This is a genomic window from Streptomyces toyocaensis (assembly GCF_000725125.1).
GTDB lineage: Bacteria > Actinomycetota > Actinomycetes > Streptomycetales > Streptomycetaceae > Streptomyces > Streptomyces toyocaensis.
The window spans coordinates 1-56,437 of record NZ_JFCB01000011.1 but is presented as its reverse complement, the minus strand read 5'-3'; the positions used below and the strand labels follow the sequence as shown (position 1 = coordinate 56,437).

54 protein-coding genes, 1 tRNA gene and 3 pseudogenes (1 of these 58 cut by a window edge) are annotated in these 56,437 nt (G+C 70.8%); 14 read left to right on the top strand and 44 right to left on the bottom strand.

All coding sequences use genetic code 11. The features are described from left to right. The 17 genes from BU52_RS14430 to BU52_RS14350 form a co-directional block, all read right to left on the bottom strand. A protein-coding gene (locus BU52_RS14430; RefSeq protein WP_037933598.1) for a response regulator crosses the window boundary here: on the bottom strand, positions 1-5 show its beginning. 661 nt of this gene lie to the left of the window's left edge; only the first 5 of its 666 coding nucleotides appear in the window; its start codon is at positions 3-5; the stop codon falls past the left edge of the window. Then, entirely contained in the window at positions 2-1,339 is a 1,338-nt protein-coding gene (locus tag BU52_RS14425; protein WP_235216332.1) for a sensor histidine kinase, read from the bottom strand. Before BU52_RS14425 ends, BU52_RS14430 begins: the two co-directional genes overlap by 4 nt. 101 nt (positions 1,340-1,440) lie before the next feature. Continuing rightward, a complete protein-coding gene (locus BU52_RS14420; protein ID WP_037933594.1) occupies positions 1,441-2,106 on the bottom strand; it encodes a response regulator in 666 nt (221 codons plus the stop codon). Next, positions 2,103-3,422, bottom strand: coding sequence for a sensor histidine kinase (locus BU52_RS14415; protein ID WP_037933592.1), 1,320 nt, complete (start codon positions 3,420-3,422; stop codon positions 2,103-2,105). The genes BU52_RS14420 and BU52_RS14415 overlap by 4 nt, the downstream gene beginning before the upstream one ends. Then, positions 3,415-4,602, bottom strand: coding sequence for an acyltransferase family protein (locus BU52_RS14410; protein ID WP_037933590.1), 1,188 nt, complete (start codon positions 4,600-4,602; stop codon positions 3,415-3,417). The genes BU52_RS14415 and BU52_RS14410 overlap by 8 nt, the downstream gene beginning before the upstream one ends. Further along, positions 4,599-5,519 carry an alpha/beta hydrolase gene (locus BU52_RS14405; RefSeq protein ID WP_037933866.1) on the bottom strand — a complete coding sequence of 307 codons (921 nt, stop codon included), beginning with the start codon at positions 5,517-5,519 and terminating at the stop codon, positions 4,599-4,601. Before BU52_RS14405 ends, BU52_RS14410 begins: the two co-directional genes overlap by 4 nt. A 293-nt stretch (positions 5,520-5,812) precedes the next feature. Next, on the bottom strand, positions 5,813-6,676 hold the full coding sequence (locus BU52_RS14400) for an alpha/beta hydrolase (RefSeq protein WP_037933587.1): 864 nt from the start codon (positions 6,674-6,676) through the stop codon (positions 5,813-5,815). 158 nt (positions 6,677-6,834) lie between these two features. Beyond that, entirely contained in the window at positions 6,835-8,028 is a 1,194-nt protein-coding gene (kynU, locus tag BU52_RS14395) for a kynureninase (protein ID WP_037933586.1), read from the bottom strand. Beyond that, a complete protein-coding gene (locus BU52_RS14390) occupies positions 8,021-8,851 on the bottom strand; it encodes a tryptophan 2,3-dioxygenase family protein (protein WP_037933583.1) in 831 nt (276 codons plus the stop codon). The genes kynU and BU52_RS14390 overlap by 8 nt, the downstream gene beginning before the upstream one ends. 149 nt (positions 8,852-9,000) lie before the next feature. Beyond that, positions 9,001-9,414, bottom strand: coding sequence for a DUF3151 domain-containing protein (locus tag BU52_RS14385; protein ID WP_037933862.1), 414 nt, complete (start codon positions 9,412-9,414; stop codon positions 9,001-9,003). A 17-nt stretch (positions 9,415-9,431) separates the two neighbouring features. Continuing rightward, positions 9,432-10,919, bottom strand: coding sequence for an MFS transporter (locus BU52_RS14380; RefSeq protein WP_051858194.1), 1,488 nt, complete (start codon positions 10,917-10,919; stop codon positions 9,432-9,434). A 57-nt stretch (positions 10,920-10,976) separates the two neighbouring features. Continuing rightward, positions 10,977-12,008, bottom strand: a complete 1,032-nt coding sequence (fbaA, locus tag BU52_RS14375) for a class II fructose-bisphosphate aldolase (RefSeq protein ID WP_037933581.1) — start codon at positions 12,006-12,008, stop codon at positions 10,977-10,979. Positions 12,009-12,204: 196 nt separating this feature from the next. After that, entirely contained in the window at positions 12,205-12,753 is a 549-nt protein-coding gene (gene pyrE / locus BU52_RS14370) for an orotate phosphoribosyltransferase (RefSeq protein ID WP_037933579.1), read from the bottom strand. Between the two features lie 9 nt (positions 12,754-12,762). Further along, positions 12,763-13,551 (bottom strand): aldose epimerase family protein, encoded by a 789-nt coding sequence (locus tag BU52_RS14365; RefSeq protein WP_037933576.1) that lies wholly within the window; start codon positions 13,549-13,551, stop codon positions 12,763-12,765. A gap of 70 nt (positions 13,552-13,621) precedes the next feature. Further along, a complete protein-coding gene (locus BU52_RS14360) occupies positions 13,622-14,830 on the bottom strand; it encodes an SRPBCC domain-containing protein (RefSeq protein WP_037933575.1) in 1,209 nt (402 codons plus the stop codon). Positions 14,831-14,916: 86 nt separating this feature from the next. Further along, complete coding sequence (locus BU52_RS14355; RefSeq protein WP_037933573.1) at positions 14,917-16,578, bottom strand: polyamine aminopropyltransferase; 1,662 nt, start codon at positions 16,576-16,578, stop codon at positions 14,917-14,919. A gap of 59 nt (positions 16,579-16,637) precedes the next feature. Next, a complete protein-coding gene (locus BU52_RS14350) occupies positions 16,638-17,171 on the bottom strand; it encodes a DUF2617 family protein (protein ID WP_037933572.1) in 534 nt (177 codons plus the stop codon). Positions 17,172-18,009: 838 nt separating this feature from the next. Here BU52_RS14350 and BU52_RS14345 point away from each other — a divergent pair. Next, positions 18,010-19,203 (top strand): pyridoxal phosphate-dependent aminotransferase, encoded by a 1,194-nt coding sequence (locus BU52_RS14345; RefSeq protein WP_037933570.1) that lies wholly within the window; start codon positions 18,010-18,012, stop codon positions 19,201-19,203. 283 nt (positions 19,204-19,486) lie between these two features. On the opposite strand, the gene BU52_RS14340 is transcribed toward BU52_RS14345, so the two are convergent. Further along, positions 19,487-20,014 carry a YbjN domain-containing protein gene (locus BU52_RS14340; protein WP_037933568.1) on the bottom strand — a complete coding sequence of 176 codons (528 nt, stop codon included), beginning with the start codon at positions 20,012-20,014 and terminating at the stop codon, positions 19,487-19,489. 175 nt (positions 20,015-20,189) lie between these two features. Continuing rightward, positions 20,190-22,787 (bottom strand): ATP-dependent chaperone ClpB, encoded by a 2,598-nt coding sequence (clpB, locus tag BU52_RS14335; RefSeq protein WP_037933565.1) that lies wholly within the window; start codon positions 22,785-22,787, stop codon positions 20,190-20,192. Between the two features lie 136 nt (positions 22,788-22,923). Between clpB and BU52_RS14330 the strand changes: the two genes are divergently transcribed. Further along, positions 22,924-23,340, top strand: coding sequence for a pyridoxamine 5'-phosphate oxidase family protein (locus BU52_RS14330; protein WP_037933563.1), 417 nt, complete (start codon positions 22,924-22,926; stop codon positions 23,338-23,340). Between the two features lie 169 nt (positions 23,341-23,509). Here the strand turns inward: BU52_RS14330 and BU52_RS14325 are convergent, their stop codons facing one another. Then, positions 23,510-23,806 (bottom strand): Rieske (2Fe-2S) protein, encoded by a 297-nt coding sequence (locus BU52_RS14325; protein WP_051858211.1) that lies wholly within the window; start codon positions 23,804-23,806, stop codon positions 23,510-23,512. Positions 23,807-24,205: 399 nt separating this feature from the next. Between BU52_RS14325 and BU52_RS14320 the strand changes: the two genes are divergently transcribed. Together BU52_RS14320 and BU52_RS14315 are read left to right on the top strand one after the other, a co-directional pair. Further along, complete coding sequence (locus BU52_RS14320) at positions 24,206-25,174, top strand: hypothetical protein (RefSeq protein WP_051858192.1); 969 nt, start codon at positions 24,206-24,208, stop codon at positions 25,172-25,174. Then, complete coding sequence (locus BU52_RS14315; RefSeq protein WP_037933558.1) at positions 25,171-26,148, top strand: helix-turn-helix transcriptional regulator; 978 nt, start codon at positions 25,171-25,173, stop codon at positions 26,146-26,148. Before BU52_RS14320 ends, BU52_RS14315 begins: the two co-directional genes overlap by 4 nt. Here BU52_RS14315 and BU52_RS14310 read toward each other — a convergent pair. From BU52_RS14310 to BU52_RS14280, 7 genes are all read right to left on the bottom strand, one after another. Next, a complete protein-coding gene (locus BU52_RS14310; RefSeq protein WP_037933555.1) occupies positions 26,111-27,142 on the bottom strand; it encodes a helix-turn-helix transcriptional regulator in 1,032 nt (343 codons plus the stop codon). The two genes, BU52_RS14315 and BU52_RS14310, sit on opposite strands and share 38 nt — an antisense overlap. Positions 27,143-27,272: 130 nt before the next feature. Next, positions 27,273-28,379: a sugar ABC transporter substrate-binding protein gene (locus BU52_RS14305; RefSeq protein ID WP_200881190.1), complete on the bottom strand. Its 1,107-nt coding sequence runs from the start codon at positions 28,377-28,379 to the stop codon at positions 27,273-27,275. Positions 28,380-28,655: 276 nt separating this feature from the next. Next, positions 28,656-29,105 carry a heat shock protein transcriptional repressor HspR gene (locus tag BU52_RS14300; protein ID WP_037933552.1) on the bottom strand — a complete coding sequence of 150 codons (450 nt, stop codon included), beginning with the start codon at positions 29,103-29,105 and terminating at the stop codon, positions 28,656-28,658. A gap of 5 nt (positions 29,106-29,110) precedes the next feature. Then, positions 29,111-30,286 carry a molecular chaperone DnaJ gene (dnaJ, locus tag BU52_RS14295; protein WP_037933550.1) on the bottom strand — a complete coding sequence of 392 codons (1,176 nt, stop codon included), beginning with the start codon at positions 30,284-30,286 and terminating at the stop codon, positions 29,111-29,113. Positions 30,287-30,322: 36 nt separating this feature from the next. Continuing rightward, a complete protein-coding gene (gene grpE, locus BU52_RS14290) occupies positions 30,323-31,003 on the bottom strand; it encodes a nucleotide exchange factor GrpE (protein ID WP_037933548.1) in 681 nt (226 codons plus the stop codon). Continuing rightward, entirely contained in the window at positions 31,000-32,850 is a 1,851-nt protein-coding gene (dnaK, locus tag BU52_RS14285; RefSeq protein ID WP_037933546.1) for a molecular chaperone DnaK, read from the bottom strand. The genes grpE and dnaK overlap by 4 nt, the downstream gene beginning before the upstream one ends. Positions 32,851-32,943: 93 nt before the next feature. Next, positions 32,944-33,981, bottom strand: coding sequence for an MraY family glycosyltransferase (locus BU52_RS14280; RefSeq protein ID WP_037933545.1), 1,038 nt, complete (start codon positions 33,979-33,981; stop codon positions 32,944-32,946). 270 nt (positions 33,982-34,251) lie between these two features. Here BU52_RS14280 and BU52_RS14275 point away from each other — a divergent pair, with 270 nt between their 5' ends. The 3 genes from BU52_RS14275 (at position 34,252) to BU52_RS14265 (ending at position 39,420) form a co-directional block, all read left to right on the top strand. Then, positions 34,252-36,534, top strand: a complete 2,283-nt coding sequence (locus BU52_RS14275; RefSeq protein WP_037933543.1) for a (Fe-S)-binding protein — start codon at positions 34,252-34,254, stop codon at positions 36,532-36,534. 244 nt (positions 36,535-36,778) lie between these two features. Then, a complete protein-coding gene (locus BU52_RS14270) occupies positions 36,779-38,257 on the top strand; it encodes a VCBS repeat-containing protein (RefSeq protein ID WP_037933541.1) in 1,479 nt (492 codons plus the stop codon). Positions 38,258-38,403: 146 nt separating this feature from the next. Next, positions 38,404-39,420: a Yip1 family protein gene (locus BU52_RS14265; protein WP_037933539.1), complete on the top strand. Its 1,017-nt coding sequence runs from the start codon at positions 38,404-38,406 to the stop codon at positions 39,418-39,420. Positions 39,421-39,492: 72 nt separating this feature from the next. On the opposite strand, the gene BU52_RS14260 is transcribed toward BU52_RS14265, so the two are convergent. The 3 genes from BU52_RS14260 to BU52_RS35660 all read right to left on the bottom strand — a co-directional run bounded on the left by BU52_RS14260 (position 39,493) and on the right by BU52_RS35660 (position 40,818). After that, positions 39,493-39,990 (bottom strand): phosphoribosyltransferase, encoded by a 498-nt coding sequence (locus BU52_RS14260; protein WP_037933538.1) that lies wholly within the window; start codon positions 39,988-39,990, stop codon positions 39,493-39,495. Then, positions 39,987-40,562, bottom strand: coding sequence for a dCTP deaminase (gene dcd, locus BU52_RS14255; RefSeq protein ID WP_018547797.1), 576 nt, complete (start codon positions 40,560-40,562; stop codon positions 39,987-39,989). The genes BU52_RS14260 and dcd overlap by 4 nt, the downstream gene beginning before the upstream one ends. A 97-nt stretch (positions 40,563-40,659) precedes the next feature. After that, on the bottom strand, positions 40,660-40,818 hold the full coding sequence (locus BU52_RS35660; protein WP_167343520.1) for a hypothetical protein: 159 nt from the start codon (positions 40,816-40,818) through the stop codon (positions 40,660-40,662). Between the two features lie 279 nt (positions 40,819-41,097). Here BU52_RS35660 and BU52_RS14250 point away from each other — a divergent pair. After that, positions 41,098-41,171: transfer RNA gene (locus BU52_RS14250), tRNA-Gly, on the top strand. 79 nt (positions 41,172-41,250) lie between these two features. Here BU52_RS14250 and BU52_RS14245 read toward each other — a convergent pair. Then, positions 41,251-42,222, bottom strand: a pseudogene (locus BU52_RS14245) (tyrosine-type recombinase/integrase); the annotation flags it as partial. 390 nt (positions 42,223-42,612) lie between these two features. On the opposite strand from BU52_RS14245, the gene BU52_RS35270 reads away from it, so the two are divergent. Beyond that, positions 42,613-43,056: a hypothetical protein gene (locus BU52_RS35270; RefSeq protein WP_157847870.1), complete on the top strand. Its 444-nt coding sequence runs from the start codon at positions 42,613-42,615 to the stop codon at positions 43,054-43,056. 7 nt (positions 43,057-43,063) lie between these two features. After that, positions 43,064-43,945 (top strand): pentapeptide repeat-containing protein, encoded by an 882-nt coding sequence (locus BU52_RS33555; protein WP_235216331.1) that lies wholly within the window; start codon positions 43,064-43,066, stop codon positions 43,943-43,945. Positions 43,946-44,164: 219 nt separating this feature from the next. On the opposite strand, the pseudogene BU52_RS14240 reads toward BU52_RS33555, so the two are convergent. After that, positions 44,165-44,604 (bottom strand): annotated as a pseudogene (locus BU52_RS14240) (IS701 family transposase); the annotation flags it as partial. 78 nt (positions 44,605-44,682) lie between these two features. Further along, positions 44,683-45,099, bottom strand: coding sequence for a DUF5958 family protein (locus BU52_RS14235; RefSeq protein WP_051858189.1), 417 nt, complete (start codon positions 45,097-45,099; stop codon positions 44,683-44,685). 171 nt (positions 45,100-45,270) lie between these two features. Here BU52_RS14235 and BU52_RS14230 point away from each other — a divergent pair, with 171 nt between their 5' ends. Next, positions 45,271-45,672: a hypothetical protein gene (locus tag BU52_RS14230; RefSeq protein ID WP_235216330.1), complete on the top strand. Its 402-nt coding sequence runs from the start codon at positions 45,271-45,273 to the stop codon at positions 45,670-45,672. 625 nt (positions 45,673-46,297) lie between these two features. Here BU52_RS14230 and BU52_RS34755 read toward each other — a convergent pair. From BU52_RS34755 to BU52_RS14215, 3 genes are all read right to left on the bottom strand, one after another. Beyond that, positions 46,298-46,582 (bottom strand): hypothetical protein, encoded by a 285-nt coding sequence (locus tag BU52_RS34755; protein ID WP_037933533.1) that lies wholly within the window; start codon positions 46,580-46,582, stop codon positions 46,298-46,300. 117 nt (positions 46,583-46,699) lie between these two features. Beyond that, the gene (locus BU52_RS14220; RefSeq protein ID WP_037933531.1) at positions 46,700-47,254 is read right to left on the bottom strand and encodes a flavoprotein; all 555 of its coding nucleotides are present in this window, start codon (positions 47,252-47,254) and stop codon (positions 46,700-46,702) included. After that, complete coding sequence (locus tag BU52_RS14215) at positions 47,251-48,522, bottom strand: helix-turn-helix domain-containing protein (RefSeq protein ID WP_078903230.1); 1,272 nt, start codon at positions 48,520-48,522, stop codon at positions 47,251-47,253. Before BU52_RS14215 ends, BU52_RS14220 begins: the two co-directional genes overlap by 4 nt. A gap of 72 nt (positions 48,523-48,594) precedes the next feature. Between BU52_RS14215 and BU52_RS33540 the strand changes: the two are divergent. Together BU52_RS33540 and BU52_RS36300 are read left to right on the top strand one after the other, a co-directional pair. Further along, a pseudogene (locus BU52_RS33540) lies at positions 48,595-49,047 on the top strand (ATP-binding protein); the annotation flags it as partial. A 210-nt stretch (positions 49,048-49,257) separates the two neighbouring features. Next, positions 49,258-49,638: a hypothetical protein gene (locus tag BU52_RS36300; protein ID WP_078903247.1), complete on the top strand. Its 381-nt coding sequence runs from the start codon at positions 49,258-49,260 to the stop codon at positions 49,636-49,638. A gap of 379 nt (positions 49,639-50,017) precedes the next feature. On the opposite strand, the gene BU52_RS14210 is transcribed toward BU52_RS36300, so the two are convergent. The 5 genes from BU52_RS14210 to BU52_RS14190 all read right to left on the bottom strand — a co-directional run bounded on the left by BU52_RS14210 (position 50,018) and on the right by BU52_RS14190 (position 52,572). Beyond that, positions 50,018-50,461, bottom strand: a complete 444-nt coding sequence (locus tag BU52_RS14210; protein ID WP_037933529.1) for a PIN domain-containing protein — start codon at positions 50,459-50,461, stop codon at positions 50,018-50,020. Next, positions 50,458-50,718 carry a ribbon-helix-helix domain-containing protein gene (locus BU52_RS14205; RefSeq protein WP_037933843.1) on the bottom strand — a complete coding sequence of 87 codons (261 nt, stop codon included), beginning with the start codon at positions 50,716-50,718 and terminating at the stop codon, positions 50,458-50,460. The genes BU52_RS14210 and BU52_RS14205 overlap by 4 nt, the downstream gene beginning before the upstream one ends. Before the next feature lie 38 nt (positions 50,719-50,756). Then, positions 50,757-51,359, bottom strand: a complete 603-nt coding sequence (locus tag BU52_RS14200; protein ID WP_037933528.1) for a hypothetical protein — start codon at positions 51,357-51,359, stop codon at positions 50,757-50,759. A 429-nt stretch (positions 51,360-51,788) separates the two neighbouring features. Further along, positions 51,789-52,115 carry an amphi-Trp domain-containing protein gene (locus BU52_RS14195; RefSeq protein ID WP_037933526.1) on the bottom strand — a complete coding sequence of 109 codons (327 nt, stop codon included), beginning with the start codon at positions 52,113-52,115 and terminating at the stop codon, positions 51,789-51,791. Between the two features lie 31 nt (positions 52,116-52,146). Further along, positions 52,147-52,572: a DUF7144 family membrane protein gene (locus BU52_RS14190; protein WP_037933524.1), complete on the bottom strand. Its 426-nt coding sequence runs from the start codon at positions 52,570-52,572 to the stop codon at positions 52,147-52,149. Between the two features lie 225 nt (positions 52,573-52,797). Here BU52_RS14190 and BU52_RS14185 point away from each other — a divergent pair, with 225 nt between their 5' ends. After that, the gene (locus BU52_RS14185) at positions 52,798-54,414 is read left to right on the top strand and encodes an MFS transporter (RefSeq protein WP_037933522.1); all 1,617 of its coding nucleotides are present in this window, start codon (positions 52,798-52,800) and stop codon (positions 54,412-54,414) included. A gap of 125 nt (positions 54,415-54,539) precedes the next feature. On the opposite strand, the gene BU52_RS14180 is transcribed toward BU52_RS14185, so the two are convergent. The 3 genes from BU52_RS14180 to BU52_RS14170 all read right to left on the bottom strand — a co-directional run bounded on the left by BU52_RS14180 (position 54,540) and on the right by BU52_RS14170 (position 56,280). Next, positions 54,540-55,058, bottom strand: a complete 519-nt coding sequence (locus tag BU52_RS14180; protein WP_037933519.1) for a mycothiol transferase — start codon at positions 55,056-55,058, stop codon at positions 54,540-54,542. Next, positions 55,055-55,456: a VOC family protein gene (locus BU52_RS14175; protein WP_051858187.1), complete on the bottom strand. Its 402-nt coding sequence runs from the start codon at positions 55,454-55,456 to the stop codon at positions 55,055-55,057. The genes BU52_RS14180 and BU52_RS14175 overlap by 4 nt, the downstream gene beginning before the upstream one ends. Positions 55,457-55,704: 248 nt before the next feature. Beyond that, the gene (locus BU52_RS14170; RefSeq protein WP_235216339.1) at positions 55,705-56,280 is read right to left on the bottom strand and encodes a sensor histidine kinase; all 576 of its coding nucleotides are present in this window, start codon (positions 56,278-56,280) and stop codon (positions 55,705-55,707) included. Positions 56,281-56,437: the final 157 nt, after the last annotated feature.

Sequence of the window (56,437 nt, the reverse complement as noted above, 5' to 3'; positions counted from 1 at the left end):
GTCATGCGTCACCCTCGATCACCGTGGCGACCGGCAGGAACACGGCGACCTCGTAGCCGCCGTCGTCGGTGGGTCCTGCCGTCATCTCGCCGTCCAGCATGGAGACCCGCTCCCGCATGCCCGTGATGCCGTGGCCGGCACCGGGCGAGGGCTTCACGAGGCTCGGCCGGGGCGCCGGAGCGTTGACGACGCGCACGCCGAGGCCGCCCAGAACGTACCCGATCTCGACGCGGGCGCCCGCGCCGGGCGCGTGCCGCAGGCTGTTGCTCAGCGCCTCCTGCACGATCCGGTACGCCGACAGTTCCACGCCCTGCGGCAGCTCCCGCACCGCGCCGGTCACCACCTTCTCCACCTCCAGGCCCGCGTCGCGCACGTTGACGAGCAGGGCGTCCAGGTCGGCGAGGGTGGGCTGCGGGGCGTCCGGGGCCTCGTAGTCCTCTGCGCGGACCACGCCGAGGATGCGGCGCAGCTCGGTGAGGGCGGCCACCGCGTTCTCCCGGATGGTGGCGAAGGCGCGCTCCAGTTCCGGCGGCGGGTTCTCCACCCGGTACGGCGCGGCCTCGGCCTGGATGGCGACCACCGACATGTGGTGGGCGACCACATCGTGCAGTTCGCGGGCGATGGTGGTGCGCTCCTCCAGCAGTGTCCGCCGGGACCGTTCCTGCGCGGTCACCGTCTTCTGGGCGGTCACCTCCTGCCGGGCGGTGTGCCGGACGTGCCAGAGGGAGACCAGGAGCAGGGCGAAGGCGGACGTCACCATCATGGGGCCGCTGTTCGCGTAGTAGTACGACCCGCCGAAGAAGACGTCCGAGAGGAAGGCGTACCCGGCGGTCAGGACCCACATCCAGGCGGCGGTGCGGGGCCGGGTGCGCAGCGCCACGACGACCAGCACCGTCAGGTGGGAGATGAACGCGCCGGGCATCCACGGCCACTCCAAGCCGTTGCCGTAGAGAATCGCCACCACCGGGGTCGCGGCGAGCGACAGCCAGAAGGCGCCGACCGGCCGGACGAGTGTGGCGAGCACGGGGAGCGCGCACAGCACCCCGCTCAGCAGGGCCGGTACGTCACCGCCGGGCAGGCCGCCCGACAGCGCACCGACGGCCAGAGCGAGCAGCGCGACCGCACCCACCACCGCGTGCGGGAGGTGCTGCGCGGCCGTCCGCACCCTGCCGGGCAGCCTGCGGACGAACGGGCCGTCCGTGTTCCGGGGCGGCAGCGGGTGGTAGGCGAAGGGGTCCTGGAACAGGTCCTGGCGCAGTCCCCGCAAGGCATTCTGGGCCAGCCGGTACTCCGGGCTGCGGGCCCCGGCTCCGTGCTGCTGGTGAGTCGTCTCGGTCACGTCCACACCGTAGGCCGACCGGGTGGCCGCGGTCGTCCCCGCTGAGACGGGTTCCGGGGCGTCCCTCTCAGGTACTACGCAGGCCGGATCCGGGTCTCCCCTCAGTACCCGGAGGGGCGCACCAGCCCCGACTCGTAGGCGAACACCGCGGCCTGCGTGCGGTCCCGCAGACCCAGTTTCACCAGGATGCGGCCGACATGCGTCTTCACGGTCTGCTCGGCCACCACCAGCCGTACGGCTATCTCCGCGTTCGACAGGCCCTGCGCGATCAGCGCGAGTACCTCCGTCTCGCGTTCGGTCAGCTCGCCGACGCGTTGTCCGGGCCGGGTGCTGCGGGGCCGGGGGTCCAGCCGGGAGAACTCGGCGATCAGGCGGCGCGTGACACCCGGCGCGAGCAGCGCGTCGCCGGCCGCCACCACTCGCACGGCTTCGGCGAGTTGGTCGGCGGAGGCGTCCTTCAGCAGGAAGCCGGACGCCCCGGCGCGCAGCGCCTCGTACACGTACTCGTCGAGGTCGAAGGTGGTCAGGACGAGCACCCTGACGTCCGGGGCGGCGGTGGTGATCCGGGCGGTGGCCTCGATGCCGCCGAGTTCGGGCATGCGGATGTCCATCAGGACGACGTCCGGGGCGAGTTCGGCGACCTGCGCGACCGCGTCCACCCCGTTCACCGCCTGGCCGACGACCTCGATGTCGGGCTGCGTGTTCAGCAGCACGGTGAAGCCCTGCCGGACCATCTGCTGGTCGTCGGCGATCAGTACGCGGATCATGCGGTGCCGTCCTGAGGGAGGGGTTCTGAAGCGGGCGTGGCGGAGACCGGCAGGTAGGCGTCGACCTTGTAGCCCCGGCCCGACCAGCGGCCGGCCGTCAGCCTGCCCCCCAGCATCACCGCCCGTTCCCGCATGCCGAGCAGCCCGTGCCCGGCGCCGGAGGACGGCGGTGCCTCGCGGGCCGGACCGGTGTTGACGACCTCCACCCGGAGCCCTCGCGGATCGTAGGCCAGGGCGACGTGAGCGGTCGCGCCGGGCGCGTGCCGCAGGACGTTGCTCAGCGCCTCCTGCACGATCCGGTACGCCGACAGCTCCACGCCGGGCGGCAGCGGCCGCCGTTCGCCGGTGATCTCGGTGGTGACGGTCAGTCCGGCCGCGCGGGTGTTCTCCACCAGCGCCTCCAGCCGGTCGAGGGTGGGCTGCGGGGCGTCCGAGCGCTCGCCGGGGGCGGGGTGTTCCGAGCGGAGCACGTCGAGGACGCGGCGCAGTTCGGTGAGCGCCTCGACGGCGTTCTGGCGGATGCCGGCGAGGTTCTCCTTGAGTTCGTCCGTCGGGTCCGGCACGAGGTGCGGGGCGACCTGGGCCTGGATGGAGATCACCGACATGTGGTGGGCCACCACGTCGTGCAACTCCCTTGCGATACGGCTGCGTTCCTCCAGGAGGGTGCGGCGGGCGCGTTCCTCGGCGGTGAGCGTCGTCTGCTGCACCAGCTCCGCGCGGGCCTCGCGACGGCCGCGCAGGGCGGTGCCGACGAGGACGACGACCGCGGCCAGGGGCACGAGGACCTGGCCGGTGGGCGTGTAGTTCGCCCCGCCCCACACTCCTTGCACGAGATAGGTGGCCAGGCTCGTCAGGGCCAGCGCCTCGACCGCCACACGGCTGCGCACCCGGAGTGCCAGCAGCAGGAGGACGAACAGGTGAGCGATGATCCCGGCGGACGTCCAGGGCCAGGTGAAGGAGGGCCCGTCGAGGCCCAACCTGCTGTGCAGCGCGACCGCGCCGGTCACCGCGGCCGTCAGCGACACCCACCACGCCGCGATGGGCCGCCACAGCGCGAGGACCATCGCACCGCCCTGCGCGGACGCCAGTACCGGCGCGAGCCCCCCTACGACGCGGTCGTCGTCCGTCAGCTGGGCCATGTCGCCCAGCAGAACCCCGAACGCCGCCAGGCACACCACTCCGTGCGGCAGCCAGCGCACCCAGAGGGACGGCGGCAGCGGGTCCGCTCGCGCCGTCACCAGGTCGTCCCGCAGCACGCCCAGCCACCGCCGGACGAGCCCCGCCCCCGTGTTCGTCACACCGTTCAGCCTAGACATGACGCACGTCCTGCGTCGTCGGCCGGTGGGTGCGGACCACTTGGGACCGTCCGCGCCGCCGTCCTCCCCCGCCCCGCTCCCAGGAACGGAACGCGGACACGCAGACCGCGAGGGCCAGGACGAACACGGGCAGCCAGAGCAGCCGGGCGGCGACCCAGCCGAGGCCGTCGGGGACGGTGTGCAGACCGGGCAGGCGCCCGGCGGGCAGGGCGGTGGCGGTGGTCGCCATGAGGGCCGTCTGGTGCCACAGGAAGACCGTCATCGCAAAGAGGTTGACCAGCGCGACCGCCGCCCACGCGACGGGCCGGCGCATCGCGGCGCGCAGCCGCTCCCGCAGTAGCAGCGCCAGCCCGCACTGGGCGAGGCCGAAGGTCACGGCGGCGAGCGTCGGCGGGTTGAGGTTGGACACCCCGGCGCCCGGGACGCCGACCATCGACGCCGGGTAGCCGGCGAAGGCGACGAGCGCGGCCGTGGCCGCCGCACCGGCGACCAGGAGGAGCCGGCCGGACCTGCGGCCTTCGAGTTCGCCCCGGGTCCAGGCGGCGCCCAGGGTGTACGGCACCAGCCAGCCCGCCGCCAGGTTCAGCCAGCCGAGCGAGTCGGGGGCGCCGAGGCCGAAGCGCAGCAGGTCGACGTGGAGCACGACGGCGAGCGGCCACAGCGGATGCAATCGGGTCAGGAGCGGCGTCGCGGCGGTGAGGGCGGCGAAGACCAACAGGAACCAGAGCGGGGACAGGGCGAGTTTCGCCAGGGTGCGGACGGTCGCGTACTCGGCGCCGGAGAGCAGCAGCACGGCCGTGACGACCGTCCACAGGGTGAGGAGGGCGGCGACCGGCTTGAACAGCCGGGCCAGCCGGTCGCGCAGCCAGCGGTGGTACGGGACGCCACGGGCACGCGCCGAGGCGTACCCGCGGGTGGCGACATGACCGCCGACCAGGAAGAACACGGCGAGGGTCTGGAACGCCCAGGAGACGGGGGCCAGCCACGGCATGTGCTGGAGCGGGCCGGCGGTGTGCAGGGTGCGGCCGTCGGAGACGAGCGCGGTGACGAGCCAGTGGCCGAGCACGACACCGAGGACGGCGAGGGCGCGCAGGGCGTCCACGGCGCGGTCGCGGTGGAGCGGGGTGGCCGCGTCGACGCGCGCGACAGCGTGGCGTATCGCGCTGGTGAGGTGACTCATGAGGTCACCGCCCGGGTGTCGCCCAGGACGATCCGGGTGAGGTTGGCCAGGGAGACGGAACCGGGGGCGAAGTAGTCGCTGTGACCGCCGTCGCCGGCCGTGAAGACGCGGGCGCCGAAGGCCGGGGACAGGGGGTCGGTGCCGAAGCCGACGGTGGTGCCGAGGAGCCCGACGCTGAGGTGGGGGACGTTCTCCACCCAGTCGTCGGTGCCCCGGGCGGCCCAGACTCTGGCCCGCGTGCGCAGGTCGGCCGCGGTGTCGGCGCCGGTGCCGGGGCTGCCGAGGAGGGCGATGTCGTCGACGTCGAGGCCGTCGGCGGCTTCGGCGCAGACGACGGAACCGTAGGAATGACAGAGCAACGAGACCCGGGCCCGCTGCCCGGCGACGGCGCGCACGTCGCGGACCAGCGCGCGGAGTCCGGGTGCGGCCTCCTCCGCGCGTCCGGTGGTGGCGACGGCGGTGCCGAGGGTGCCGGGTGTCTCGTAGCCGAGCCAGGCCACGACCGCCGTGCGCGTACCGTCCGGGGTCTCGTCGGCGAGCCGCTCGTGCAGGGCGAGGGCGGCGGCGCGGAACCGGGCGTAGGTGTCGAGGCCGGTGTCGGAGCCGGGGACGAGGACGGCGACCCGGCCGGCGCGCGCGAGGTCACCGAGCACCTCGGTGACCCGTCCGGGCCCGCGCCCGTCGAAGTGCAGCAACTGCCTCCCGGCCAGCGCGCGGTCGACCGCGGCCCGCTTCAGGTCGCCGTGGTCCCCGGCCATCCGGGCCGCCTCCCGGGCCCCTGCCCGGTGGGCCGCGTACACCGCGTCGAGGTTCGCCGCGACGGGCGGCGCGACGACGGCGGGCACCGGCGCGGGCACCCGTGCCCGCCCCGCCCCGGCGAGCGGCACGGCAACCGCCGCGGCGACCAGCACCGCCAGCCCACCCCGCCGCCACCGCCCACGGCGACCGCTCCCGCTCCCCCTCCCGCTCCCGCGGGCAGTCGTGCCTCCCCCAGTGCCCGAAAGGCCTGGGAGGTACCCCCACGACCCGTCCGGTACACCCTCGCGCCGCCGCCCCATCGTGGTCGTACCTCCCCCTCGGCCCGGCCATCGGGCCCACCGGGAAGGGAAGTTACGGATCCACGCACGTAACCCGCGTCCCACCAGGGGACTCACCTGTGAGGTAGCTCCGAGGTACTAGGGGTATGACCGGGAGCGGCCCGGGAATGGGCTCACCAGGCGAGCTGCGCGATCTCCTCCGCGACCACCGCACTCGCGTCCGCCGCCGGATCGATCAGCGGGAAGTGCCCGACGTCCTCCAGCAGCGTCACCCCCACCACCTCCCCCGCCTTCGCCGCCGCCTCCGCGTACGACTCGGCGACCGCCTGCGGCACGTCGATGTCGGTGCGGCCCTGGACGAGGGTGGTGGCGATCCCGGTGGGCAGCAGCAGCGCGGGGTCGGCGTACGGCAGGCGTGCGGCGAAGTGGTCGTCCCCGCCGAGGAGTTGGCGCGCCGCGCCGCCGCACACGCCGAGCTTGTCGGCGACCGCGACGTCGGCGATCGGAGCGAGGGCGACGACCCCCCGCAGGGACGGGGGACCGTCCGTGCGCCAGGCGGAGTCGGCGGGCAGGAGGTGCCGGGCGGCGGCCCACAGCGCCAGGTGGCCGCCGGCCGAGTGGCCGGTGAGCACGACGCGGCGCGGGTCGGCCCCCGGCAGGTGCTCCCTGATCAGCGCGGGCAGGGCGTCCAGCGCGGCGGCGACGTCGTCGAAGGTGTCGGGCCACCGCCCGGCGACCGCGGCAGCGCCGCCGCGCTCCCCGCGCCGGTACTCGACGCTGGCCACCGCGAAGCCCCGGCCGGCCAGGAAGGCCGCGAACGGGCTGACGTGGCGCCGGTCGTAGGGCGCCCGCCAGGCACCGCCGTGCAGGACCACGACGACGGGCGCGGGACCGCCCGCCCCGCGCGGCGCGTAGAGGTCGATCAGCTGGTCCGGGTCGTCGCCGTACGTCACCGTGGCGTCGGGATCCACGGGCGGGTGGGAGAGGGCCGACTCCTCCTCGGCGGCGGCCCGGGCGGCTGCGGCGTCGTCCGTCATGCTCCAACCTCTCATCACTACCACGCGGGTGACGGGCCGGCGGGAACGCGGCCGTTCGGCCGGGACGGTACCAGGGCGGCCACGCGCCCCGACATGGGGATGTCACGCTCGGTCAGCGGGCCGGGGGCGACGCCGTACGGCCTCACCCCCGGCCCCGACTACGCCAGCACCTCCGCCAGCACCCGCGCCGCCCGCTCCACGTCCGCGAAGCCGACGTACAGCGGGGTGAAGCCGAACCGGAGCACGTCGGGGTGGCGGAAGTCGCCGACCACGCCCCGCTCGATCAGCCGCCCCATCACGTCACCCGCGTCCGGGCAGCGCAGGGCGACCTGACTGCCCCGCTCCGCGTGCGCGCGCGGCGTCACGCACGCGACCCGGCCCGCCGGCACGTACTCCTCGACGCACTCCAGGAAGAAGTCCGTCAGCGCGAGCGACTTGGTCCTCACCGCGTCGACCGTCACACCCTCCCAGACCTCCAGCGCCGCCTCCAGGGCGAGCATGGAGAGGATGTCCGGGGTGCCGACCCGCCCGCGCACCGCGCCCGCCGCCGGCTCGTACTCGGGGCGCATGCCGAAGGGCTCCGCGTGGGAGTTCCAGCCGGGCAGCGGGGAGTCGAAGCGGTCCTGCAGATCCGCGCGCACGTACAGGAAGGCCGGCGAACCCGGCCCGCCGTTCAGGTACTTGTAGGTGCAGCCGACCGCCAGGTCCACGCCGTGCTCGTCGAGCCCGACCGGCAGCGCGCCCGCGCTGTGGCACAGGTCCCAGACGACCGGCGCGCCCGCCGCGTGCACGGCCGCGGTGAGCGACGGCAGGTCGTGCAGCCGGCCGGTGCGGTAGTCGACGTGGTTGAGCAGCACGGCGGCCGTGCGGTCACCGAGCGCGGCGGGAACCTCGGACGGGGTCACCGGACGCAGCGTGCAGCCGGTCATCCGGGCCGCCGACCCGGCGATGTAGCCGTCCGTGGGGAACGTGGTCGCGTCGACCACGATCTCGTCCCGGCCGGCATCCGCCGCCCGCGCCAGGCGCACCGCGCCCACCAGCGCCTTGAACAGGTTGACGCTCGTCGAGTCGCCGACCACGATCTGCCCGGCCGCCGCGCCGACCAGCGGCGCGATCCGGTCGCCGATCCGCTCCGGCGCCGTCCACCAGCCGCCTTCCGTCCAGGAGCGGATCCGCAGCTCGCCCCACTGCCGGCGCACCACGTCCTCGACCCGGCCGGGGACGGCGGCGGGCAGCGCGCCCAGCGAGTTGCCGTCGAGGTAGACCACCTCGTCCAGCACGAACCCGTCCCGCTTGGCGGCCAGTTCGTCGGCCCCGTCCAGCTTCTCCGCCTTCGCCGCGAGCTCAGACATGGGACCGCGCCGTCCACAGCTCGGGGAACACGCTCTTCTGCGCCCGCTTCTCCAGCCAGGCCACCCCGGCGGAGCCGCCCGTGCCGGTCTTGGCGCCCATCGCGCGGCGGGTGGCGACCAGGTGGTCGTTGCGCCAGCGCCACACCAGCTCGGCGACGTCCGTCAGCACCTCGCCCAGACGGGCCACCTCGTCCCGCCCGTCACCCGCGTACACGGCCGTCCACACCGACTCCACCTCGGGCGACGGCTCGTACCGCTGCGACACGTCGCGCCGCAGCACCTCCTCGGGGACCGCGTGCCCGCGCCGCGCGAGGAAGCGCAGCACCTCGTCGTACAGGCTCGGTTCGTGCAGCGCCTTCTCCAGCTCGGCGTGCACGCGCGGCGCGCCCCGGTGCGGGACCAGCATGGACGCGGACTTGTCACCGAGCAGGAACTCCATGCGCCGGTACATCGCCGACTGGAAACCCGAGCCCTCACCGAGCGCGCCGCGGTAGGAGTTGAACTGCGCCGGGGTGAGTCCGATGAGCGGCTTCCAGGAGTCGTTCAGGACCTGAAGCTCCCGCCGGGAGCGCTTCAGCGCGTCGACCGCGGTCGGGACGTCGTCCTCGCGCAGCGCCTTCGCCGCCGTCTCCCACTCGTGGACGACGACGGTGAACCACAGCTCCATCACCTGGGTGGTGACCAGGAAGACCATCTCTCCGGGATCGTCGGAGAGGGTGTGCTGGAGGTGGGTGAGGACATCGGCCTTGACGTAGTCCTCGTAGGGAGTCGTTCCCTGGAAATCGAGATGCGGGGTCTCGGGCTCGTGAGCCTCGTGGGACATCGCTGTCTCCTGCATGTGTACTCCGGGTAGCGGTCCGCCCCTGCCGTTACCGGCACGGGGGCCCCGGTCCCCACGGTGCATCCTGCGTAATCGTCCCCCGAAACCGCAAGGCCCGCCTGCTCACAGGCGGGCCCCGGACGGGTCACGGCTCAGCCCAGGACCTGGGCCGCCGTCGGGGAGGAGTCCTTCAGGAACTGCGCACAGCGCTCGTACTCCTCCTGCTCGCCGATCGACTGCGCGGCGCGGGCGAGGGCGTGCAGGGCGCGCAGGAAGCCCCGGTTGGGCTCGTGCTCCCACGGCACCGGGCCGTGGCCCTTCCAGCCGTTGCGGCGCAGCGCGTCCAGTCCGCGGTGGTAGCCCGTACGGGCGTAGGCGTAGGACTCCACGACGCTGCCCTGCTCGAACGCCTCGTCGGCCAGCCGGGCCCAGGCCAGGGAGGACGTGGGGTACTTGGCCGCGACGTCGGTGGGCGTGGAGCCCGAGGCGAGCAGCTCGCGCGGGCCGGGGTCGTCGGGGAGGTGGGTCGGGGGCGGGCCCCCGAGGAGGTTCTCGTGAATGGACATGGTCCCAGTCTCGTACATCAGCGCGCCCGGCTCCCGCGCTCCCTCCCCGCCTCCAGCCGGCTCCCGGCCTCCAGCGGAGGCACCGCCACGCTGCCGTGGGTGCGGCACTCCGGCCGGCAGCAGTCCGGTGCGGGGCGGCGTACGGTCGCGAAGGCGAGGACGGAGCCCACCACCAGGACGCCGGCGCACAGCGCCATCGCCCGGCGGAACGCGTCGTCGAAGGCGTCCGGAACGCGGTACGCCTCCGGGCCCATCCCGGTGAGCAGCGGCAGCGCGGCCACCGCGACCAGGCCGGCGGCGCGGGCGGCGGCGTTGTTGATGCCGCTGGCCAGGCCCGCGCGGGCGGTGTCCACGGAGGCGAGGACGGTCGCGGTCAGCGGCGCCACCAGGGTGACCATGCCGAGGCCGAGCACCAGGAGCGCGGGCAGCACGTCGGCGGCGTAGGAGGCACCCGGCCCGACGCGCAGCATCAGCAGCATCCCGGCCGCGCACAGCAACGGCCCGGCGGTGAGCGGGACGCGCGGGCCGATCCGGTCGCCGAGTTCGCCGGAGCGGGCGGACAGCAGCAGCATCAGCGCGGTCGTGGGCAGCAGGGCCGTACCGGCGGCGAGCGCGGACCAGCCGACGACGACCTGGAGCTGGAGCGCGGCGAGGAAGAAGAACCCGCCGAAGGCCGCGTAGACGCACAGGGTGACGACGTTGACCGCCGAGAACTGGCGGGAGGCGAAGATGCCGAGCGGCATCATCGGGTCCGGGCGGCGCTTCTCGACGAGGACGAAGGCGACCGCGGCGGCCAGGCCGGCGACGGCGCAGACCGCGACCACCCAGGACCCCTCGCCGGCCTCGATCAGCGCGTACGTCACCAGCGCGAGGGCGACCGCGCCGAGCGCGGCGCCGAGGACGTCGAACCGGCCCTCGGCCTTCCCGCCCGCCGACTCCGGCACGTGGCGCAGGGCGACGGGGGCGCAGAGCAGGGCGAGCGGCACGTTGAGGAGGAACACCCAGCGCCAGCCGGGCCCGTCCACCAGCCAGCCGCCGACGAACGGGCCGACCGCCGCTCCGATCCCGCCGAAGCCGGACCACAGGCCCACCGCGCGGCCCCGGTCGTCGGGGTGGAAGGACGCCTGGATGAGGGCGAGCGAGCCGGGCGTGAGCAGCGCGCCGCCGACGCCCTGGAGGGCCCGGGCGGCGATGAGGACACCGGCGTCCGGGGCCAGGCCGCACAGCAGGGAGGCCGCGGCGAACCACAGCACTCCGACGACGAACACCTTGCGCCGCCCGAACCGGTCGCCCAGCGCACCGCCGAGCAGGATCAGCCCGGCCAGGGTGACCATGTAGGCGTTGACGGTCCACTGCAGGGCGGCGAGGTCGGCGTCGAGAGCGCGGCCGATGCGCGGGAGGGCGACGTTGACCACGGTCGAGTCGAGCAGGGCCATGCTCGAGCCGAGGACCGTGGTGAACAGGATCCACCTGCCCTGCGGGGAGGCCAGCCGGACGTCGGGCATGCGGCGAGCATACGGAAGAGCCCGGCACCGCCGCGGTGCCGGGCTCGACGCGTCGTGCTACTTGAGGCGGGTGCCGTTGGAGCGGAGGTTCTGGCAGGCCTCCACGACACGGGCGGACATGGACGCCTCGGCCAGCTTGCCCCAGGTGCGCGGGTCGTAGGTCTTCTTGTTGCCGACCTCGCCGTCCACCTTCAGGACGCCGTCGTAGTTGCGGAACATGTGGTCGGCGACCGGACGCGTGAACGCGTACTGGGTGTCGGTGTCGATGTTCATCTTCACGACGCCGTTCTCCAGGGCGGTGAGGATCTCCTCCGGGGAGGAGCCCGAACCGCCGTGGAAGACGAAGTCGAACGGCTGGGAGCCGGCCGGCTTGCCGTACTTGGCGGCGACGCCCTCGTTGAGCTCCTTGAGCAGCTCGGGACGGAGGACGACGTTGCCCGGCTTGTACACGCCGTGCACGTTGCCGAAGGACGCGGCGAGCAGGTAGCGGCCCTTGTCGCCGAGGCCGAGGGCCTCCGCGGTGCGGACGGCGTCGTCGACCGTGGTGTAGAGGGAGTCGTTGATCTCGTGCGAGACGCCGTCCTCCTCGCCGCCGGTCGGGGTGATCTCGACCTCGAGGATGATCTTCGCGGCGCGGGCGCGCTCCAGGAGTTCCTGGGCGATGCTCAGGTTGTCCGCGAGGGTCTCCGCTGAGCCGTCCCACATGTGGGACTGGAACAGCGGGTTGCGGCCGGCCTTGACGCGCTCCTCGGACACCGCGAGCAGCGGACGCACGTACCCGTCGAGCTTGTCCTTCGGACAGTGGTCGGTGTGCAGGGCGATGTTGACGTCGTACTTCTCGGCGACGATGTGCGCGAACTCGGCCAGGGCGACCGCGCCGGTCACCATGTCCTTGCTGTGCTGGCCGCCCAGGAACTCGGCGCCGCCCGTCGAGATCTGGACGATGCCGTCGCTCTCCGCCTCGGCGAAGCCGCGCAGTGCCGCGTGCAGGGTCTGGGACGAGGTGACGTTGATGGCCGGGTAGGCGAACTTTCCTGCCTTCGCCCGGTCCAGCATCTCGTTGTAGACCTCGGGAGTTGCGATGGGCATCTGTCCGCTCCTTATGCGTGCGGTGTGGCGTACTGCGTACTGTCGGCCCTGACCTGGAACCTTGGCTGCGACGTCATTGTCGGGCCCATCTTCCCAGACGTGGCCGACTGGTCGACGGCACAGTCCGAGTCGTTATCGCGGTGATGTCGTACCCGCGCGTCCCCGCGCCGTACCTGCGGCCGGGCGGCCGGGCGGATCAGTCGAGGCCGAGCTCGTCCTTGGAGTAGGCGAACAGGTACGGCACCCCGGCGCCCTCCTGGATCTTCTCCGCGGCGCCGGTCGCCCGGTCGACGATGGTCGCGACGGCCACGACCTCCCCGCCGGCCTCGCGCACCGCCTCGACGGCGGTCAGCGGGGAGCCGCCGGTGGTGGAGGTGTCCTCGACGACGAGGACCCGGCGGCCCTTGATGTCCGGGCCCTCGACGCGCCGCTGGAGCCCGTGGGCCTTGGCGGCCTTGCGCACGACGAAGGCGTCGAGACGGCGGCCGCGCGCGGCGGCGGCGTGCAGCATGGCGGCCGCGACCGGGTCGGCGCCCATGGTCAGCCCGCCCACCGCGTCGAACTCCAGCTCCGCGGTCAGGTCCAGCAGCACCTGCCCGACCAGCGGGGCGGCCTCGCCGTCGAGGGTGATGCGGCGCAGGTCGACGTAGTAGTCGGCCTCCAGACCGGAGGAGAGGGTCACCTTGCCGTGCACCACGGCCTTGTCCTTGATCTGCTGCAGCAGCGCGCCGCGTGTGTCCGTCATGCCGCCAGCTTAAAGGCGCCTCCAGGCCCAGGTCGTCGAGGCCTCCAGCGGCTCCAGCGGGGTGACCAGGCGCGGGTGTGTGTTCAGCCCGTCCGGCGGCCCGGTCTGCGGCTCCACGCAGACGGCCTCGCGCTGCTCGTCGTACACCACGACCCACTGCTCGCGGCTGGTCACCTTCAGCTCCAGCCGCCCCGGCCAGGTGAGGGTGACGTCCACGCCGTCGGGCATGCCGAAGCAGTCGTCCCAGGGCCCCGGACGCGGCGCGATCCGCCGCCCGGTCGGCAGGTGGTCCTCCCCCCGCTCTTCCTGCCAGGCGGGCGCGAAGTCGATGCGCGCGTCCTCGCCCCCCAGGGTGCGGTTGAACCACGGGTGCCAGCCGATCTGGGCGGGGAAGGACGACTCGTACGTCTCCACGCCCGTCGTCAGCGTCAGGGACCCCTCGGTGAGCGCGATCCGCTGGGTGACCCGCCCCGGGTACGGCCACGGCTCGGCGAGGTCGTAGATCAGCACGGCCTCGTCGGTGCTCTTGCGGGCGGTGTGCCAGGCGGTGTCGCGTGCGGTGCCGTGGATGGCGTGCGGCGGTGCGTTGAGCGGCATCTGGTGCACGGCGGCGCCGTCCCGGAACCGTCCCTCACGGATCCGTCCGCACCAGGGCACCATCGGGAAGCACCCGAACCGCTCCCCCTGCCGCAGCAACTCCACGCCGCCGACCCGCAGCCCACCGACCCGCCCGCCGTTCCCCGGCAGCACGTCCACCTCCGCGTCTCCCGCGGTCAGCGTGATGTGTTCGTTACTCACGTCACGACCCTACTGGGACGATCAAGAGGGCGTCGTCGCGACGGCCGCCGCCGGGCCCGTCCGTCCGGGCTCAGTGGCGCCGGCGCAGGGCACGGATCGCCACGACCGCCGAGGCGACGGCCAGGGCCGCCGCCGGGGCCGCCCAGCGCAGGGGGGCGCCGGAGGAGACGGTCTGCGGCGCGGGGACGGGGGCGTAGCGGCCCCGGGGCGGGGCGTGGTCCACCTCTTCGGCACTGCGGCCGATCATCGTCCGCCGGGCGTGGGCCGCCTCCGCGACGGAGTCCTCCTCGTCCCCGGGGGAGGCCGACGCGCCGTCCGCCCCGGCGCGGGACGCGCCGTCCGTTGCGTCGGGTGCGGACTCGTCCTCCGCCGCGCCCGGGACGGGTGCGACCGCGTCCGCGTCCGGTGCCTGCGCGGTGTCACCCGCGTCAGGGGCGGACGCGGCCTCGTCCTCCGCGGGGGTGGACGACAGGGCGTCGTCCCCGTTCGGGGCGGGTGCGCCGGGTGCCGGTGCCGCCTCGTCCGGAGCCGGTGCGGTGCCGCCCGCATCAGGGGCGGACGCGGCCTCGTCCTCCGCGGGGGTGGACGGCGGGGCGTCGTCGCCGTTCGGGGCGGCCCCCTCCGCCGCAGGCTCGGGCAGACCGGCGTCGGCCGCCCTCCGGGCGGGCGTGGACGGCGGGGCGTCGTCGGCGTCCGGGGTCGTCTCGAAGTCGGAGGTGGCGCGGGGCTCGAAGTCGCCCGTGGACAGGAGTTCCGGGGACTCGGGGCCCGCCGGGGGCTCCGGCGCCCGCCGTTGCCCGCCCGGCTCCGGGCCGGAGGCCTCCGCCCCGGGACCCGAGTCCGGTCCGGGCGCCTCCTCCGCCACGGCCCCCAGGTTCTCCGCGAAGCGGTTCAGCAGGCGGGTCACCGCCGCCGCCACCGCTTCCGCGGGGAGCTCCGTGACGCGGCCCCCGGCCGTCGCCGTGCCACCGACCACGATCTCCGTACCGTCCTCCACGGGCCGCAGACGCAGCCGGAGCGCCAGCTTCACCGCGCCGCTGCCCCGGGTCTCCGCCGCGTCCCCGTCGACGGCGTAGGAGCCGTCGTCCCGCGCGGACACCCGCACCGCGCCCCGGTAGGTGACGGAGTGGCTGCCGACGCGGACCTTCAGGCGGCCGGCGACGGGTTCCGCACCGGCGTCGTGCTGGAGCCCGGGCACCGCCCGGGCGACCCGCGCGGGGTCGTCCAGCACCTCCCTGAGCCGTTCCACCGCGACCGGAACGAACACCTCGTGCTCCATGAGTCCGGAGCCTACCCAGACCGCGCCGGGCTGCACCCCCGTCGGCGGGAAGTCGCGGCGCGTCGGTGCGGAACGCGGGAGGGGGCTCAGCCGGCGTACCGCGGATGGACCAGCGTGGACGGCGGCAGACCGCGCACACGGGTGCGGCCGGCGGCCCGGGCGTCCGCCGCGAGGGAGGCGTCGGTGAGCGTGCGCGGCCGGGGCCCGGACGGGTCCAGGCGCGGCTCGGGGGCGTGCCGTGCGGCCAGTACGAACCCCCAGTCGCGGTGGGCAAGGGCGGTCGCGGGGCCGCGGTCGGGCCCGGCCGCGAAGCCGGCCTGCCGGCCGCGCACCCGGTACGCGGCGGTGCGCAGCCCCGCCGCGCGGAGCGTCGCGTCCACGGTCCAGAAGTCACGCGGACGGGACGCGACCGCGCCCCCGTGCGCCACGAGCCGCCCGCCGGGCGCCAGCGCCCGCCGGGCCAGCCCGTAGAACTCGCGCGAGTACAGCTTCGTACTCGCGGTGATCCCGGGATGGGGCAGATCCGAGACCACCACGTCGTACGCCACCGGGGGCGCCCCCCGCAGCCAGTCGAAGGCGTCCGCGGCGGTGACGCGTACGCGCGGGTCGTCCAGGGAGTGCGCGTTCAGCGCGGACAGCGCCGGGTCGCGGCGGGCCAGCCGCACCAGGCCCGCGTCCAGCTCCACGACGTCGACCCGGCGCACGCCGGTGTGGCGCAGCACCTCGCGCACGGCCAGCCCGTCACCGCCGCCGAGGACGAGCACGCGGGCGTGGGGGCCGTTCATCGCGGGGTGCACCAGCGCCTCGTGGTACCGGGCCTCGTCCCGGCCGCCGACCCGCAGCCGCCCGTCGAGGAACAGGTTCAGCGGCCGCCCGTCCCGCCCGCCGGTGAGCAGCACCTCCTGCACGTCCGTCCGCAGGGCCACCCGTACGTCCGAGCCGTACAGGGCGTGCCGGGCCGCCCGTTCGAAGTCGTCGACCAGGACGGCGGCCGAGCCGAGGACCGCCAGCACGCACACGTTGGCGACGACCAGCGTCCGGCGCGCACGGCGCGAGAGGTCCTGCCGGAACAGCCCGAGCACCAGCGCGCCCCCGACGACCGCGTTGACGGCCCCCGTGACCAGCGCGCCGGTCACCTGGCCGAGCAGCGGCAGGAGGAGGAAGGGAAAGGCGAGTCCGCCGACCAGGGCGCCGACGTAGTCGGCGGCGGACAGGTCGGCCACCGCGCCCCCGGCGTCCTGCCGGCGGATCCGCTGGATCAGCTCCATCAGCAGCGGCACCTCCGCCCCGATCAGCAGGCCGGTGGCGAGGGAGAAGGCGACCAGCAGCGCGCGCGGGCCGCTCGCCCACATCCCGCCCCAGTCACCCGTCCAGGCGAACACGGCGTACAGGGCCATCGCGCTGCACCCGCCGACCAGCGCCAGGGCCGCCTCGACGGCGCCGAACCCGGCCGCCGCGTGCCGCCGCAGCCGCTTCGCGGCCAGCGAGCCGATACCCATCGCGAAGACCATCACGGACAGCACGACGGACGCCTGGGTGACCGAGTCCCCCATCAAGTACGTCGCGAGCGCGACGAGTTCGAGCTCGTACACGAGTCCGCAGGCCGCGCAGACGAACACGCCCGCGAGGACCAGGAACCGCCCGGTGCCCTGCCGCACGGGCAGCCGCACCGTGCTCCCCGCGTCGCCGCCGGGCCCGTCCCAGGACTGCGCGGAGCCGGGCGGTGCGGGGGCCTGCGGTCCGATCACGCCAGCGACGTTACGTTACTGCTCCACAGCACAACGTCACCCACACGCGTGATATTTGTTTACGCCCGCCCCGTACCGGTGTGCGCCATCGCCCGCACCCCGACCTTCGTCCGTGTGGCCACCAGCTGCCCTTCCTGCGGGTAGGCGTGCCAGGTCCGCCAGTGGACCTGGCCCTCGTGCCACTGGGCCAGCATCGCGGTGAACGCGTGCGGACTGCCGGGGAAGACACCGGCGAGTCCCTGCGGGTGGTCGGCGACCAGCGCGAGCAACTCCTGCGCCCGGCCCGCGAAGGACCCCGGGGGCAGCACCTCGACCCGGGCGGCGAACTCGTACTCCCAGTCGTCCACGCGCTTGGCCACGCCCAGCGGGAGCGGCGTGCTGCTGCCCGGGTCGCACGCCACCGTCTCCGAGCACAGGCCCCTCTCCTCCTCCACCAGCACCTGGTGGGAGGCGCCCAGCAGCCGCAACTGGAGTTTCGCGCCCGTCAGTTCGAGGTCGAGCGTGGCCAGCGCGGGAAGCGGCTCACGCCCCAGGGCCCAGGCGAGGTCGGCCGCGCGGGTGTCGGAATAGGCGGTGTTCAGGGTCGTGAGCATGGATCGGCTCCGCAAGCACACAAGGAGAGGGAGAGGAGGGTCCGCGCGCTCCGGTCGCACCGGAGAACCCGGGCCGGCAGCCCGGTCACCCGGCCGGAAGAAGGGTCCGCGGGGAGTCCGAGGGCTGCGCTGGTGATTTATAGGGAATCATGAACTGTGGCTCCACCACAGGGTTTTTACCCAACTTCGTGGGGTTTCCATCCCCTCGGGGGCTCCTCAGCTCAACTGTTCAACCCCCAAGTACGCCCCCGGGCAACGGCGTACGCCCGTCGCATCACACCCCCGGCACCCGAACGGAACCGGACGGGCCGCCCCCGCCCGACGACACAGCGGGGCCCGCCCCAGGTGCGGACCCCGCTGTCGCGGATGCGTCATCTCCCGATGTGGAGGCGCGCTGCCCCGTGTCAGCCGCCTCCACCGCCGCATCCGCCGCCCCCGCAGGACGACCCGCCTCCGCAGGACGAGCCACCCCCGCAGGACGATCCACCGCCGGAGTCCGACGACGAGCCGGAGGAGCTGCTGCTGCCTCCGTCGCCCGCCCACCAGCTGCTCCGGCGCCCGCCGCGATGGCTGCCGGACGACGCGGCGGGACGGCGCACCGGACGGAGCGCCCCCCTCCGGGCCGACCTGCGCCGCCCGACGACGCCGGACACCACGAACAACAGGACGAACACACCCAGGCTGATAGCGAAGAGCATGGCGTCGCCCTCCTTCCGAATCCCCCGTGATCCCCCGAAGCGGCCCCCCGTGGGCGCCTCGCTCACGCGTGTGACCGGGAGATGCCCTCCGCCCGCGCGGCCCAAAGCAGAGTTGAGGAAGTCCAGAGGTTCGGCGCAGGATGGCCGCCATGACCTCCAGCGCGCGCCCCCTGCTGAACCGTCGGCTGGCCGAGTTCGGGACGACGATCTTCGCCGAGATGTCGGCCCTGGCCCTGCGGACCGGAGCCATCAACCTGGGTCAGGGCTTCCCCGACACCGACGGCCCCGAGGAGGTCAGGGAGGCCGCCGTACGGGCCCTGCGCGACGGCCGCGGCAACCAGTACCCGCCGGGCCCCGGCGTCCCCGAGCTGCGCGCCGCCGTCGCCGCGCACCAGCTGCGCCGCTACGGCCTGTCCGTCGACCCCGACGCCGAGGTCCTGGTCACCGCGGGCGCCACCGAGGCCATCGCGGCCACGCTGCTCGCCCTGGTGGAGCCCGGCGACGAGGTGGTCGCCCTCGAGCCGTACTACGACTCCTACGCCGCCTGCGTCGCCATGGCGGGCGGCACCCGCGTCCCGGTCACGCTGCGCCCCCGCGAGGGCCGCTTCCGCCTCGACCTCGACGAACTGCGCGACGCCGTCACCGACCGCACCCGCCTGCTGCTGATCAACACCCCGCACAACCCGACCGGCACGGTCCTCACCCGCGAGGAGCTGACGGCCGTCGCCGAGCTGGCCGTCGAGCGCGATCTGCTCGTCGTGACCGACGAGGTCTACGAGCACCTCGTCTTCGACGACGCCGAGCACGTCCCCCTGGCCACCCTCCCCGGCATGCGGGAGCGCACGGTGACCATCTCCAGCGCGGGCAAGACGTTCTCCTTCACCGGCTGGAAGGTCGGCTGGGTGACAGCCTCCCCGGAACTGGTCACGGCCGTCCGCTCGGCCAAGCAGTACCTGACCTATGTCTCCGCCAGCCCCTTCCAGTACGCCATCGCCGAGGCCCTCGCCCTGCCCGACTCGTACTTCACCGGCCTCCGCGCGGACCTGCGCGCCAAGCGCGACGTCCTGGCGGCGGGCCTGGAGGACGCGGGCCTGACCGTGTACCGCCCCTCCGGCACCTACTTCGTCACCGCCGACATCCGCCCCCTGGGCGAGACCGACGGCGTCGCCTTCTGCCGCGCCCTGCCGGAGCGCGCGGGCGTCGTCGCCATCCCCACGGCCGTCTTCTACGACCACCGCGAGATGGGCGCCCCCTTCGTCCGCTTCGCGTTCTGCAAGAAGCGGTCCGTGCTCGAGGAGGCCGCCCGGCGCCTGAAGAACGCCGGGAGCCGCTGAGCGTGATCACTCAGCCCTGGACGACCCCAGTGTGCCGGACCAGCGGCCCGGGTACCTCCGCTTCGACCGTGGGCAACGTCCGGACACGCTGCACCGCGGTAACCGCTCTGCGGAACGCTCCGGAGGGGAGGGAACGGTTCGCCGAGAAGGTAGCCGCGGCCCGGCCACAGGAAAGCCCGGCCTTCCGACCGCCGACCGTGATGGCCGACGCCGGAGACCGGGCTCTCCCCCACGCACGGCGGGTACGTCGCCGTACCGCCGAAACGCCGTGCCCCGGGACGGGCTACTCGTCGTCCTCGGGCTTGTCCGCGTCGTTGACCTCCTGCTCGAGGCCGAGCTGCTCGACGAGCCACTTGTCGAACTCGATCGCGGCCCGCACCCAGCTGACCGTCGACGAGACGAAGTGCTCCAGGCTCACGCCCATGCCGATCAGCATCTGCGCCTCACCGATGAGACGGACCGTGCCGTCGTCATGGGTGTGGGTGTAGACCTTCGGCCACAGGGTGCGCCGGTTCCAGTCGTCGACGGACTCCAGCAGCTGCGGCTTCTCGTCGATCTTGTGCGCCCGGTCGTAGAACGTCCGGACGGAGAAGATCTGCTGGTCGGCCTCGCCGCGGAACATGAAGTAGGTGCGGAACTGCTCCCACGGCGCCGCGAGGTCACCCTCTTCGTCGACGACGTACTTGAGCTCCATCTGGTCGAGGAGCTGCTTCACGAGGTCCTGATCCGGGACGACGGGGCCCGCCGGTCCTTGCGGCTGCGGCTCGGGCTGGCCCCCGAAATTCGGAATCGAGGACGGGTCGATGGTCACCGTGAATTTCCCTTCGTACGGATTCCGCCATCCTCTCCCATGCGGGGAGGGGGGTGGCAAGCCCCGACGGGCCTGTCAGCCGTGGGCTGACTCGATCCGGTCAATGCCGAGGTACCCGATACGGGTCGGGCCCAACGTCCGCGGGGGACATCGGGCCCGAAAACGGAACCGTGACTCAGAGTGACTTACCGGTGGCAGGACCCACCAGGAGGCCGTCCTCGGAGCGGTCCACGCGGACCGTGTCGCCGTCCTTGATCTCGCCCGCGAGGATCTCCTTGGCGAGGCGGTCGCCGATGGCGGTCTGGACGAGGCGGCGCAGCGGGCGGGCGCCGTAGGCCGGGTCCATGCCCTCCTCGGCCAGCCAGGCCAGGGCCTCGGGGGTGATGTCCAGGGTCAGGCGGCGCTCGGCGAGGCGCCGGGCCAGGCCGTCGAGCTGGAGCCGTGCGATGCGTTCCAGTTCGGGCTTGGTCAGCGCGGAGAAGACGACCAGGTCGTCGAGGCGGTTGAGGAACTCGGGCTTGAAGGAGGCCCGGACCACCTCGAGCACCTGCTCCCGCTTCTCCTCCTCGGTGCTGAGCGGGTCGACCAGGTACTGGCTGCCCAGGTTGGACGTCAGCACCAGGATGGTGTTGCGGAAGTCGACGGTGCGGCCCTGGCCGTCGGTGAGCCGGCCGTCGTCCAGCACCTGGAGCAGGATGTCGAAGACCTCGGGGTGGGCCTTCTCCACCTCGTCGAGGAGCACCACGCTGTACGGGCGGCGCCGCACGGCCTCGGTGAGCTGGCCGCCCTCCTCGTAGCCGACGTAGCCGGGGGGCGCGCCGACGAGGCGGGCGACGGAGTGCTTCTCGCTGTACTCCGACATGTCGATGCGGACCATGGCGCGTTCGTCGTCGAAGAGGAAGTCGGCGAGCGCCTTGGCGAGTTCGGTCTTGCCGACGCCGGTGGGGCCGAGGAACAGGAAGGAGCCGGTGGGCCGGTCGGGGTCGGCGATGCCGGCCCGCGAGCGGCGTACGGCGTCCGAGACGGCGCGTACGGCCACGGTCTGGCCGATGAGGCGCTTGCCGAGCTCGTCCTCCATGCGCAGCAGCTTCTGGGTCTCGCCCTCCAGCAGGCGGCCGGCCGGGATGCCGGTCCAGGAGGCGACGACGTCGGCGATGTCGTCGGCGCCGACCTCCTCCTTGACCATGGTGTCCCTCGCGACCTCTTCCTCGGCCTCGGAGGCGGCCTCCAGGTCGCGCTCCAGGGTGGGGATCTCGCCGTAGAGCAGCTTGGAGGCGGTGTCGAAGTCGCCGTCGCGCTGGGCGCGTTCGGCTTGCCCGCGCAGGTCGTCGAGCTTCTCCTTCAGCTCGCCCACCCGGTTGAGGGACTGCTTCTCCTTCTCCCAGCGGGCGGTGAGTCCGCGCAGCTCCTCCTCCTTGTCGGCGAGGTCGCGGCGGAGCTTGTCGAGGCGTTCGCGGGAGGCGGCGTCGGTCTCCTTGCCGATCGCCAGTTCCTCCATCCGCAACCGGTCGACGGCGCGCTGGAGTTCGTCGATCTCGACGGGTGAGGAGTCGATCTCCATGCGGAGCCGGGAGGCGGACTCGTCGACGAGGTCGATGGCCTTGTCGGGCAGGAAGCGGGAGGTGATGTAGCGGTCGGAGAGGGTGGCGGCGGCCACGAGGGCGCTGTCGGCGATCTGGACCTTGTGGTGGGCCTCGTAGCGGCCCTTGAGCCCGCGCAGGATCGCGATGGAGTCCTCGACGGACGGCTCGGCGACGAGGACCTGCTGGAAGCGGCGCTCCAGCGCCGGGTCCTTCTCGATCCGCTCGCGGTACTCGTCGAGGGTGGTGGCGCCGACCATGCGGAGCTCGCCGCGGGCGAGCATCGGCTTCAGCATGTTGCCGGCGTCCATGGCGGAGTCGCCGCCGGCGCCCGCGCCGACGACCGTGTGCAGCTCGTCGATGAAGGTGATGACCTGCCCCTCCGAGTCCTTGATCTCGGCCAGGACGGTCTTCAGCCGTTCCTCGAACTCGCCCCGGTACTTGGCGCCGGCGACCATCGCGCCGAGGTCGAGCGCGACGAGCCGCTTGTTCTTCAGCGACTCGGGGACGTCGCCCTTGACGATGCGCTGGGCGAGCCCTTCGACGACGGCGGTCTTGCCGACGCCGGGCTCGCCGATGAGGACGGGGTTGTTCTTGGTACGGCGGGACAGCACCTGCACCACCCGCCGGATCTCCTGGTCCCGCCCGATGACCGGGTCGAGCCTGCCCTCGCGGGCGGCGGCGGTGAGGTCGGTGCCGAACTTCTCCAGCGCCTTGTACTGGCCCTCGGGGTCTGCGGTGGTCACGCGGCGCGCTCCCCTCGTCTTCTGGAAGGCCTCCTGCAGCTTCTTCGCGGTGGCGCCCTGCCGCGACAGCACCTCGCCGGCGGCACCGCCCTTCGCAGCGATGCCGATGAGGAGGTGTTCGGTGGAAAGGTACTCGTCACCGAGGTCGCGGGCGCGGGTCTGGGCGTCCGCGATCACGGCGAGCAGGTCGCGGTTGGGCTGGGGCGGCGCGACGGTGGACCCGGTCACGCTCGGCAGGCCGGCGAGGACGCGTTCGGCCCCGGAGCGCACGGCGGCCTGGTCGGCGTCGACCGCGGCGAGCAGGTCCGTGATGTTCTCGTTCTCCTGCCCGGCGAGCAGGGCAAGCAGCAGGTGGGCGGGGGTGAGGTCGGGGTGTCCCTCGGTCACGGCCCGGTTTCCGGCGGCGTTGATCGCGTCCCGGCTCCGGTTGGTCAGCTCGGCGTCCACGTGTCCGTTCTCCTTCTCGGTGACCCTTCAGTGACCCTCAGCGGTCTTCGTGGCTGACTCGGTCAACGTACACAAACTTGAGTCTATTCCACTCAAGGTGCGGAACGGGAGCGCCGCAGAGGCTAAGTTCCCGTCCATGGCCACCACGTACGCGGTAGATCCGGGCAATCCGGATGATTCGTATCTCAGCTTCTGGCGCGAGAAGCACCTGTGCACCCTGACCACCCTCCGTCCGGACGGCACCCCGCACCTGGTACCCGTCGGGGTGACCTATGACCCCGGGGCGCTGCTCGCCCGGGTCATCACCAACCGGACGAGCGCGAAGGTCCGCCATGTGCTGGCGGCGGGGGCGGAGGGCGCGCCCGTCGCGGTCTGCCAGGTGGACGGCCGGCGGTGGGCGACGCTGGAGGGGCGCGCGGTGGTCCGCACGGAGCGGGCGCACGTCGCGGAGGCGGAGCGCCGCTACGCGGAACGCTACGGACGGACGCCGTCGCCCAATCCGTCCCGGGTGGTCATCGAGATCGCGCTCACCCGCGCGATGGGGCGCGGCTGAGGCGGGCAGCGCCGTTCGCACCGCCGAGCGACGCTTTCCGGCCGTCGCACGAGCGGGCCGATACGGGGAAATGTCCCACAAAACTGCAGCGGCGTCACCGTGTTCAGGTCACGGTGACGCCGCTGCGGGGGGAAGCACCTGCGCGATCTGTTACGACGGGGGAATCGCGTCAGGCACTGCGGGGGGTGGCCGAGATGGTCCGGACGGCCGGGGAGTCGGACTCCACCTGCCGATGGTCCCGCTGGTCGAGGTTCACAAAGATCATTCCGTACCGGATGGCACACCGCACGGGCTTCGGCGCGCCCCTGGGCCGCCGCAGACACCGGTACGCCCGCACGTCCCCGTCCTCGTCCCGCGTGACGACGACCGGCTCGCCGAACACGGTCACCATCAACGAGTCACCGCTGTGGGGGATGGCGGTGACCAGGTCGATGAAGTGCCATCCGGATCGGTAGGCGGTCGCCATCTCGCGGCGGAACGAACGGTCATCGGGTGGGGTGGTCACGTCAGCTCCAAGCGGTGTCTGCCGGGAGAAGAACCGCGTCTTCGCCGTCAGCCGTGCCCACGGTCCCACTCGACCAGGCGGTGTCTCCCTGCGATGCTTCCGTCGCGTCGGAGAGGCCGCTCAGCGCACCGAAGGCCACAACGGCGGAGAAAGCGGCAGCAAGCACCGAGCGAAGCATTCTCTTACGCATAGTCGGCTTCGTCCTCACTTGAAGGTCCCCTCTTCCCCCGTCGAGTAAGACGATGGCTCATTCGGGCACGTCATGGCCACACGATCGGTGCATCATGTTCCTGCATGTTCAGGACCCTGGGGGGTGGAGATTTGACATCAAATCAGACTAAAGCGACACATCCCCACGCCATGACGGAGTTGTGCGCGGAAGGAAGTCGTCTTTACGCGAACGCGCTCCGCACGGGACGTATCGCCCGCGCCGACGTGGAGGCCGCCCCCTGCCTGATGGAGTTCGCCCTGCTCCATCCGGACCCCGACGACGCCAACTGGCTGCGTCCGGTCCCTCCGTCGGTCGTGCTGGCCCAGCGGCTGGACCCCATCGAGCGCGAGATCGCCGACCGCAGGCGGCAGTCGATCGAGCTGGCCGACGTGTTCGAGCCGTTCATGGGCCTCAGTGCGCCCCTGCCGGAGTCCACTCACTCGATCACCGTGCTGGAGGGGCTCGACCGCATCAACGAGGCGCTGGACCTCGCGACGGCCCAGTGCCGGCACGAGGTGCTCGCGGTCCAGCCGAGCCACCGGCACCCCGAGCGCCGGCTCGTCGAGGCGCTGGAGCGCGACAAGCCCCTGATCGAACGCGGGGTGCGGATCAGGACGCTCTACCAGCACACGGCCCGGTACAGCCCGGAGCGCATCGCGTGGGTGGAGCAGTTCACCGACGGCAAGGCCGAGTACCGCACCATCGACGAACTGGTCGAACGCCTCATCATCTGCGACGAGACGGTCGCCTTCATCCCCACGCGGGACGACCGGCAGGTCGCCCTGGAACTCCGCCACCCCGGTCTGGTGCGGTACCTGATCAAGGTGTTCGAGTTCATGTGGGGCCGGGCGGTCCCGCTGAGCGCGGGGGCCCCGTACGAGACGGCCGCGGACGGCCTCACGGACATCCAGCACTCCATCGCCAAACTGCTCGTGGAGGGGCACGTCGACGAGGCGATCGCCCGCCGGCTGGGCATGAACGTACGTACCTGCCGCGCCCACATAGCGAAGCTGGCCTCCGCCCTCGGCAGCGGCAGCCGCGCCCAACTGGGCTATCTCATCGCACAGTCGGGGATCCTCCAGCAGGACCAGAGAATCCGGGGAGCGAACCGGGCATGACCGGGAACGCGCACGACGACGGACCGCAGGCATGGGACGAGGCGGTCCTGGACCTGTACGCCCGTGCCCTGCGCGAGGGCCATGTACCGGCCGCCCCCGCGTCCGCGGGTGCCACGTCCCTCCTCCGCCTCGGCCTGCTGCATCCCGCCCTCGACGACCCCGGCCGGCTGGAGCCCGTCGCACCGCACGTCGCCCTGCACCGGCTGCTGCGTGCCTCGGCCGAGCGTGTCGCCGAGGAACGCCGCCGCGAGGAGCGGCTGACCGAGGCGCTGGAGCCGCTGCTGCGCACCGCCGGGCCCGACGTGCCGACGACACCCCTCATCGCCCTGCACAGCGGGAAGGAGCGCATCGGCCGGGTCATCGACGAGGCGATGACGGACGCCACCGAACTCCTCTCCGTCCAGCCGTACAGCAGCTACCTCAACCCCGACCCCACTCTCCACGAGCCCGCCCTGAGGCGTGACCAGGCCCTGCTCGACCGCGGTGGCCGGATCCGTGCCCTCTACCAGCACACCCTGCGCCACGCGCCCCCGCTCACCGCCCGCTACGAACGGCTGACGGGCGACGTCGAGGCGCGGACGCTGGACGAGATCACCGAGCGTCTCGTCGTCGTCGACCGCGAGGTGGCGTTCGTCCCGGCCAACGCGGACCGCAGTGCGGCCCTCGAGGTCCGCCACCCGGCGCTGGTGGAGTTCCTGGCGACCATCTTCGACCGCCTGTGGCGCCTGGCCACCCCGATGTACCCGCGAGCCGTCCGGCGGCCCACCCTGAACGGCGTCACCCCACGCCAGCGCGCCATCGCCGCACTGCTCGTCGAGGGCCACACCGACGCCGTCGTCGCCGACCGCCTGGGCATGAACGTGCGCACCGCCCGGGAGCACATCGCCAAGCTGGCCGCGACGCTGGGCAGCGGCAGCCGGGCCCAGCTCGGCTACCTCATCGGGAAGTCCGGGATCCTCGACCGGGACGGGTGACCGCGGGCCCCCGGAAACCGTCGAGGCCGGCCTGGGCGATGCGCACCCCCAGCTGCGTACGGCTCACCGCCCCCAGCGTCTCCGACAGGCGGGCGATGTGCGCCCGGCACGTCCGCACGCTGATGCCCAGCCGCTCCGCGATCACCGCGTCCTGGTGGCCCTCCGCCAGGAGCGCCGCGATGGACTGCTCGCGGTGCGAGATGCCCTCGATGCCGGTGTCGGGCAGCGGCGCGGTCAGCGGGATGGCGAGCCGCCACAGCCGTTCGAAGACGGTGCCCAGGTACTCCACCAGTGCCGGGTGGCGCAGCTCCAGCGCCATGGTGCGCTCGGGGTTGGCCGGGATGAAGGCGACCGTGCGGTCGAAGAGGATCAGCCGCTCGACCACCTCGTCCAGCGTGCGCGCCTCCACCGCGTCGCCCATCAGCTCCAGGTAGGAGAGCAGCCCGTGTCCGTGCCGGGCGACGTGCGTGTAGAGGTCCCGCATGCGCACGCCCCGGCCGCGCAGCGCCATCGCCCGGTGCAGACCCTCCGACAGCTCCGCCTCGCGCCGGATGCCGCCCGGCTGGACGGTGAGCACCTCGGCGCGGCAGGCCTGCGTCGCCTCGTCCATGGCCGCCTGGATGCGTGCGAGCCCGTCCAGCACCCGGATCGCCGGGCCCTCCGCCGCGGACGGCGACGCGGGCACCTGGCGGCCCAGACCGGCGTACCACTCGAAGGCCTCCACGGCCGAACCGACCCGGCGCTGGCTCGCGCGCACCTCGTCGTACATCCCGCGCAGCAGGCGGGTCATGACCTCCTGCGGGGAGGTCGGCACGAGCCAGGCCATGTCGTCGGGGTCGGGGTGCAGCAGGGCGAGTTCGAGCAGGCAGGGCACCGGTTCGGCGTCCCGGCGCGGCAGCCGTCCGCGCCGTACGGCCCGGGAATACACGCGATCCCCGGCCTCGCACAGCCGGTCGGCACCGTGGGGATGCTCATCCGCCCCGCGCCCGGCCATCGCCCATCCCACCCCCGGTTCAGCCACTTTCCGCAGCGCAACTATGCGCGGCCGGGTCCGGCTGTGCAACACGGGCAGGGCCCGCCGCCGGTCACCGGACCGGCGGGTGGCCGAAACGCGACAGGGGCGGCTACTTCAGCTTGAGCTCCGCGCAGGCGGACTTGAGCGCCGGCGTGCAGATGTCGGACACCTCGTAGATGTTGTCCGCGACAACGGTCTCCGCGACGTTGTCCCTCGTCAGGGCGACCACGGGCACGAGCTGCGCCGGGATGTCCCTGTCGGTCGGGCTGTCCACCCGGTCGCGGGTCAGCGCGTCGAACTGGATGTCCCGGCCCTGGACCTTCGCCACCGCCATCTCCGCGGCGCTCTCCGCCTCCTCCGGGTAGGACTTGTACACGCTCATGTACTGCTCGCCCGCGAGGATCCGCTGCACCGCCGCGAGTTCGGCGTCCTGACCGGTGATCGGGGGCAGCTCCGTCACGCCGGCCGCCCGCAGGGCCTTGACGATGCCGCCCGCCATGCCGTCGTTGGCGGAGTAGACCGCCTCGATGTTCTCCGCGCCGATCGCGTTGATCGCCTCGGTCATGTTGGCCTCGGCGTTCTCCGGCTTCCAGTCCTTGGTGTCGTAGGACTTGGCGATGGTCACCTTGCCCTTGAGCTCGGAGAGCGCGCCCGCCTTGAACTGCTTGGCGTTGGGGTCGGTGGACGAGCCGTTCATCATCACGACCTTGTCGGTGATGCTGAGGTCCTCACGCAGCGACTCCAGCAGGGAACGGCCCTGCACCTCGCCGACCAGCTCGTTGTCGAAGGAGATGTACGCGTCGATCGGGCCCTCGGCCAGCCGGTCGTAGGCGATGACCGGGATGCCCGCTTCCTTGGCCTTCTTCACCGAGTCCGCGATGGCGTGGGAGTCGACCGCGTCCAGCACGATGACGTCGACCTTCTGGTCCACCATCCGCTGCATCTGGGTGGCCTGCTTGCCGGCGTCCGCCTCCGCGTTGGCGTACTCGACCGTGCCCTTCCTGTTGGTGAGGGACTCCACCTTGGTCTTGAAGATGGGGTAGTCGAACTGCTCGTACCGCGTGTTGGCCTTCTCCGGCAGCAGCAGCCCCACGGTGATGTCGTCGCCCTTGCTCGGGCTCGCGTCGTCGCTGCTTCCCGTCGCGTTGAGCGCGCCGCAGCCGGCGAGCATGACGGACATCGAGGTGACGGCCACGGATATGGCGATACGACGCATGCGAGGGCTCACTTCAGGTGCGTTTTGGGCGTGGGCACAGCTTTGCGGCCCATGTGACTGAAAAGCCAACGCTTCCGCCCCCGCCGGAGTCAAGCGCGACCACTTAACGAGATGGACACGGCACGGTGCGCTGAACTCGTGAACGACCCGCGAAAGCCCGGCGAACATCATCTGGACACGCCGCCATGCCATGGTCACACACGTGACCGGACATCAGGCGAGGGGCCCGGGGGTTCGACGAACCCCCGGGCCCCTTGACCGACTTCACCTGCGCGGTCAGTCGGACTGCTGACGCTTGGGCCGCCACACCACCAGCGCGCTGGTCTGCTGGACCTCCTGGTACGGCACCAGGTCGCGGCGGTACGAGGCGTGCACCGCGGCCTCGCGCTGACGCATCGCCGCCGCCGCTCCGTCCAGCGCGTCCTCCAGCTCGGCCACCCGGGCCTGGAGGGCCGCGACCTGGTTCTCCAGCTCGATGATGCGCTTGATTCCGGCCAGGTTGATGCCCTCGGTCTGCGACAACTGCTGCACCTGACGGAGCAGTTCGATGTCACGGGCCGAGTAGCGCCGGCCCCGGCCCGCCGTACGGTCCGGGGACACCAGTCCCAGACGGTCGTACTGGCGCAGGGTCTGCGGGTGCAGGCCGGAGAGCTGGGCCGCCACCGAGATGACGTAGACCGGGGTGTCCTGGGTCAGTTCATACGGATTGCGTCGACGGCCGTCCATCGAAATCAAGCTCCCTTCGCGGCCTGGAACAGCTCCGCCCGCGGATCCTCCTCCGCGGTCGCCTCGCGATACGCCTCAAGCGCGTCACGAGCCTTCCCCGACAGGTCCTTGGGAACACTCACCTCGACGGTGACCAGCAGATCCCCGCGGGTGCCGTCCTTGCGCACCGCGCCCTTGCCCCGCGCCCGCATGGTGCGGCCGTTGGGCGTGCCCGGCGGCAGCTTCAGCGTGACCGGGGGGCCGCCGAGCGTCGGCACCCGGATCTCACCGCCGAGGGCCGCCTCGGGATACGTCACCGGGACCGTGACGGTCAGGTTGTCGTCCTTGCGGCCGAACACCGGGTGGGCGCCGACGTGCACGACGACGTACAGGTCGCCGGCGGGTCCGCCGCGCTCGCCCGGGGCGCCCTTGCCGCGCAACCGGATCCGCTGCCCGTCGCTGACCCCCGCGGGGATCCGCACCTGCATCGTCCGCGAGGACTTCGCGCGGCCACTGCCCTTGCAGACCTCGCAGGGCTCCTCCGCGATCAGACCGCGGCCCTTGCAGTCGGGGCACGGATCGGTGAGTGAGAAGCCGCCGCCGGAGCCCCGCGCCACCTGTCCGGTGCCGACGCAGGTCGGGCACACGCGCGGTGTGCCGTGCTTGTCGCCGGTGCCCGAACAGGCCTTGCAGGCCGCCTGCGACGACATCCGCAACGGGACGGTCGCACCCTCGATCGCCTCGGTGAAGCTGAGCGTCACCTCGGACTCGATGTCCTGGCCGCGTCGCGGCTGGGTGCGCGTGGTGCCCGTGCCGCCGCGGTTGAAAAGGCCCCCGAAGACGTCACCCAGGCCGCCGCCGAAGCCGCCGCCCGCCTGGCCGCCGGCCTGGCCCCCGAAGAGGTCACCCAGGTCGAAGTTGAAGGAGCCGCCGCCCGCGCCCGGCCCCGGACGGAATCCTCCGTTGCCGAAGAGCGCGCGTGCCTCGTCGTACTCCTTGCGCTTCTTGGGGTCGCCGAGGACGTCGTTCGCCTCGGAGATCTCCTTGAACCGCTCCTCCGCCTTGGTGTTGCCCTTGTTGGCGTCCGGGTGGAACTCGCGGGCGAGCTTCCGGTACGCCTTCTTGATCTCGGCCTCGGTGGCGTCCTTGGGGACGCCGAGGACCTTGTAGTAGTCCTTCTCGATGAAGTCCTTGGTGCTCATCCCCGACGTCCCTCCTTCCCTGCGTCAGCTCCTGCGTCAGCCCTCGTCCGGGCCACCGCTCTCCTTGTTCTCCGAGCCGTCCTGCGCCTCGGTGCCCTCCTCGGCCGGCAGAGGCGTCTGTGCGCCCGGCTGGGGCTCGGCGACGGCCACCCGCGCGGGGCGGATGGTGCGCTCGCCGATGCGGTACCCCGGCTGCAGGATCGCCACGCACGTCGTCTCGGTGACGTCCGGCGCGTAGCTGTGCATCAGCGCCTCGTGGATCGTCGGGTCGAAGGACTCGCCCTCCTTGCCGAACTGCTGGAGGCCCAGCTTGGCCACCGTGGTCTCCAGCGACTCCGCGACGGACTTGAAGCCGCCGACGAGCTCGCCGTGTTCACGGGCCCGGCCGATGTCGTCGAGCACGGGAAGCAGCTCGGTCAGGAGGTTCGCCACGGCGACCTCCTTGACCGCGACGCGGTCCCGCTCGACCCGGCGGCGGTAGTTCTGGAACTCCGCCTGGAGACGCTGGAGGTCCGCCGTGCGTTCGTTGAGCGCCGTGCGCGCCTGGTCCAGCTGGGCCACCAGGGCGGCGTTCTGGTCCGTGTCCCCGGCCGGGGCCGCCCCCTCCTCCGCGGAGGGTGTGGCGGCGGCCTTCGGCTCGGCGTCGTCGGTGGGTGCGCCGGAGGGGACGTCGGGCTGCTGCGACTGCTCGTCGAAGCCCGGGGTCTCCTCGGTCACGCCGCACCGTCCTTGCGGTCCTCGTCGACGATCTCCGCGTCGACGACGTCGTCATCGGCCTTCGCCTGACCGGCGTCCGCGCCGGCGGACGCGCCGCCCGCCGCCTGGGCGCCCTGGGCGTCGGCGTACATCGCCTGGCCCAGCTTCTGGGAGACGGCCGCGACCTTCTCCGTGGCGGTGCGGATCTCGGCGGTGTCGTCGCCCTTGAGCTTCTCCTTCAGCTCGGCGACGGCGCCCTCGACCTCGGTCTTGATGTCGGCGGGGACCTTGTCCGCGTTGTCGCCGAGGAACTTCTCGGTCTGGTAGACGAGCTGCTCGCCCTGGTTGCGGGCCTCGGCGGCCTCGCGGCGGGCGTGGTCCTCCTCCGCGTACTTCTCGGCCTCCTGGCGCATCCGGTCGACCTCGTCCTTCGGGAGCGAGGAGCCGCCGGTGACGGTCATCTTCTGCTCCTTGCCGGTGCCGAGGTCCTTCGCCGTGACGTGCATGATGCCGTTGGCGTCGATGTCGAAGGAGACCTCGATCTGCGGGACGCCACGCGGCGCCGGGGGCAGACCGGTCAGCTCGAACATGCCGAGCTTCTTGTTGTACGCGGCGATCTCGCGCTCGCCCTGGTAGACCTGGATCTGCACCGACGGCTGGTTGTCCTCGGCCGTGGTGAAGATCTCGGAGCGCTTCGTCGGGATCGTGGTGTTGCGCTCGATCAGCTTGGTCATGATGCCGCCCTTGGTCTCGATGCCGAGGGACAGCGGGGTGACGTCGAGCAGCAGGACGTCCTTGACCTCGCCCTTGAGCACACCGGCCTGGAGCGCGGCGCCGATGGAGACGACCTCGTCCGGGTTGACGCCCTTGTTGGCCTCCTTGCCGCCGGTCAGCTCCTTGACGAGCTCGGCAACGGCGGGCATGCGGGTGGAGCCGCCGACGAGGACGACGTGGTCGATCTCGTTGACGGAGATGCCGGCGTCCTTGATGACGTTGTGGAACGGCGTCTTGCAGCGCTCCAGGAGGTCCGCGGTCAGCTGCTGGAACTGGGCGCGGGTCAGCTTCTCGTCGAGGTGCAGGGGGCCCTCGGCGGAGGCGGTGATGTAGGGGAGGTTGATCGTGGTCTCGGTGGACGAGGACAGCTCGATCTTCGCCTTCTCGGCGGCCTCACGCAGACGCTGCAGCGCCATCTTGTCCTTGGCCAGGTCCACGCCGTGCCCGGACTGGAACTGCTTGACCAGGTAGTCGACGACGCGCTGGTCCCAGTCGTCACCGCCGAGGTTGTTGTCACCGTTGGTGGCCTTCACCTCGACGACACCGTCGCCGATCTCCAGCAGGGAGACGTCGAACGTACCGCCACCGAGGTCGAAGACCAGGATGACCTGCTCGTCCTTGTCGAGGCCGTACGCCAGGGCGGCGGCCGTCGGCTCGTTGACGATGCGCAGCACGTTCAGACCGGCGATCTCGCCGGCCTCCTTGGTCGCCTGGCGCTCGGCGTCGTTGAAGTACGCCGGGACGGTGATGACCGCGTCCGTGACCTTCTCGCCCAGGTACGACTCCGCGTCACGCTTCAGCTTCTGCAGCACGAAGGCGCTGATCTGCTGCGGGTTGAAGGGCTTCCCGTCGAGCTCGATCTTCCAGTCGGTGCCCATGTGGCGCTTGACCGACCGGATGGTCCTGTCGACGTTGGTCACCGCCTGACGCTTGGCCACCTCGCCGACCAGCACCTCACCGTTCTTGGCGAAGGCGACGACGGACGGCGTGGTCCTGGCGCCCTCGGCGTTGGTGATGACGGTGGGCTCGCCGCCCTCCAGAACGCTGACGACGGAGTTAGTCGTGCCCAGGTCGATGCCGACCGCACGTGCCATTTCAATTCCTCCAGCTGACTTGAGTGGAACGGACTCAAGCATGCATGACGTACGCCGCAGGGTCAACAGAGCTGAGTCGAGCCGACTCAAGTCTTATCCGTTCCTTACACGCAACTGCCCTGTGACCTGCGACGACGCACTGGAAGACCGTTGACGGGGACGGAAAACGGGGGTGACGGGAAGGCGGACGAGCGCGAGGACGACCACCACGGCGACCGCCGCCACCCACAGCACCGCACCCCCGGACACCCGCCCGGTGTGCATGCCCACCCCCACCAGTACCCCGCCCAGCGAGGCCACACCGAGCAGGACGGTCACCGCACGCGGAGCGACCCCCAGCCGCCTGAGCCGGTGCCCGAGATGGTCCGGCCGCCCGCGCGTCAGGGGCCACCGCGCCAGCCGCCGCGCGAGCACCACCAGGACGGCGTCCGCGCACACCACCGCGGTCACCGCGAACAACACCCCGGCACCGGCGCCGATTCCCTGCCCGGCCCGCACGAAGACCGCCGCCGAGGCCAGCAGGAACCCCGTGAACAGCGCACCGCACGCGCCGAGCGCCGCCCGCGCGGGATGCCAGTTGTGCAGCAGGAACCCGGCGAGCGCGGCGGCCAGCACGCTCAGCAGCACCGCGATCCCGTCCATCAGTTCGGCCGCGGCGCAGGCCGCCACCCCGAACGCGGTCACCGTTCCCACGGTGCCGGCCAGCCCGTCGGCGTGGTCGAGGCCCCGGAAGGCGGCGGCGACGGCGACGATCCATACCGCGGCGAGCACCCCGCCCGGCACCCCCGTCTCCCCGTACGGCACGACGAGCGCGGCCGCCACGGCCGTACCGGCGACGGGCACCCACCACCGCAGCCGCCAGACGTCGACGGCCAGCCCCAGCGCGCCCACGCACGCCCCGGCGGCCAGCAGCCGCCCGACCCCGGTGCCGAGCGGCGCGACACCGGCCGCGTCCCCGGCGAGGGCGACCAGCCCGGTGACCAGCCCGACGGCCACTCCCCCGGACAGCGGCACCGGGCGCCGCCGTCTGCGGTCCTGGATTCCCAGGCGCAGGAGGGGCGCCCGCAGCACTCCCGTGAGGAGGGCGGACAGCAGCAGGGCGGTGGCGGCGGCGACGATCCCGTAGAGCACGGATATAAGTTAGGTGCGTATGGACCGATTTGGCGTGAATAACACGATTGGATCCCGGACGCCATCCGGGACGGCCCCAGGGGTCACCCCCATAGGTGACCCTCAGCGATTCAGATCACCCCGCGCCCGGCTACAGTGCGGCCGGAGATCGGGGTAGTCTCAGACGGACTGCATAAGTTACCGCTTAGTAATCTCGGGGAAGCCGTAGTGGAGCCCCCGGGGACGCCCGGAAATCCCTCTCCAAACCCCTCGCAGGCCCGAGGAGCCCCCATGCAACTCGCCGCGATCATCGTGTCGCTGGTCCTGACCGTGGTCGGCGTTGCGCTGCTCGCACGCGCGATCGGCCAGTTCGTCCGGCACTTCAAGCTGGGCCAGCCGGTCCCGGCCGGCGCCCGGACCGACAATCCCTACCAGCGCAGTGTGACCCTGGTGCGGGAGTTCCTCGGCCACACCCGCATGAACCGGTGGGGCATCGTCGGCATCGCCCACTGGTTCGTCGCCGTCGGCTTCCTGACGCTGCCGCCGACCCTCGCCCAGGCCTTCGGCCAGCTCTTCCAGGCCGACTGGGTGCTGCCGGTCATCGGCGGCTTCCTGCCGTTCGAGATGTACATCGAGTTCATCGGCGTGATGACCGTGCTGGGCATCGCCGTCCTCATCGTCATCCGGCTGCTGAGCCTGCCGTCGCGTCCGGGCCGCAAGTCCCGCTTCGCGGGATCCAAGGCGGGTCAGGCGTACTTCGTCGAGTACGTCATCCTCACCATCGGCCTCGCGATCTACGTCCTGCGCGGCCTCGAAGGCGCCCTGCACCACGTGGACGGCTACGAGGCGGCGTACTTCGCCTCGTACCCGCTGGTCCTCGCCTTCGACGGCCTGTCGGTCGAGACGCTGCAGAACCTGGTCTACCTGGCCGCCATGATCAAGATCGGGACTTCGTTCGTCTGGATGATCGTGGTCTCGCTCAACACCAACATGGGCGTGGCCTGGCACCGCTTCCTCGCCTTCCCGAACATCTGGTTCAAGCGTGAGGCCGACGGCGGGACGGCACTCGGCGCCCTCCAGCCGATGACCTCCGGCGGCAAGCCGATCGACTTCGCCGACCCCGGTGACGACGACGTCTTCGGCGTCTCCCAGGTCGAGCAGTTCTCCTGGAAGGGCCTGCTGGACTTCTCCACCTGCACCGAGTGCGGCCGCTGCCAGTCGCAGTGCCCCGCCTGGAACACGGGCAAGCCCCTCTCCCCCAAGCTCCTGATCATGTCCCTGCGCGACCACGCGCACGCCAAGGCCCCCTACCTGCTGGCCGGCGGCGGCAAGACGATGGAGGGCGAGGAGAAGGCGTCCGAGGAGCAGCTGGCCGGCGTCCCCGCCGCCGCCCTCGCCGAGGCCGAGCGCCCGCTGATCGGCACCGCCGAGGAGAACGGCGTCATCGACCCGGACGTCCTGTGGTCCTGCACCACCTGCGGTGCCTGCGTCGAGCAGTGCCCCGTCGACATCGAGCACGTCGACCACATCGTCGACATGCGCCGCTACCAGGTGATGATCGAGAGCGCGTTCCCCTCCGAGGCGGGCACGATGCTCAAGAACCTGGAGAAGAAGGGCAACCCCTGGGGCCTGGCGAAGAAGCAGCGCCTGGAGTGGACCAAGGAGGTCGACTTCGAGGTCCCGGTCGTCGGCAGGGACCTCGAGGACCTCTCCGAGGTCGAGTACCTGTACTGGGTCGGCTGCGCCGGCGCCCTGGAGGACCGCGCCAAGAAGACCACGAAGGCCTTCGCGGAACTCCTCCACATCGCGGGCGTCAAGTTCGCGATCATGGGCGGCGACGAGAAGTGCACCGGTGACTCGGCACGGCGGCTGGGCAACGAGCCGCTGTTCCAGGAGCTCGGCATGGAGAACGTCATGTCCCTCAACGCCGCGTTCGGCGAGGAGATGGACGACGACGGCAAGGTCACCGAGGAGTCCCGCAAGCCCAGGTCGGCGAAGAAGATCGTCGCCACCTGCCCGCACTGCCTCAACACCCTCGGCAACGAGTACCCGCAGCTCGGCGGCGACTACGAGGTCATCCACCACACCCAGCTGCTCCAGCACCTGGTGGACGAGGGCAAGCTGATCCCGGTCACCCCGGTCGAGGGGCTCATCACCTACCACGACCCGTGCTACCTGGGCCGCCACAACAAGATCTACACGCCCCCGCGCGAGATCATCGGCAAGGTCCCGGGCCTGCGCAACGAGGAGATGCACCGCCACAAGGAGCGCGGCTTCTGCTGCGGCGCCGGCGGCGCCCGCATGTGGATGGAGGAGCGGATCGGCAAGCGCATCAACAACGAGCGCGTCGACGAGGCGCTGGCGCTGAACCCCGACATCGTCTCGACCGCCTGCCCGTTCTGCCTGGTCATGCTGACCGACTCGGTCAACGGCAAGAAGAACGACGGCAAGGCGAAGGAGTCCATCCAGGTCGTCGACGTCGCCCAGCTGCTGCTGGAGTCCGTCAAGACGCCGAGCGACCCGGCCGGCGACGAGGAGAGCGAGACCGCTCCGGAGCCGGAACCGGTGAAGTGACGAGACCGCGAACATGACGAAGGGGCCGTCCAACAGGACGGCCCCTTCGCCGTGTTCGGCCCCCGGAGCCCGGGATCCGGAAAACACCGAGCACCCGTACAACCCTCCCGGGCCCTCGCCGGTCTCATGGTCGCCGACCGTCGGGTGAACCGCCGGACAACTCCCGGCGAACCCGCACGGTCCCGGCACCTCATCGACTCCGGATGCCCACCGGGCATCCCCCGCATGCCGCAGGAGAACCCGCATGCACCGACGCACGAGACTCGCCCTCGCCTCGGCCACCGCCGTCGCGCTCACGGGCGGTCTGCTCACCTTCGTCGCCTCGCCCGCGACGGCCGCCGACTCCACGCACGTCGCCCTGGCCGACTTCAACGGCGACGGCCGGGGCGACGTGGCCTCCTCGGTCAACGGCGCCTACGTCGCCGGCAAGAGCTGGGCCGGACAGTTCGTCGTCCTCTACGGCACCTCCACCGGAGTGTCGTCCGCCCAGCGTCACACCCTCAGCCAGGACTCCCCCGGCGTACCCGGCGGCGCCGAAGCCGGTGACAACTTCGGCTACGACCACGCGTACGCCGACTTCAACGGCGACGGCTACGACGACGTCGCCGTCTCCGCCCCGTACGAGGACCTCGGCAGCGACAAGGACGGCGGCCTCCTCACCATCCTGTGGGGATCGGCCTCCGGCCTCACCGGCAAGGGCGTGACCGTCCCCGACCCGGCCCCCTCCTCGCACGACCTGTGGGGCAAGAACCTCGCCGCCGGCGACTTCGACGGCGACGGCCGGGCCGACCTGGCCGTCGGCAGCGACCAGGCCACCCTGCACATCTTCAAGGGCGGCTTCAGCACCGCGGGCACGCCCGGCGGCCGCTACACCGTCAAGCCGCCGATCCAGGGCGGCGGCGACGGGGGCGGCCCGCTGAACCTGACCGCCGGGGACGTCAACAGCGGCGCCACCGACCTGGTGGTCGACGGCTACGAGACCACCTCCGCGTACGGCTGGAACCGGAACTACTTCATCCCCGGCTCCCCGAGCGGCCTGCAGGTCTCCGCGGTCAAGACCCTCAAGCCCGGCGTCATCACCGCGATCGGCGACATCGACAACGACGGCTTCGGCGACATCGTCAGCGGCGCCCAGTGGGACTCCACGCTCGACGACGGCACGCCGATCCCCGACTCCGCCAAGGGCGGCAAGGTCTGGGTCACCCAGGGCTCGGCCACCGGCCCGCTCACCGGCTCCGCCACCGGCATCACCCAGGACACCGGCAACGTGCCCGGCGGGTCCGAGAGCAACGACTACTTCGGCTACGAACTCGACCTCGGCGACGTCAACGCCGACGGCTTCCTCGACCTCGCCATCGGTGTCGCCGGCGAGAACCTCGGGACCGAGTCCGACACCGGCATGGTCATCGTCCTCTACGGCACCGCCGACGGTCTGAACACCGCCTCCGGCGCCCAGGCCTTCGAGCAGAACACCACGGGCGTCCCGGGCGGCAACGAGGACAACGACGCCTTCGGCCTGGACGTCAAGCTCGACGACGTCACCGGCGACGGCAGGGCCGACCTGATCGTCGGCTCCGCCGAGGACAAGGGCGACGGCGCGATCGTCTACCTGCCGTCCAACGGCACGAAGATCACCACGAGCGGCTCCCGCTTCATCTCCCCCAGCACGTCGGGCGTCTCCACCGCGGGCACCCCGTACTTCGGCTCCAACTTCGCCGACTGACCGGGGCACGTCCCCCGCGCCGGGCCCGCACACCACCGCGGGCCCGGCCGACGGCCCTCCCTCCTCCGGCCCTCCCACCTCCGTAGGACCCGGCCGCCCCGCGGCCCTCCGCAGGACGGACCGAGGGGCTGACGACCCCTTAGGGGATGTCACAGCTCGGCCGCAATGCCCGGCCCGGAAGCCGGGGCCCGGCACGCGGCCGCCGGGGACCAGGTACGTTCGATGACGTGGCTGGATTCAGGATCGGACGCGGCCGGGACAACAACGGCGCTCCTCACGCGCGACCGCAACAACCCCCGTACGGACAGCAGACGCCGCCGGGGCCGTCGTACGGCTACCCGCAGGCGCCGCAGCCGTACCCGCAGCAGCCGTCGCACGGCAGCGGCGGCGGGCCGTGGCCGCACGCGAACGGTGGTCACCCGGGCCACGGCGGTCACGGAGGGCAGGGACGCCACGGCGAACCCGAGTACTTCGGCGACGGCACGCACCCCCACGGCGCCCCGCACGACCCGTACGCGGCGAACAACCCGGGCCACACCCAGGCCTTCTCGATCAACGACGACCCCTACCACCAGGGCGAGACCTACCGCGCCGGCTCCGCCCCGCCGCCCGGACCGGTCGGCCCCCGGCTGCACTGGAAGGACCTGCTGAAGGGCATCGTCCTGGCGCCCGCGCAGACGTTCCTCCGGATGCGCGACTACACGGTGTGGGGCCCCGCCCTCGTCGTCACCTTCCTCTACGGCCTGCTCGCCGTCTTCGGCTTCGACGGCGCCCGCGAGGACGCCATCAACGCCACGCTGTCGAACGCGGTCCCCATCGTCCTGACGACGGCCGTCGCGATGGTGTTCAGCGCGTTCGTCCTGGGCGTGGTCACCCACACCCTGGCCCGCCAGCTCGGCGGCGACGGCGCGTGGCAGCCCACGGTCGGCCTCTCCATGCTGATCATGTCCCTCACGGACGCGCCCCGCCTGGTCTTCGCCATGTTCGCCGGCGGCGACGCCACCTTCGTCCAGCTCCTCGGCTGGGCCACCTGGGTGGCGGCCGGCACCCTGCTCACGGTCATGGTCAGGCGCTCCCACGACCTGCCCTGGCCGAAGGCCCTGGGCGCGTCGGCGATCCAGCTGATCGCGCTGCTGTCGATCGTGAAGCTGGGCACGTTCTGACCCACGGCCACTAGGAGAGGGGCCCCCGATGGGAGCCCCTCTTCACTCTTTCCGCCCTGCCGCCCTGCCGCTCTAAGCGTCGAGCACCTGTCCGTCCCGCCGGACCACCGGCGGTTCGACGGACCACGGGAAGTTGATCCACTCGTCGGTCCGCTTCCACACGTATTCGCACTTCACCAGCGACTGCGTCTTCTCGTAGACGACGGCGCTGCGCACCTCGGCGACGGCGTCGAGGCAGAAGTCGCGCACCAGCTTGAGCGTCTTGCCGGTGTCGGCGACGTCGTCCGCGATCAGCACCTTCTTGTCGGTGAAGTCGATGGCGCTGGGCACGGGCGCGAGCATGACGGGCATCTCGAGGGTGGTCCCGACGCCGGTGTAGAACTCGACGTTGACCAGGTGGATGTTCTTGCAGTCGAGGGCGTAGGCGAGCCCGCCGGCGACGAAGACACCACCGCGCGCGATGCTCAGCACCACGTCGGGCCGGTACCCGTCGTCGGCGATGGTCTGGGCGAGCTCCCGGACGGCGACGCCGAACTGCTCGTAGGTGAGGTTCTCGCGCACGCCGCTCACACCTGCGTCCGGTGGAAGTTCAGGTACGACCGGGAGGCCGTCGGCCCCCGCTGCCCCTGGTACCGGGAGCCGTACCGCTCACTGCCGTACGGGTGCTCGGCGGGCGAGCTGAGCCGGAACATGCACAGCTGCCCGATCTTCATCCCGGGCCAGAGCTTGATGGGCAGCGTCGCGAGGTTGCTGAGCTCCAGGGTCACGTGCCCGGAGAAGCCGGGGTCGATGAACCCGGCGGTGGAGTGGGTGACCAGGCCCAGCCGCCCGAGCGAGCTCTTCCCCTCCAGCCGTGAGGCCAGGTCGTCGGGGAGCGTGATGACCTCGTACGTGCTGGCCAGCACGAACTCACCGGGGTGCAGGATGAACGGTTCGTCCCCCTCCGGCTCCACGAGCCGGGTCAGATCCGTCTGCTCGACCGACGGATCGATGTGGGGGTACCGGTGATTCTCGAACACCCGGAAGTAGCGGTCGAGGCGTACGTCGATGCTGGACGGCTGCACCATGGATTCGTCGTAGGGATCGATCCGCACCCGCCCGGCGTCGATCTCGGCCCGGATGTCCTTGTCTGAGAGAAGCACGCCCCGAGAATACGCAAGGCGCGCGGAACGCCCGCAACCGGCCGCCCGCGCGCCCACCTCCTGTGTCTTTCTCTCCCGTCCTCTCCCGTCTCTCCCGCTACCGCTTCAGCAGGGTCACCGGCACGACGCTGCGGAGCCGCGCACAGCGCGGACACCGCAGAAGCCGGCCGGGGCCGAGTCGCTCGGCCTGCTGCATCGGGAACGAGGTGGCGGTGAACACGTGCCCATCGGCACAGCGGACGACGGTGCGCTCCATCAAGTCCAAGAGTCCCTTCCCCAAGAGCCGCGTCTGGCTTGCTGCCCTGACGACAAAAGCCACGTTACGGGATCAAAGGAACGACCCTCCAGGCGGCACCCCGCACCCGCCCGACCCGCTTCACGGTACGCCCCGACGTCTGCCCTCCGCAGCCGCTTCCACACCCTGAACCACCCTGAAACACAGTCAGGCCCACGGGTCTTGAACACCGGGGGCCTGGCATGGGGTAGAGTGAGCGAGCGTCCGGACACCGTTCATGCGACGGGGTCTGGATCTTTCGCGGGTGTAGTTTAATGGTAGAACATCAGCTTCCCAAGCTGAGAGCGCGAGTTCGATTCTCGTCACCCGCTCCACGCAAAACCCCCAGGTCATCGACCCGGGGGTTCTTTGTTGTCCGGACCGGTGAGCGGGTGCCGCACCACAACCGCACCATTAGCCCGCCGACGACTCCTCCCTGTGGTGCGCACGGTCGTCGGTGTGGTGCTTCGCACGCTCGGTGCGTACGAGGTCGTCCAGCCCGGCGGCGACCTCCCGCTGCCGCTCCTCGTCGGAGTGCTGGTAGATCAGCGCCGCCTTCTCGGAGGACTGGCCGGCGCGCGCCATCGTGTCCCGGAGGGTGGCGCCCGAGCGGGTCGCCAGGGTGTGCCCGGTGTGACGGAGATCGTAGAAGCGGAAGCCGTCCGGGAGGCCAGCGCTCCCGCGAGCCCGCCGCCACTTCCGCCCGAAGGTCGTACGCCGGAAGGCCGCGCCCTTCTCCCCCACGAAGACCAACCCGTCCGGGCCCTTCTCGGCGAACCAGTCGAGGTGCCGCTTCACCTCCTTCCGGAGGAAGGGCGGCAGGACGACCACGCGAGCACCCGCGTCGGACTTGGTCGGCCTGGGTGCCCGCTTGCCGTTGGTCCGCTCCGGCTCGGCGACCCGCACGCGGATCACGAGGTTGTCGATGTCGACGTCCCGACGGCGGAGGCCGGCCAGCTCTTCCGGCCGCATCGGACCGTAGGCGCCGAGGTAGACCATGAGCCGCCAGCGGATGCCGATCGCGTCGGCGAGCGCGTCGACCTGGGCGACGGTTGCGATGCGCCGTTCCGCCGCCGACTCCTTGCCCGCCCCTTTGATCCGGCACGGGTTGCGCGTGATCAGGTCGTCGTCGACGACCGTCTCAAGAATGCCCTTGAGCAGGCGGTACGCCTTGGCGACGGTGGTCTTTGCCTTGGTGGCGCGGAGCCGTTCGGCGCGCCACTCACGCACGCGGGGAGCCGTGATCTCGTCCAGGTCGAGCCCGCCGAACGCCGGGAGGATGTGCAGGCGGAGCAGGTGCCGGTACAGATCCTCAGTTCGGACGGCCAGCTCCCGCTCCTCGACCCACTTCTCGGCGTAGACACCGAAGTTGACGGCCCCGGCGTCTTACCTGCACGAGCAGTCTGGTTCTCCAGCAGCTTGGCCCACAGATGGACCCCGATCACCGGACTCAGCTCAGTTACGGATCAGGGACTAAACCATTTCCCCGGGTGTCAACCAGCGCCGCTTCCATCCGCCGGCGTCTCTGCAAGGGCGGCGCCGTGTAGAAGACAGGCTGGTGGAGCGCGCTGATGACCAGGGGCGGCGCCTGACAAGACCCATCACCCAAACAGAGTACTAGACGGTGCCAAAATTAAGCCGCTAAGCCATTCTAAATTAAGATCCCCATTCTTTATGGTGTCGATTCGACCTTCCGGAGCCCCCATGAAAAGCTCAGACTTTTCCAAGCAGTGCAAAATAAATCTAACGACACAAAGCGGGCAGACAATAGGGCAGGTGACTGCCATTCACGTGGGAAGGGATCACGCTCGGCCGCTCATTGCGCAAGTCCGCCCGGAAAGAGGTGGCACCCCCAGGCTCGTACCGCTCATCGGCGGAACATATCGGGCCAACAAAGAACATGGGTTTGACGTAATCGAGGTCCCGCATAGTGCAGAAATAGTCGAGAGCAGCCCCACGAAGGCTGCTATCGCCATTCTTTCCGAGCGGGAACTAGTCAAGGTATTTGATCATTATGGAATCGAACTGCACAAGATGGGGGCGAAAAGTCGAAATCAGGCATTTAGGGTAGCCTATAAATATAGAGTGAAGGGGCGAAAACGGCGTCTGCCGAAAGGCGGGCCGCCCGCGATACCCATACCCGGCGACCCCAAGATTCCAGGTTTCGACTACGACGATATACCCGACCCCCAACCGCCTGAGCCGTCGGCTAAGGAGTAGTAGCAGAATGTCGCAACCATCAGCTTCACCACCTCAGGGGCCCACTCAACAAAGCGGTCAAGAATTTACAGCCCTCAACGCTGCTAACCAGCGAATTCGCGACGCGGCGAAATGGCTTATTGGGAGCTCAGCGGCGGTAGGTGCGGCATTGATGGCTGGCAGTCAGCTATCAAACATAGGAAGGCTTGATTGGGGCTGGCGCCTATGGATAGCGCTTGCAGGAGCAGCCCTTGGTCTTATCGCAGTTGTTTGGGCAATCTGGCTGGCGGTGAGGCTACTCATACCAGTAATCGTAACAATCAATCAGCTGGACGAACAGTGGCGAAAGCCCACCAAGGATTTCGAGCGTGCTGTCGAATTCTTCAAGGCGGAACCTGCACAACTCGGCGAAAATTGGAACACTCCCGCAGATCTAAAAAAGGATCGAGACGACACCGAAAAAAATAGGAAAGAAGCCAAGAGGCAAGGGAAATGCGAAGAAGTCAAGAAACTTGAGAAACGCAGTGAGCAGATCAGGAAGTGGATACGGTCAATCCAGCAGGTTGCCCAAAACAGAACTTTGGAAGGGAGATTTGATAGGACACTAAAATGGCTCATCTGTGCGGCTCTTCTGGCCGCGATTGGGATCGTAAGCTTTGCTTGGGCGTCAAATCCGCCAGACAAGCAACCGTCTGCCACCCTGAAGAATGCCAGGCTCGTTGGCGCCAATCTGCGAGATGCGAATCTGAAAGATGCAAATCTGGAAAATTCCGACTTGACGAACGCTGATCTGACAGGTGCCGACCTCTCCGGCGCCTCCATTACTGGAGTTAGATGGAAGAACACAACCTGCCCAGATGGAGTAAATAGTGACTCGGTTGGCCTGACGTGCGCTGGCCATTTGCGGTAGGGCGAATCTTGCCCAGCCGAGCGTCAGGTGCCCCGCGTACGGCCGTGCCACCCCTGTGCCAGAACGGACGGGGACTCACGGGGCACCGGAGCTCACGGAGGTGACTTTGGCTGGACTCCGCCAAGACCGGAGTCCGCAGGCCGCACCCGTGATCGCCCAACCACGCTCCTGAAGTAAGTGGTTGTCCAGCCCCGTCACTGAGTCCGCACCCGCTTCCCCGTTCACCCAGGTCTGTTCGGGCAGATAGAGCCGACGGTCGATCAACGCCCTGCCTCTGCTGGAGGCGTAGGCGAGGAACACGCCGACCTGGCTGTTTTCGATCCGGCCTGCGGTGCCCGTGTACTGCCGCTGCACGCCCGTCGAGCTCCGGCCCTTCTTCAGGAACCCCGTCTATCGACGATCAGTACGCCGTCGTCGGCGCCGAGGTTCTCGAAGACGTAGGCGCGGACGTCGTCGCGAACTTCATCGGCATCCCAACGGGCGGATCGCAGCAGCCGCTGCATCGGCCCGGGACGGTCGTGGTCGGCTTGTTCGGCCAGCTGCCAGCAGTTTTTCCGCTCGGTTTGGGACAGCAGTCGGAGCAGATAGGCGCGGGTGGTCGCCCGCGGTTCCACCCTGCGGAACCGGCCCGCGATCCGGGCCACGGCCTGGTCGAACATGGCCCGCCAGCGGGCTGTGTCTATGCTGTGGCCCGCGGCCACTGCACGATCTTCAGGAGTCCACACAACTCTTGATGATCACGCGGTGGCCGCTTCAGTTCCCGTACCCGTGCCCAGGTGGTGCCAGGCATGGCTGCACCCGTGGGCGCAGAACCGAGCCCGTCGCCGCTTGTCAGCCACGCCGAGCAGCGCGACCAGCCGTCGGAACGCCATGACGCGTTCGTCCTGCGGCAGGTTGATGATCTTTGTCAGCTGCTCCGTGAGGCGCCCGCGTGTGATCAGCACGGCCGGGGTGTGCGTGGGCCGGATCCCGGCTCTGCGGATGCTCTCGGATCCGTCCTCGGTGAGGGCCCGGGCCTGGATGCAGAACCCGGCCAGATCGCGCAGGACTTCGAACTGCTCGGTGCCGGCCAGGCTCTCGAACCAGTCGACGCCCTGATCAAGCGGATGGATGCCTTGTGCCAGCCCGTTCAGGACCATCGCGCGCTCGTCCATCCCGCCTCACTTCCACAACACCCCAGACCGTCGACCTTGCACGGCCATCGGACCAGATCGCGAAATGTGACTGGAGTATTAGCTGGGAATTGAGCGGCTCCGGGTGGGCGACGTATCGACTCGCCGACGGCACGTCGGAGAGGGTGGACACCGTCAGCTACTGCACTGACGGTGTCCACCGACCTGTTGCATGGAGTGGCGGAGCTCTATGGAGTAGCCGACTCCCGGCGAGTCTCCTTCGACCTCGAACCCGCAGAGGTGAGGTGGCGGCTCCGGCGTCGGGGGGAGGATGTGGAGATCACCATCTACCGGTTCCTGGACATGTCCACGAGTTGGGACGCCCCCGATGACGAGGGAGCCCGCTGCTGGCACTCCGCACAGCCGCGCAGCGCGCTGGGCCATGTGATCGTGGAGGCCGCTGAGGCCGTGTTGAGGACTCACGGCAAAGCCGGCTACCGGAAGAAGTGGGTACAGCATTCCTTCCCCAGCGCAGCTCTGGACGACCTCCGACGGCTGCATCGGCAAGACGACGAGTGCCGGCACGAGGGCTGCCAGATCAGCGCTGACTCCTGACATCAGCGGCTGAAATCAACGAGGTCGGACGGCGGCATACAGCGGCATCCGCGCGCGACTGCCGGACCAGCCGCCGACGGCCCCCGGAGCGGTCGTTGATCGAACTCCTAAAGCGGTGTTCACCCCGCCAGCCAGGTCAGGGCAAGGGAGAGAAGCCGGCGGACTGGTCGAGGTGGAACGGCGAGCCCGCGCGAGTGGGCACCCACCCCTGTCGTAGGGCGGATGCAATGGCATTGGCGACATCGGAAGGCAGCACCGAGTTACCTGAGCCTCCAAGCCAGTTGTTGAGGTGAGGCTGATTCGTGGTGACGACGAGGGTCGTCCCGGGACGATCCGCATGCTCCACGGCATAAGTGCACGGCGACCAGCAGAGAGCCTGACTGTAGGTAGGTCTGCGGCGCAGCCGCCAGCGGTAGACCGTGCCGTCGACGACTATGCGCCGTGTCCCCTTACGGCCCAGTGCCATGCCTGCCCCTCTCGATGCCGAGATGCTAGCGGGCCCGCTCACAGCGGAGGCGCAATATGGTGTCCGGGCCATTCCTGGGCCGTCCAACACCAACCGACAACGACAGAAGCCCACGGCATCTGAACTGGTCAGAGCCGTGGGCTTCGCTAATCCCGCTGGTCAGCGAAGCCGGTGATCAGTAGACCGGCTGTCCAGGCGGTGGCCTCTGCTGGTCGCCGCGCGGAGCGTGTCGCTCAGGGCTCCGGTCAGGTTCTTCGCCAGAAGCCGCATGTCGTCCGGGGCCGTGTCGGTGGCGAGCCGGTCGGTGCAGCGCTGGCGCACGGCCTGGTTCCGCGGCGGGCCGAGGGCCCTGGCCTCGAAGGGGCCGGCATCACTGCCGATGCTGAGCGGCGATCTGTTCGCCGCAGCTTCCCAAGCTGAGAGCGCGAGTTCGATTCTCGTCACCCGCTCCACGAAGAAGGCACAGGTCAGAAACCTGGGCCTTGTTGTCGTGAGTCGCGATCGGCGGCCTGCTCGCCAGAAGTGTTCCGGATATGCGCCAGAGCACTCGGCCGGGCCACGTCATGACCGCCGACCGATCCGGGGCTCCAGGAGTTCCAGGGCCTCCTCCCACCGGAAGCGGTCCGCGCCGCCGCCGGCCTTCGGCCTGTGTGGCTCGTAGCTGCCGATCATGACGTTCATCTCACGCAGCACCTCCAGGCTCCGCGCGTAGGCGGGGTGGGCCGCCTGGGCGGCGTTGAGATAGGGCAGAGCGGCGGTCGGAACACCCATGCCGTGGGCCTCACAGAGGATGCCCAGAGCCAGAGTGTCGGAGATGCCCGCAGCCCACTTGTTGATCGTGTTGAAGGTGGCGGGCGCGACGGCGATGGCATCGGCGGGTGGCAGGGGGCGGGCTTCGCCCGGACTACGCCACGTGGACCGAATGGGGTAGCCGGTCTGCTCCTGCACGGCGGCGGCGTCGAGGAAGGTGAGTCCGAGCGGGGTGGCGACCACGCCGACGCTCCAGTCACGTTGCCGTGCGGCGTTGATCAGCTTCCCGACGTCCGCGGCGACACCGCTCGCGCACACGACGACGTACAGGAAGGGTTTCTGGTCCGTGGCTGAGGAAACGGTCACGCGGGCACTCCCAGTCGGCGGCTGAACTGGTGCAGTCCGGGCAGGGTACGGCCACGGTCGCGAGCCACCATGTCGGCGACCAGGGTCCGGACGGCGGGACGACGGACATCCTGGGCGGCGCACGTCTCAGCGATCCGTAGCGCTCGGTAACCTTCGGCCAGGCGCCCTTGCCGGCTGTACGCCCGGGCCGCCTCCAGCCACAGTGCGGCCCTGCGCTCCGGGACGGGGATGCGGCGGCGCATCAGTGGGTGGGCCGCTCGGAGGGCCGGACCGGCGTCACCGAACGCCAGGAGCGCGCTGACCTCGTGGAGAGCCACATTGGTCGCATCGAAGTTGGCCCACGCATCGGGTCGATCGGCGGAGACGTAACGTGCCACCTCCTTCGCCTCGGAGAGGAACGCCTCCGTGGCGGCACGGTCGCCTTCGCCACTGGCCGCGGTGACACCTCGCAGCAGCATCAGTCCGAGAGCAGCGAGGTACTCCGGGGAACGGCGGTCGTAGGAACCGGTGAGTTGGGTCGCGGTGTGACGTACCAGTTCGACGGCCTGGACGGTGTGCTTCCCGCGCGCCAGGACGTGAGTCTGCACGCGAACACTTGAGGCGAGCACCTGCGGAGTGCCGGAACGCTCGGCCTCGGCCATGGCACGCCCCGCGGCGAGCCAGGCGGATCCCTGATCGTGTTGCTTGAGCAGGAGACTCGTCGCGGTCTGGTACGCCGTGGCCAGCATCGGCGAGAGATCGGCCACGCCTCCCGCACCCTCTGCAGCATGCCGCAGGTCGGTGATCAGAACGGGCAGGGTGCGTTCCAGCGTCGTGTAGTCGCACGTGTAGAAGAGCCGACGCGCCGCACCCAGACGGAGACGTAACGCTTCCCTGGTGAGCGCCCCAGAGGCGGCTGCTGGAGGCGGCCCGGGCAGAAGGGCTCGTACAAGCTCGGCGTGGGTGGTGACCGTATCCGCCGCAGGAACGAGAACTGCCGCGCCCGCGGCGAGGAATGCTCGACGGTGCATCCCCTCGGCTCCGTGATCGGGGCCACAGGCCTCGGTCGCAGCTGCGAGCCCCAAACGGTACGGATCGATGCCGAGTTCCCGTGCGACCGCCCGTAGGACGCGGACGTCCTCCGCACCGCGACCACTCTCCAGGCGACTCACCTTCGACTGGTGATAGCCGAGTGCGGCGGCGACGTCCTTCTGCGAGCGCCGCTGCACCATGCGTGCCCGGCGGATCACCTCACCGATCCGCTGTGCTTCGCTGCTTGCTTCGGCCATCTGCCGCGGTCCTTTCCGCCACTGCCGATCCTCCCCGTCCAACGGGGTGCATGTCAGCCCGGTACTGCCCCGATGCAGCTTCTGCATACCCCATGCACCGTCGGCACTCGCCCCGGACGGCACCCCAACCAGCCCGTTCTCTGGAGTGGCACCACCTCGTACCGCACCAAGAGAGGAAACCCCATGGCTGCGCATCAGCTCGTCCTGTCCGTACCTGCCACGGCCCGTGCTGTCTCCGACGCGCGGCGTCGGGCCTTGGCAGGGATACGGCGCTGGAACGCCGAGCTGGACGACGAGGTGGAGCACACCGCGGCCGTGGTGATCAGCGAGCTGCTGACGAACGTGGTGCAGCATGTCGGCACCGGACGCATCCACTTGACGACACGGCTCACCGACGCCGTCCTGCACATCGAGGTGTGTGACTCCGGCGCATCACTCCCCCGCCCCGGCCTCCCTGAAGACGACAGCGAGCACGGCCGTGGCCTCCTCCTGGTGTCCGCCCTCGCTCACCGACACGGTGCCGAACCGACACGAACCGGCAAACGGTGTTGGGCCGAAATCTCACTGACCGGTTCGCCACACTCTCAGCGCCCTTTTCCTGAAGCGAGGTTGACGTCGGCTCCCAGAGGCACCCGCCGAGCTCCGACACGCGTGCTCAGCGCCGCACATCCGGACGACCTCCGGGTCCTCAGCGACAGAGAGGGAGCCGCAGTCCCTTCCTTGGCACTCTGCGCCATCAGCGGCTCACGACGGGGTTACTGGTGCGAGTGTTGGACCACAGCTGTCCAGGACTCCGCAGAGCAGCCAGCGTTCCAAGCTTCCTTCGACGCCTATTCCGCAGCGCAGGCCGACCGATGGGTTGCCGTCGCACTCCGGACCATCTCGCCGGCTCTGGACGCCGACGCCTCGGACGAAGCATGGACGTGGCTCTACGAGGATCGCTTGGTGACACGCCGATGCCTCCTACGGGGCGAACCCTGCTCAGTGACAATCACCCACGCGACCACTCGCATCACCTGGACGATCCGCCCCGTGACTTTCCTACCGCTCGCACACCGACAAGGCGTCACGCTGCCGGCCTGCGCCAGCAGCTTCAAGACCACCACCAAGGACTGAGTGACAACCTGCTTCACGGGTTCGACCCCGCGCACGGCGCGGGAGCGCGCCGCCACTGCGGCAGAACGTCGCTGACATGCACGGTTGCCATCAACGACGCCGGACAGGGTCGTACATCAGCGCTCCTGTCCGGCCGTCACGCCAGTCGACGGCATCCGCCGGAGCGGGCCCGGATCGAACTCCTCAGGCGGCGGTCACACCTACCTGCGACGCCGGACGTACCAACCCACAACCAGCACGACCAGAAGCGACAGCACGAACGCCCAAACGGTCGTTGCTGCGTCGTAGGACCGGTACACGATAGCCGGCATGCAGGGACGGATACCCGGCACGCGACGTGGCTCGCGGGAGCAGGCGCTTGGCTGCCGAGACTCTCGCGTCAGAGCGGAAGGTCGTCCGGGAGCACCCGGAACACCTTGTGACGGCCCAATGGCCGTACGGCCCGGAAGTCCCGTCGGTCGAGGGTGAGGATCGCGTCCGTGTCGTAGTCGGCCGCAAGCGCTACGTTCACCGCGTCGGCGAGGTCCAGGTCGAGCCCGCCGTAGCGGACTCGGACGGACTGGGCGGCACCCAAGTGGTCCTCCGTGATCTCCGGCACTACGACACGACCCCGGCTCATCCAGCGCCGCAGGTCGTCGACCGCGCTCAGAGCGGCCTCGCGCCCCAACTCACGCGTGGCCACGTGATCAAGTTCCGCCAGTAGAAGCGGGGACATGATCAGGAGACCGGCCGCCATGATCGACTCGTTCGCGCCCCTGTGCTCCGGGTGGGTCGAGTCGAGAGCAGCCAGAAGGCCGGATGTATCGGCGATGACGATGATCACGGGGCAGTTCCGGAGTCCGTCTCGCGGCGGACCGCGTCGGCGACCGTGTCACGGACCTCAGCCTTGGACGGCGTGCGCCCTGGTCCCTCGAACGTCCGGGAGAACAACGGTTCGTCCCAGACCCGGTTCGCCATCGCCGCAAGGTGAATCCCCTGACGGATGATTTCGGCCTCGCTTATGCCCCGCCTCTTGGACGCCTCCTTGATGATCGCCAGGTCCTCGGGATCGGCGTAGACGTTCGTGCGCTTCATGGACATGTACCAAACATAGCCCATGTACCAGAATGATGTATGCGTCAGAGAAGGTCCCGCCAGAAGGGGGCCGTCGCTCGCGGGTTCCATGTGTCGTCGACCTCGCCCCGGGCCTCGTCGAACTCCTGGTGCATGTAGTCGGCCAGGTCCAGGCCGTAATGGATGATGTCGGTCTGCCACATCGAGAGCACCGGATGCCCGAAGCTTCCTCGGCCGGCAGGCAGGTACCGGTGGGCATACACGGGCACCATCACCGGCGCCTCCGCCAGATGACGCCGCGCCGTCTCCAGTGCCGCCTTTGCGTCGGCTGGGCGCTCGCCCCAACCCTCGTACCAGAACGCGTTGTGCTCAACGTCGAGCAGAACACCCTCGACCGGCCAGTCGAGCTGTCGACGCAAGCTGTCCAGATCGCCGCCGCGCCACTCCGGCCAGGGCCTGGACCAGGTCTGCCCGTCCTCGGGAGGGACGTTGACCGGGAGCCCGGCCGCAAGGAACGCTCGGTGATCGTCCGCGAACTGAAAGCCGTACTCGCGCTCGATGCGCGTGAACTCTGGCTCCGTCAGCCCCGCCTCGAACTCATAGAGGCCTGTCTGTGCCAGGCGGTGTGCGGCCTCCGCACCCAGCCGTGCTCCCTCGTCGCTGATCACCGCCGCACGCTAGCGCGGACCGCAGCCAACCGTCACCCGAGTTGTGCGCGGGCTCCGTCTCGGTCTCCGTCTCATCAGCGCCGTTCCCCGGCTGTTCAGGCGGGACCGCGAGTCGGCTGCACCTCACCACCGCAGTTGGAAAGCGGGCGCCTGCCCCTCGGCATTGGCGTACTCGGTGCGCGGCCGGCGCCGGCAGGTCTCTCCTTGGCCATCGACGAAGCCCGACCGTCGGTTAGGTCCCGGATCGCACCCGGGCCGCCCCCTGACAGAGCCGGGGATGCAACTGCTCTGCAGAGCTGGACACCTCGGAAGCCGGCCGCGCGTCCGAGACCTTAGCCATGAGCACCGACATGAGGCTCCACGAACGCAACCTGTTCCCTGCGCGGCTCGCATCACCACCGCACCAGACCGCTCTCCGCTCCGGCCTCCTCAGCTGCCGGTACCGCTTGGCCCTGGCTCTGGCGGCGCGCTCCCTCGCGTGGTGGCCTCGTCCGTTTCAGCGGGCGTCCGCGAGGGTTCTGTCCGGCGCTTCGCGGTCGGCCACTTGAGTTCGATCTCCAGCTCGATCTCCCCGTCACCGATCTCGACCTCGATCTCACTGCGCAGGTCGTCGGGGACTCGCAGGCTCAGCGTTCCCGGGCCGAGTTCCAGTTCGGCACCCGTACCCTCTCTCAGCGCGTCTGCGAGTGCCGTGAGCTGGTCAGCCGCCTCGCGGCGGGACAGCGAGCGCTTCTGCTCGAACTTGAGGTCCTTCATGGGACGCACCTCGCTGCGGTCCTCGGGCTCATCACTCCGACGGGCTGGGGGCGGTGCACAGGGCCCAGATGACGAAGCCGCTGATCGCGATCAGGGCGATGGCCCAGACCGGCGCGTAGGGAATCCACAGGAAGTTCGCGAGCATGGCCAGGCCGGCCACCGCCACGCCGACGACCCTGGCCCAGGTGGCACCCTGGAACAGTGCCGCGCCGGCGAGTGCGATGACCACGCCCAGGATCAGGTGGATCCAGCCCCATGCGGTCAGATCGAACTCGTACACGTAGTTGCGGGTGGTGACGAACACGTCGTCGTTCGCGATGGCGGCGATGCCCTCGAAGATCATCATCAGGCCGCCGAAAACCATCAGGACGGCGGCGAAGACCAGCCAGCCGCTCCCCGTCCTCGCCGATCCTCGCGCCGCCGCACCCGAGCGGGTCCCACTCACATGACTGGCCATGGCCGGCTCCTCCGTGTCGCAGCACTCCGCACAGCCGCACCTTCGCGTTCGGCCGGTCGGGCTACCTCCAATCTCTGCCCAACGGGGCCGCTTCGCATCTCAGGGCGTCCGGCCGGCCGTCCTCGACGAGCGGTTCACGGCCCCGTCTGCCCGTGACTCCGCCAACCGGTCGACCTCTGGGGTGGGTCGGACTCCCTTTCGCGGGGCGGCTGGGAGCATGCGCGCATGGCACCCAGGACACACACTGCCGAGAGCCCGGCAAAGGCGCGGACGGTTCTGCTGACACTCGCGGCCGGTCAGTTCCTGATGGCGCTCGACAGCTCGGTCATGAACGTCTCGATCGCGACGGTGGCCGACGACGTGGGCACGACGGTGACGGGTGTCCAGGGCGCCATCACGGCCTACACCCTCGTGATGGCGATGTTCATGATCCCCGGCGGCAAGGTGGGGGCGCTGATCGGCCGCAAACGCGCGTTCGTGATCGGCTGCGTCATCTACGGCTGCGGATCCCTCACCACGGCGCTCGCACCGAACCTGACCGTGCTGCTGGTCGGCTGGTCGTTCCTCGAAGGGATCGGGGCGGCGCTCATCCTGCCCGCGATCGTGGCGCTCGTGGCCGGCAACTTCACCACGGAACGCCGGCCCGCCGCCTACGGTCTCGTCGCGGCCGCGGGGGCCGTGGCGATCGCGGTCGGGCCGCTCATCGGAGGTGTCGCGACGACCTACTTCTCCTGGCGGTGGGTCTTCGCCGGTGAGGTCCTGGTGGTGCTCGGCATCCTGGTGCTCGCCCGCCGGGTCGCCGACGCGCCGGTCGGCGAACGCTCTCGCATCGACCTCGTCGGCGCCGTGCTGTCCGCCCTCGGGCTCGGGGTCTTCGTCTACGGCGTGCTCCGCTCCGACGAGTGGGGCTGGTTCCAGCCGAAGCCCGGCGCGCCCGCGTGGCTCGGGGTCTCGCTGACCGTGTGGCTGATGCTGGCCGGTCTGCTGCTGATGTGGCTCTTCCTCCGCTGGGAGGCCCGCATGGTGGAGCGGCGCAGGGAGCCACTCGTCGACCCGGCGATGCTGCAGAACAAGCAGCTCACCGGCGGACTGACGATGTTCTTCTTCCAGTACCTCGTCCAGATGGGCGTGTTCTTCGTCGTACCGCTCTACCTGTCGGTCGCCCTGGGCCTGTCCGCGCTCATGACCGGTGCTCGCCTGCTGCCGCTCTCCGTGACACTGCTGGCGGCCGCCGTCCTGATCCCCCGCCTCCTCCCGGACGTCTCTCCCCGGCGGGTGGTGCGGCTCGGGGTCTTCGCGCTGCTCGCGGGCGCGGTGGTCCTGATGGCCGCGCTCGACGCGGACGCCGGTGCGGAGATCGTCACCATCCCCATGCTGTTGATCGGGCTGGGCATGGGCGCGCTGGCGTCCCAGCTCGGGTCCGTCACCGTGTCAGCGGTGCCGGAGGCACGGAGTGCGGAAGTCGGCGGCGTCCAGAACTCCGTCACCAACCTGGGCGCCTCGATCGGTACGGCGCTCGCCGGTTCGCTCCTGATCGCCTCGATGACGACGTCCTTCCTCACCAGCGTGGAGGAGAATCCGGCGATCCCGGCCGAGGTCAAGAGCCAGGCGACGGTCGAGCTGGAGAGCGGCGTGCCGTTCCTGTCGGACGCCCAGCTCGAGTCCGCGCTCGCCGAGGCGGGCACGAGCGAGGAGGTGGCTCAGGCGGCACTCGACGCGAACGAAGACGCCAGGATCGACGGTCTGCGCGCCGCGCTCGCCATCCTCGCCCTCGCCGCGCTCCTCGCGATGTTCTTCACCTCACGGATTCCGAAGACCCAGCCCGGTTCGACGGCGCCATAGCTGCCGGGCCGGCGGCGGACCCTTCCGCCTCTCCGTCCTTCCATCGAGTCGGCTACGAGGCGTTCACTCCGTTCCGTCCTTCTCCTTCTCTTTCTGCTTCTCCTTCTCGTCGCTGCGAGGAGGCCTCAGGTCAGGACCAGCCAGCGTCGGCCGTCGATGAGTTCCCGTGCCGCGTCGAGATGGCCGGCGTGGCACGCGGTCTCGGTGATGACGTGCAGCAGGACGTCCCGGACGGTGTGCAAGTGGGGTTCCCCGAAGAGGTGGTGGGGCCACCAGGCCAGGGGAGCGTCCGCGGCCGCGGCGGTGATGACGGTGTCGGAGAGGTCCGCCTCCGTGCGGTACCGGTCGAGGACCTCGGTGTGCGGGACGTCGGACGGAACCTGCCAGGCGTCGTCGATGTCGTCCAGGGCCTCGATGGCCGCCGGGTCGCCGGTGACCACGGCGCGGAACCAGAAGCGCTCGACGTCGAGCGCGAGGTGCTGGACGAGCCCCAGGCAGCTCCATCCGGATGGCAGCACAGGTCGCCGCAGTGCCTCCGCGTCGAGTCCGTCGAGTATGCCGAGGACGTGGCGACGCTGGCCGTCCAGGACGGACAGGAGTGCCCGGATCTCGGCGTTCGATGCCGCGGTGGTGGTCGTGGTCACTGTGCGATCTCCCAGATGTGGCCGCCCGGATCGCGGAAGCTCGCGGTCCGTATTCCCCAGGGCCGGTCCATCGGACCGTTGAGCAGCGTCACGCCGCGGGCGGCCAGTTCCTCGCACTTCGCGTCCACGTCGGCCACGGCGAGGGTGAGTTGCACACGGGAACCGGAGTCCGGCCCGGCGACGGGCGCGGGGTCGATCAGTTCGCCGGCCGCCGCGGTGCGCAGCAGGTTGATGAGGGTGTTCCCGAAACCGAACACGGCCGAGTCGTCGTCCTCGAAGGTCACCGGCAGGTCGAAGACCTCGACGTAGAACCGCTTGGTGGCCTCCAGGTCCTCGACGAACAGGGTGATGGCCCCGATGTTTCCGGGCCACGCGGTGTCGCTTGTCGTGTGGGTCACGACTGGAAAGGATCTACCAGTGGCCGCGCCACGCATAGGGGACGGCGGGATCTTCTTGGCGCCGACGGACGTCATGGGCCGCTTCGAGCAGCGCACGTGTGGAAGTGGCGTGGCGGGGGGAGCCCGTTCAAGACCGCACGCCGGGCCACCGCTTCGCAGACGTCGCCGGGCCACGCCCCGCTCACTCCGGGGCGGGAGGCCGTCGAGGAGTGTTCGGACCGTTCGTCGCCTCCTGGGTCGCCCGTCCGTCACCGCAGGGGAAAGCGGGCTTGGAGGAGGTAGTGGGCCGGGGGGACGCGGGTGTGGGCCAGGGTGCCGCCCACCGCGGTGACGCGTTCCGCCAGGCTGCGCAGGCCGAGGCCGGGGGCGGCCGGCGGGGCGGGGCGGGGGACGCCGTCGTTGGTGACGCTCAGGCGCACCGCCCCGTTCCCGGTCTCGACCGCGAGGCGGCAGCGGCGGGCGCGGCTGTGCTTGAGGACGTTGGCGACGGCCTCCCTGACGGTGGTGGCGAGGACCGCCTGGAGCGGGGCGGGCAGCACCGCGCCCGGCAGCGTGACCTCGGTCTCGACGCCCGCCGACTCGAGCAGCTCCCGGTTCGACGCGAGTTCCGTCTCCAGGGAGAGGCAGTGGTAGCCGTGGGCCACCCGTCGCGCCTCCTCGACGATGTCGCGCAGTCCCGCGAGCGCCTGCGCCAGCTGGTCGCGTGCGGTGTCCGGGCGGCGGTCGAGGTGGCGGTGGGCCAGCTCGCACTGGAGGGTGATCGCCGACAGGCGAGGACCGAGCAGGTCGTGCAGGTCCCGGGCGAAGCGCATCCGCTCGCGCACGACGATGCGGTGCGAGTCGGTCACGGCGGTGGTGGTCGCGGGTGCGGCGGTGGTGGTCGCGGGTGCGGCGGCGGTCGCGGGTGCGGCGGCGGTCGCGGGTGCGGCGGCGGTCGCGGGTGCGGCGGCGGTCGGGGTCGCGGGTGCGGCGGCGGTCGGG

Coding starts and splice junctions, on each gene's coding strand:
- BU52_RS14315 (WP_037933558.1), top strand. CDS start 25,171: ATGACCGGGAACGCGCACGACGACGGACCGCAGGCATGGGACGAGGCG.
- pyrE (WP_037933579.1), bottom strand. CDS start 12,753: ATGACGGACACACGCGGCGCGCTGCTGCAGCAGATCAAGGACAAGGCC.
- BU52_RS14385 (WP_037933862.1), bottom strand. CDS start 9,414: ATGTCCATTCACGAGAACCTCCTCGGGGGCCCGCCCCCGACCCACCTC.
- BU52_RS14300 (WP_037933552.1), bottom strand. CDS start 29,105: ATGGACGGCCGTCGACGCAATCCGTATGAACTGACCCAGGACACCCCG.
- BU52_RS14270 (WP_037933541.1), top strand. CDS start 36,779: ATGCACCGACGCACGAGACTCGCCCTCGCCTCGGCCACCGCCGTCGCG.
- BU52_RS14265 (WP_037933539.1), top strand. CDS start 38,404: ATGTCACAGCTCGGCCGCAATGCCCGGCCCGGAAGCCGGGGCCCGGCA.
- BU52_RS14390 (WP_037933583.1), bottom strand. CDS start 8,851: ATGTCCCACGAGGCTCACGAGCCCGAGACCCCGCATCTCGATTTCCAG.
- BU52_RS33555 (WP_235216331.1), top strand. CDS start 43,064: ATGTCGCAACCATCAGCTTCACCACCTCAGGGGCCCACTCAACAAAGC.
- BU52_RS14195 (WP_037933526.1), bottom strand. CDS start 52,115: ATGAAGGACCTCAAGTTCGAGCAGAAGCGCTCGCTGTCCCGCCGCGAG.
- BU52_RS14235 (WP_051858189.1), bottom strand. CDS start 45,099: ATGGACGAGCGCGCGATGGTCCTGAACGGGCTGGCACAAGGCATCCAT.
- BU52_RS14400 (WP_037933587.1), bottom strand. CDS start 6,676: ATGACGGACGACGCCGCAGCCGCCCGGGCCGCCGCCGAGGAGGAGTCG.
- BU52_RS14380 (WP_051858194.1), bottom strand. CDS start 10,919: ATGCCCGACGTCCGGCTGGCCTCCCCGCAGGGCAGGTGGATCCTGTTC.
- dnaJ (WP_037933550.1), bottom strand. CDS start 30,286: ATGAGCACCAAGGACTTCATCGAGAAGGACTACTACAAGGTCCTCGGC.
- dnaK (WP_037933546.1), bottom strand. CDS start 32,850: ATGGCACGTGCGGTCGGCATCGACCTGGGCACGACTAACTCCGTCGTC.
- BU52_RS14350 (WP_037933572.1), bottom strand. CDS start 17,171: ATGCTCACGACCCTGAACACCGCCTATTCCGACACCCGCGCGGCCGAC.
- BU52_RS14360 (WP_037933575.1), bottom strand. CDS start 14,830: ATGGAGCACGAGGTGTTCGTTCCGGTCGCGGTGGAACGGCTCAGGGAG.
- fbaA (WP_037933581.1), bottom strand. CDS start 12,008: ATGCCCATCGCAACTCCCGAGGTCTACAACGAGATGCTGGACCGGGCG.
- BU52_RS14325 (WP_051858211.1), bottom strand. CDS start 23,806: ATGGCGACCGCCTACCGATCCGGATGGCACTTCATCGACCTGGTCACC.
- BU52_RS14190 (WP_037933524.1), bottom strand. CDS start 52,572: ATGGCCAGTCATGTGAGTGGGACCCGCTCGGGTGCGGCGGCGCGAGGA.
- BU52_RS14330 (WP_037933563.1), top strand. CDS start 22,924: ATGGCCACCACGTACGCGGTAGATCCGGGCAATCCGGATGATTCGTAT.
- BU52_RS14305 (WP_200881190.1), bottom strand. CDS start 28,379: ATGCGTCGTATCGCCATATCCGTGGCCGTCACCTCGATGTCCGTCATG.
- BU52_RS14410 (WP_037933590.1), bottom strand. CDS start 4,602: ATGAGTCACCTCACCAGCGCGATACGCCACGCTGTCGCGCGCGTCGAC.
- BU52_RS14310 (WP_037933555.1), bottom strand. CDS start 27,142: ATGGCCGGGCGCGGGGCGGATGAGCATCCCCACGGTGCCGACCGGCTG.
- BU52_RS14420 (WP_037933594.1), bottom strand. CDS start 2,106: ATGATCCGCGTACTGATCGCCGACGACCAGCAGATGGTCCGGCAGGGC.
- kynU (WP_037933586.1), bottom strand. CDS start 8,028: ATGTCTGAGCTCGCGGCGAAGGCGGAGAAGCTGGACGGGGCCGACGAA.
- BU52_RS14415 (WP_037933592.1), bottom strand. CDS start 3,422: ATGTCTAGGCTGAACGGTGTGACGAACACGGGGGCGGGGCTCGTCCGG.
- BU52_RS14185 (WP_037933522.1), top strand. CDS start 52,798: ATGGCACCCAGGACACACACTGCCGAGAGCCCGGCAAAGGCGCGGACG.
- BU52_RS14205 (WP_037933843.1), bottom strand. CDS start 50,718: ATGTCCATGAAGCGCACGAACGTCTACGCCGATCCCGAGGACCTGGCG.
- BU52_RS14215 (WP_078903230.1), bottom strand. CDS start 48,522: ATGGCCGAAGCAAGCAGCGAAGCACAGCGGATCGGTGAGGTGATCCGC.
- BU52_RS14345 (WP_037933570.1), top strand. CDS start 18,010: ATGGCCGCCATGACCTCCAGCGCGCGCCCCCTGCTGAACCGTCGGCTG.
- BU52_RS35660 (WP_167343520.1), bottom strand. CDS start 40,818: ATGGAGCGCACCGTCGTCCGCTGTGCCGATGGGCACGTGTTCACCGCC.
- BU52_RS14320 (WP_051858192.1), top strand. CDS start 24,206: ATGACGGAGTTGTGCGCGGAAGGAAGTCGTCTTTACGCGAACGCGCTC.
- BU52_RS14275 (WP_037933543.1), top strand. CDS start 34,252: ATGCAACTCGCCGCGATCATCGTGTCGCTGGTCCTGACCGTGGTCGGC.